This is a genomic window from Streptomyces sp. NTD91 (genome assembly GCF_059510455.1).
Window position 1 is genome coordinate 229,269 of record NZ_JCAJZW010000004.1, and the last position, 55,298, is coordinate 284,566.

At 70.8% G+C, this 55,298-nt stretch carries 54 protein-coding genes, 10 tRNA genes, 1 other RNA gene and 3 pseudogenes (2 of these 68 cut by a window edge); 36 read left to right on the forward strand and 32 right to left on the reverse strand.

Annotated features, from left to right (window positions below):
* The 6 genes from AC5WRT_RS07035 to AC5WRT_RS07060 form a co-directional block, all read right to left on the reverse strand.
* Positions 1-275 carry the 5' portion of a Dabb family protein gene (locus tag AC5WRT_RS07035; RefSeq protein WP_496092078.1) on the reverse strand. It extends 19 nt beyond the left edge of the window, so only the first 275 of its 294 coding nucleotides appear in the window; its start codon is at positions 273-275; its stop codon lies beyond the left edge, outside the window.
* Between the two features lie 10 nt (positions 276-285).
* Positions 286-465 (reverse strand): hypothetical protein, encoded by a 180-nt coding sequence (locus tag AC5WRT_RS07040; protein WP_496092077.1) that lies wholly within the window; start codon positions 463-465, stop codon positions 286-288.
* Between the two features lie 165 nt (positions 466-630).
* A tRNA-Ser gene (locus AC5WRT_RS07045) sits at positions 631-715 on the reverse strand.
* 82 nt (positions 716-797) lie between these two features.
* Positions 798-1,229 (reverse strand): tRNA adenosine(34) deaminase TadA, encoded by a 432-nt coding sequence (gene tadA, locus AC5WRT_RS07050; RefSeq protein ID WP_496092326.1) that lies wholly within the window; start codon positions 1,227-1,229, stop codon positions 798-800.
* 56 nt (positions 1,230-1,285) lie between these two features.
* A complete protein-coding gene (locus tag AC5WRT_RS07055) occupies positions 1,286-1,825 on the reverse strand; it encodes a tRNA adenosine deaminase-associated protein (RefSeq protein WP_496092325.1) in 540 nt (179 codons plus the stop codon).
* Positions 1,826-2,128: 303 nt separating this feature from the next.
* Complete coding sequence (locus AC5WRT_RS07060) at positions 2,129-2,362, reverse strand: hypothetical protein (protein ID WP_496092324.1); 234 nt, start codon at positions 2,360-2,362, stop codon at positions 2,129-2,131.
* Positions 2,363-2,466: 104 nt separating this feature from the next.
* Between AC5WRT_RS07060 and upp the strand changes: the two genes are divergently transcribed.
* Positions 2,467-3,102, forward strand: a complete 636-nt coding sequence (gene upp / locus AC5WRT_RS07065) for a uracil phosphoribosyltransferase (protein WP_496092076.1) — start codon at positions 2,467-2,469, stop codon at positions 3,100-3,102.
* Between the two features lie 103 nt (positions 3,103-3,205).
* Here the strand turns inward: upp and AC5WRT_RS07070 are convergent, their stop codons facing one another.
* The 3 genes from AC5WRT_RS07070 to AC5WRT_RS07080 form a co-directional block, all read right to left on the reverse strand.
* Positions 3,206-3,838, reverse strand: a complete 633-nt coding sequence (locus AC5WRT_RS07070; protein ID WP_496092075.1) for a LytR C-terminal domain-containing protein — start codon at positions 3,836-3,838, stop codon at positions 3,206-3,208.
* Between the two features lie 112 nt (positions 3,839-3,950).
* Positions 3,951-4,247: a type II toxin-antitoxin system VapB family antitoxin gene (locus AC5WRT_RS07075; RefSeq protein ID WP_004943146.1), complete on the reverse strand. Its 297-nt coding sequence runs from the start codon at positions 4,245-4,247 to the stop codon at positions 3,951-3,953.
* A gap of 292 nt (positions 4,248-4,539) precedes the next feature.
* Positions 4,540-5,211: an HdeD family acid-resistance protein gene (locus AC5WRT_RS07080; protein ID WP_496100017.1), complete on the reverse strand. Its 672-nt coding sequence runs from the start codon at positions 5,209-5,211 to the stop codon at positions 4,540-4,542.
* Positions 5,212-5,416: 205 nt separating this feature from the next.
* Here AC5WRT_RS07080 and AC5WRT_RS07085 point away from each other — a divergent pair.
* A pseudogene (locus AC5WRT_RS07085) lies at positions 5,417-5,545 on the forward strand (IS481 family transposase); the annotation flags it as partial.
* Between the two features lie 79 nt (positions 5,546-5,624).
* On the opposite strand, the gene AC5WRT_RS07090 reads toward AC5WRT_RS07085, so the two are convergent.
* Positions 5,625-6,227, reverse strand: coding sequence for an HhH-GPD-type base excision DNA repair protein (locus tag AC5WRT_RS07090; protein WP_496092073.1), 603 nt, complete (start codon positions 6,225-6,227; stop codon positions 5,625-5,627).
* A gap of 301 nt (positions 6,228-6,528) precedes the next feature.
* Here AC5WRT_RS07090 and AC5WRT_RS07095 point away from each other — a divergent pair, with 301 nt between their 5' ends.
* The 7 genes and pseudogenes from AC5WRT_RS07095 to AC5WRT_RS07125 all read left to right on the forward strand — a co-directional run.
* Positions 6,529-6,654 (forward strand): hypothetical protein, encoded by a 126-nt coding sequence (locus tag AC5WRT_RS07095; protein ID WP_496092072.1) that lies wholly within the window; start codon positions 6,529-6,531, stop codon positions 6,652-6,654.
* Positions 6,651-7,130, forward strand: coding sequence for a cupin domain-containing protein (locus tag AC5WRT_RS07100; protein WP_496092071.1), 480 nt, complete (start codon positions 6,651-6,653; stop codon positions 7,128-7,130). Before AC5WRT_RS07095 ends, AC5WRT_RS07100 begins: the two co-directional genes overlap by 4 nt.
* Complete coding sequence (locus AC5WRT_RS07105; protein WP_496092070.1) at positions 7,127-7,894, forward strand: SDR family NAD(P)-dependent oxidoreductase; 768 nt, start codon at positions 7,127-7,129, stop codon at positions 7,892-7,894. Before AC5WRT_RS07100 ends, AC5WRT_RS07105 begins: the two co-directional genes overlap by 4 nt.
* A gap of 249 nt (positions 7,895-8,143) precedes the next feature.
* A pseudogene (locus AC5WRT_RS07110) lies at positions 8,144-8,341 on the forward strand (copper resistance protein CopC); the annotation flags it as partial.
* Positions 8,342-8,366: 25 nt separating this feature from the next.
* Positions 8,367-8,651, forward strand: a complete 285-nt coding sequence (locus AC5WRT_RS07115; protein WP_496092069.1) for a hypothetical protein — start codon at positions 8,367-8,369, stop codon at positions 8,649-8,651.
* The gene (locus AC5WRT_RS07120) at positions 8,633-9,043 is read left to right on the forward strand and encodes a DNA-binding protein (RefSeq protein ID WP_496092068.1); all 411 of its coding nucleotides are present in this window, start codon (positions 8,633-8,635) and stop codon (positions 9,041-9,043) included. The genes AC5WRT_RS07115 and AC5WRT_RS07120 overlap by 19 nt, the downstream gene beginning before the upstream one ends.
* A 9-nt stretch (positions 9,044-9,052) precedes the next feature.
* Positions 9,053-9,253 (forward strand): annotated as a pseudogene (locus tag AC5WRT_RS07125) (IS1634 family transposase); the annotation flags it as partial.
* Here AC5WRT_RS07125 and AC5WRT_RS07130 read toward each other — a convergent pair.
* From AC5WRT_RS07130 to AC5WRT_RS07145, 4 genes are all read right to left on the reverse strand, one after another.
* On the reverse strand, positions 9,233-9,376 hold the full coding sequence (locus AC5WRT_RS07130) for a hypothetical protein (protein ID WP_496092336.1): 144 nt from the start codon (positions 9,374-9,376) through the stop codon (positions 9,233-9,235). The pseudogene AC5WRT_RS07125 and the gene AC5WRT_RS07130 overlap by 21 nt on opposite strands.
* Before the next feature lie 383 nt (positions 9,377-9,759).
* The gene (locus tag AC5WRT_RS07135; RefSeq protein WP_496092067.1) at positions 9,760-10,185 is read right to left on the reverse strand and encodes a PIN domain-containing protein; all 426 of its coding nucleotides are present in this window, start codon (positions 10,183-10,185) and stop codon (positions 9,760-9,762) included.
* Positions 10,182-10,463 (reverse strand): CopG family transcriptional regulator, encoded by a 282-nt coding sequence (locus AC5WRT_RS07140; RefSeq protein WP_496092066.1) that lies wholly within the window; start codon positions 10,461-10,463, stop codon positions 10,182-10,184. Before AC5WRT_RS07140 ends, AC5WRT_RS07135 begins: the two co-directional genes overlap by 4 nt.
* 87 nt (positions 10,464-10,550) lie before the next feature.
* Positions 10,551-11,795 (reverse strand): plasmid pRiA4b ORF-3 family protein, encoded by a 1,245-nt coding sequence (locus AC5WRT_RS07145; protein WP_496092065.1) that lies wholly within the window; start codon positions 11,793-11,795, stop codon positions 10,551-10,553.
* Positions 11,796-11,907: 112 nt separating this feature from the next.
* Between AC5WRT_RS07145 and AC5WRT_RS07150 the strand changes: the two genes are divergently transcribed.
* Entirely contained in the window at positions 11,908-12,630 is a 723-nt protein-coding gene (locus AC5WRT_RS07150) for a hypothetical protein (RefSeq protein WP_496092064.1), read from the forward strand.
* Positions 12,631-12,664: 34 nt separating this feature from the next.
* Complete coding sequence (locus AC5WRT_RS07155; RefSeq protein WP_496092063.1) at positions 12,665-13,996, forward strand: helicase-associated domain-containing protein; 1,332 nt, start codon at positions 12,665-12,667, stop codon at positions 13,994-13,996.
* A gap of 213 nt (positions 13,997-14,209) precedes the next feature.
* On the opposite strand, the gene AC5WRT_RS07160 is transcribed toward AC5WRT_RS07155, so the two are convergent.
* Positions 14,210-14,294: transfer RNA gene (locus AC5WRT_RS07160), tRNA-Ser, on the reverse strand.
* Positions 14,295-14,391: 97 nt separating this feature from the next.
* Between AC5WRT_RS07160 and ffs the strand changes: the two genes are divergently transcribed.
* The 6 genes from ffs (at position 14,392) to AC5WRT_RS07190 (ending at position 24,001) form a co-directional block, all read left to right on the forward strand.
* Positions 14,392-14,490, forward strand: an RNA gene (ffs, locus tag AC5WRT_RS07165) — signal recognition particle sRNA small type.
* Positions 14,491-14,544: 54 nt separating this feature from the next.
* A complete protein-coding gene (locus AC5WRT_RS07170; RefSeq protein WP_496092062.1) occupies positions 14,545-16,920 on the forward strand; it encodes a DNA polymerase III subunit gamma and tau in 2,376 nt (791 codons plus the stop codon).
* A gap of 380 nt (positions 16,921-17,300) precedes the next feature.
* A complete protein-coding gene (gene purD / locus AC5WRT_RS07175) occupies positions 17,301-18,578 on the forward strand; it encodes a phosphoribosylamine--glycine ligase (RefSeq protein ID WP_496092061.1) in 1,278 nt (425 codons plus the stop codon).
* A gap of 289 nt (positions 18,579-18,867) precedes the next feature.
* Entirely contained in the window at positions 18,868-21,054 is a 2,187-nt protein-coding gene (locus AC5WRT_RS07180; protein WP_496092060.1) for a hypothetical protein, read from the forward strand.
* A gap of 445 nt (positions 21,055-21,499) precedes the next feature.
* Entirely contained in the window at positions 21,500-22,981 is a 1,482-nt protein-coding gene (locus AC5WRT_RS07185) for a N,N-dimethylformamidase beta subunit family domain-containing protein (protein WP_496092059.1), read from the forward strand.
* A 120-nt stretch (positions 22,982-23,101) separates the two neighbouring features.
* Positions 23,102-24,001: a phosphoribosylaminoimidazolesuccinocarboxamide synthase gene (locus tag AC5WRT_RS07190; protein ID WP_496092058.1), complete on the forward strand. Its 900-nt coding sequence runs from the start codon at positions 23,102-23,104 to the stop codon at positions 23,999-24,001.
* Positions 24,002-24,078: 77 nt separating this feature from the next.
* Here the strand turns inward: AC5WRT_RS07190 and AC5WRT_RS07195 are convergent.
* From AC5WRT_RS07195 to AC5WRT_RS07210, 4 genes are all read right to left on the reverse strand, one after another.
* Positions 24,079-24,154, reverse strand: a tRNA-Gly gene (locus AC5WRT_RS07195).
* A 500-nt stretch (positions 24,155-24,654) separates the two neighbouring features.
* Positions 24,655-24,727, reverse strand: a tRNA-Gly gene (locus tag AC5WRT_RS07200).
* Positions 24,728-24,809: 82 nt separating this feature from the next.
* Positions 24,810-24,881: transfer RNA gene (locus AC5WRT_RS07205), tRNA-Gly, on the reverse strand.
* A 188-nt stretch (positions 24,882-25,069) separates the two neighbouring features.
* Positions 25,070-25,387 (reverse strand): histone-like nucleoid-structuring protein Lsr2, encoded by a 318-nt coding sequence (locus AC5WRT_RS07210; protein WP_031164632.1) that lies wholly within the window; start codon positions 25,385-25,387, stop codon positions 25,070-25,072.
* Between the two features lie 310 nt (positions 25,388-25,697).
* Between AC5WRT_RS07210 and purS the strand changes: the two genes are divergently transcribed.
* The 7 genes from purS to purM all read left to right on the forward strand — a co-directional run bounded on the left by purS (position 25,698) and on the right by purM (position 33,156).
* Positions 25,698-25,961, forward strand: coding sequence for a phosphoribosylformylglycinamidine synthase subunit PurS (purS, locus tag AC5WRT_RS07215; protein WP_020124274.1), 264 nt, complete (start codon positions 25,698-25,700; stop codon positions 25,959-25,961).
* Positions 25,958-26,638, forward strand: a complete 681-nt coding sequence (gene purQ / locus AC5WRT_RS07220; protein ID WP_496092057.1) for a phosphoribosylformylglycinamidine synthase subunit PurQ — start codon at positions 25,958-25,960, stop codon at positions 26,636-26,638. Before purS ends, purQ begins: the two co-directional genes overlap by 4 nt.
* A complete protein-coding gene (gene purL, locus AC5WRT_RS07225) occupies positions 26,635-28,893 on the forward strand; it encodes a phosphoribosylformylglycinamidine synthase subunit PurL (protein WP_496092056.1) in 2,259 nt (752 codons plus the stop codon). The genes purQ and purL overlap by 4 nt, the downstream gene beginning before the upstream one ends.
* Before the next feature lie 146 nt (positions 28,894-29,039).
* Positions 29,040-29,837, forward strand: a complete 798-nt coding sequence (locus AC5WRT_RS07230) for a maleylpyruvate isomerase family mycothiol-dependent enzyme (RefSeq protein ID WP_496100018.1) — start codon at positions 29,040-29,042, stop codon at positions 29,835-29,837.
* Between the two features lie 57 nt (positions 29,838-29,894).
* Positions 29,895-30,332: an META domain-containing protein gene (locus AC5WRT_RS07235; RefSeq protein WP_496092054.1), complete on the forward strand. Its 438-nt coding sequence runs from the start codon at positions 29,895-29,897 to the stop codon at positions 30,330-30,332.
* A 192-nt stretch (positions 30,333-30,524) separates the two neighbouring features.
* Positions 30,525-32,054 carry an amidophosphoribosyltransferase gene (purF, locus tag AC5WRT_RS07240; RefSeq protein ID WP_496092053.1) on the forward strand — a complete coding sequence of 510 codons (1,530 nt, stop codon included), beginning with the start codon at positions 30,525-30,527 and terminating at the stop codon, positions 32,052-32,054.
* Positions 32,055-32,088: 34 nt separating this feature from the next.
* Positions 32,089-33,156, forward strand: coding sequence for a phosphoribosylformylglycinamidine cyclo-ligase (gene purM, locus AC5WRT_RS07245; RefSeq protein WP_496092052.1), 1,068 nt, complete (start codon positions 32,089-32,091; stop codon positions 33,154-33,156).
* A 78-nt stretch (positions 33,157-33,234) separates the two neighbouring features.
* Here purM and AC5WRT_RS07250 read toward each other — a convergent pair whose 3' ends face one another.
* Positions 33,235-33,495, reverse strand: a complete 261-nt coding sequence (locus AC5WRT_RS07250) for a DUF3073 domain-containing protein (RefSeq protein ID WP_496092051.1) — start codon at positions 33,493-33,495, stop codon at positions 33,235-33,237.
* Positions 33,496-33,785: 290 nt separating this feature from the next.
* Positions 33,786-34,892, reverse strand: coding sequence for a Leu/Phe/Val dehydrogenase (locus AC5WRT_RS07255; RefSeq protein WP_496092050.1), 1,107 nt, complete (start codon positions 34,890-34,892; stop codon positions 33,786-33,788).
* A gap of 200 nt (positions 34,893-35,092) precedes the next feature.
* Between AC5WRT_RS07255 and AC5WRT_RS07260 the strand changes: the two genes are divergently transcribed.
* Both AC5WRT_RS07260 and bldC read left to right on the forward strand, forming a co-directional pair.
* Complete coding sequence (locus AC5WRT_RS07260) at positions 35,093-35,935, forward strand: DUF8083 family protein (RefSeq protein WP_496092049.1); 843 nt, start codon at positions 35,093-35,095, stop codon at positions 35,933-35,935.
* A gap of 539 nt (positions 35,936-36,474) precedes the next feature.
* The gene (gene bldC / locus AC5WRT_RS07265) at positions 36,475-36,681 is read left to right on the forward strand and encodes a developmental transcriptional regulator BldC (protein ID WP_003949541.1); all 207 of its coding nucleotides are present in this window, start codon (positions 36,475-36,477) and stop codon (positions 36,679-36,681) included.
* Positions 36,682-37,143: 462 nt separating this feature from the next.
* Here bldC and AC5WRT_RS07270 read toward each other — a convergent pair whose 3' ends face one another.
* From AC5WRT_RS07270 to hrpA, 3 genes are all read right to left on the reverse strand, one after another.
* Positions 37,144-37,335 (reverse strand): DUF6274 family protein, encoded by a 192-nt coding sequence (locus AC5WRT_RS07270; RefSeq protein ID WP_496092048.1) that lies wholly within the window; start codon positions 37,333-37,335, stop codon positions 37,144-37,146.
* Between the two features lie 282 nt (positions 37,336-37,617).
* A tRNA-Asp gene (locus AC5WRT_RS07275) sits at positions 37,618-37,692 on the reverse strand.
* A gap of 96 nt (positions 37,693-37,788) precedes the next feature.
* Positions 37,789-41,745, reverse strand: coding sequence for an ATP-dependent RNA helicase HrpA (gene hrpA / locus AC5WRT_RS07280; protein ID WP_496092047.1), 3,957 nt, complete (start codon positions 41,743-41,745; stop codon positions 37,789-37,791).
* A gap of 90 nt (positions 41,746-41,835) precedes the next feature.
* On the opposite strand from hrpA, the gene AC5WRT_RS07285 reads away from it, so the two are divergent.
* On the forward strand, positions 41,836-42,870 hold the full coding sequence (locus tag AC5WRT_RS07285; protein WP_496100019.1) for an ABC-2 transporter permease: 1,035 nt from the start codon (positions 41,836-41,838) through the stop codon (positions 42,868-42,870).
* Positions 42,871-42,921: 51 nt separating this feature from the next.
* Here the strand turns inward: AC5WRT_RS07285 and AC5WRT_RS07290 are convergent, their stop codons facing one another.
* From AC5WRT_RS07290 to AC5WRT_RS07320, 7 genes are all read right to left on the reverse strand, one after another.
* The gene (locus AC5WRT_RS07290) at positions 42,922-43,239 is read right to left on the reverse strand and encodes a hypothetical protein (RefSeq protein WP_496092045.1); all 318 of its coding nucleotides are present in this window, start codon (positions 43,237-43,239) and stop codon (positions 42,922-42,924) included.
* On the reverse strand, positions 43,236-43,433 hold the full coding sequence (locus AC5WRT_RS07295; RefSeq protein WP_496092044.1) for a DivIVA domain-containing protein: 198 nt from the start codon (positions 43,431-43,433) through the stop codon (positions 43,236-43,238). The genes AC5WRT_RS07290 and AC5WRT_RS07295 overlap by 4 nt, the downstream gene beginning before the upstream one ends.
* A gap of 72 nt (positions 43,434-43,505) precedes the next feature.
* Positions 43,506-43,579 (reverse strand) — tRNA-Phe (locus AC5WRT_RS07300).
* Positions 43,580-43,603: 24 nt separating this feature from the next.
* Positions 43,604-43,678, reverse strand: a tRNA-Asp gene (locus AC5WRT_RS07305).
* A 191-nt stretch (positions 43,679-43,869) separates the two neighbouring features.
* Complete coding sequence (locus AC5WRT_RS07310) at positions 43,870-44,241, reverse strand: hypothetical protein (protein ID WP_496092043.1); 372 nt, start codon at positions 44,239-44,241, stop codon at positions 43,870-43,872.
* Between the two features lie 65 nt (positions 44,242-44,306).
* Positions 44,307-44,379, reverse strand: a tRNA-Glu gene (locus tag AC5WRT_RS07315).
* Positions 44,380-44,460: 81 nt separating this feature from the next.
* Positions 44,461-46,140, reverse strand: a complete 1,680-nt coding sequence (locus AC5WRT_RS07320; RefSeq protein WP_496100020.1) for a metallophosphoesterase family protein — start codon at positions 46,138-46,140, stop codon at positions 44,461-44,463.
* A gap of 82 nt (positions 46,141-46,222) precedes the next feature.
* On the opposite strand from AC5WRT_RS07320, the gene AC5WRT_RS07325 reads away from it, so the two are divergent.
* The 7 genes from AC5WRT_RS07325 to AC5WRT_RS07355 all read left to right on the forward strand — a co-directional run bounded on the left by AC5WRT_RS07325 (position 46,223) and on the right by AC5WRT_RS07355 (position 52,720).
* A complete protein-coding gene (locus AC5WRT_RS07325) occupies positions 46,223-46,573 on the forward strand; it encodes a metallopeptidase family protein (protein WP_496092041.1) in 351 nt (116 codons plus the stop codon).
* 87 nt (positions 46,574-46,660) lie between these two features.
* Positions 46,661-47,170, forward strand: a complete 510-nt coding sequence (locus AC5WRT_RS07330) for a hypothetical protein (protein ID WP_496100021.1) — start codon at positions 46,661-46,663, stop codon at positions 47,168-47,170.
* Between the two features lie 239 nt (positions 47,171-47,409).
* Positions 47,410-49,596 (forward strand): DEAD/DEAH box helicase, encoded by a 2,187-nt coding sequence (locus AC5WRT_RS07335; RefSeq protein WP_496092039.1) that lies wholly within the window; start codon positions 47,410-47,412, stop codon positions 49,594-49,596.
* Between the two features lie 103 nt (positions 49,597-49,699).
* Positions 49,700-51,205 carry an amino acid permease gene (locus tag AC5WRT_RS07340; RefSeq protein WP_496092038.1) on the forward strand — a complete coding sequence of 502 codons (1,506 nt, stop codon included), beginning with the start codon at positions 49,700-49,702 and terminating at the stop codon, positions 51,203-51,205.
* A gap of 99 nt (positions 51,206-51,304) precedes the next feature.
* Positions 51,305-51,377, forward strand: a tRNA-Lys gene (locus AC5WRT_RS07345).
* Positions 51,378-51,622: 245 nt separating this feature from the next.
* Positions 51,623-51,871, forward strand: a complete 249-nt coding sequence (locus AC5WRT_RS07350) for a hypothetical protein (RefSeq protein ID WP_496092037.1) — start codon at positions 51,623-51,625, stop codon at positions 51,869-51,871.
* Between the two features lie 363 nt (positions 51,872-52,234).
* Positions 52,235-52,720 carry a MarR family winged helix-turn-helix transcriptional regulator gene (locus tag AC5WRT_RS07355; protein WP_496092036.1) on the forward strand — a complete coding sequence of 162 codons (486 nt, stop codon included), beginning with the start codon at positions 52,235-52,237 and terminating at the stop codon, positions 52,718-52,720.
* A 576-nt stretch (positions 52,721-53,296) separates the two neighbouring features.
* Here AC5WRT_RS07355 and AC5WRT_RS07360 read toward each other — a convergent pair.
* The gene (locus AC5WRT_RS07360; RefSeq protein WP_496092035.1) at positions 53,297-53,947 is read right to left on the reverse strand and encodes an FMN-dependent NADH-azoreductase; all 651 of its coding nucleotides are present in this window, start codon (positions 53,945-53,947) and stop codon (positions 53,297-53,299) included.
* A 144-nt stretch (positions 53,948-54,091) separates the two neighbouring features.
* On the opposite strand from AC5WRT_RS07360, the gene AC5WRT_RS07365 reads away from it, so the two are divergent.
* Positions 54,092-54,760, forward strand: coding sequence for a nitroreductase (locus tag AC5WRT_RS07365; RefSeq protein WP_496092034.1), 669 nt, complete (start codon positions 54,092-54,094; stop codon positions 54,758-54,760).
* A 99-nt stretch (positions 54,761-54,859) separates the two neighbouring features.
* On the forward strand, positions 54,860-55,298 hold the 5' portion of the coding sequence (locus tag AC5WRT_RS07370) for an SDR family oxidoreductase (protein WP_496092033.1). 290 nt of this gene lie beyond the right edge of the window; only the first 439 of its 729 coding nucleotides appear in the window; the start codon lies at positions 54,860-54,862; its stop codon lies off the right edge, out of view.

Sequence of the window (55,298 nt, forward strand, 5' to 3'; positions counted from 1 at the left end):
ATCACCCACGTGGCGAACTCGCGCCACAGCGCGACGCCCGCCTGATGGGCCGGGTGCTCCAGATAGCGCTTGAGGGCGTCGGCGTCCTCGACCGCCGAGTTGATCGCGAAGTCATGGGCGATCGGCCGGTCGCTGATGTTCCAGCCGCACTCCCAGAAGCGCAGCTCCTCGATCTGTCCGCCGAGGGCCCTGAAGGCCTCCACCCCCGCCACGACGCGCGGATCGTCACGCTCGACGCCCTCGTTGAGCCTGAAGAGGACCAGGTGGCGGATCATGGGGCGTACCTCAGTTCTTTCCTCCGTCGGCGACCCAGGTCATGAACTGGCCGATGGCCTTGGCCGCGTCCGATATGCCCTCGAAGCCTATCTGGACGTAGGAGGCCGCCTTGGCCGGATCCGTGATGATCACGTACAGCGCGAAGACCACGAGCGCGTACACGGCGATCTTCTTGGCGTTCACCGCCACCGCGGCCTCCCCTGTCCGTGTGCCCTGCTGCCGGCGGCGAGTGTAACCGTCACGACCTTTTCCCCGGGGCAACGGTCCGCCGCCCGGGATCATTTGCCCCGGCCTGTGCGTGAGTGTCCCGTACGACGAGAAGGGCCCCGTCTGTCGACGGGGCCCTTCTGGAAGCGGTAGCGGAGGGATTTGAACCCTCGGTGACTTGCGCCACACTCGCTTTCGAGGCGAGCTCCTTCGGCCGCTCGGACACGCTACCGAGGGAGACCTTACAGCACGCTGGGGCCTGCTCTGAAATCGGATTCCGCAGTCGCGACGACCGTCCTGTGCGGCCGGTTCCGTCAGCGGTATCGGAAGAAGTCCGTGAGGAGCTGGGCGCACTCCGCCGCGAGAACACCCTCGACGACCTCCGGACGGTGATTGAGCCGGCGGTCGCGGATCACGTCCCACAGCGAGCCCGCCGCGCCCGCCTTGTCGTCCCGGGCGCCGTAGACGACCCGGTCGACCCGGGACTGGACGATCGCACCCGCGCACATCGTGCACGGCTCCAGGGTGACCACGAGCGTGCAGCCGGTCAGCCGCCACTCGCCGAGCAGGGCGGCCGCCCGCCGGATCGCGAGGACCTCCGCGTGGGCCGTGGGATCGCCCGTGGCCTCGCGCTCGTTGTGCCCGGCGGCGAGCACCGTCGTACCGTCCGCCGACAGCACGACGGCGCCGACGGGGACGTCCCCGCCCTGGACGGCCCGTTCGGCCTCGGCCAGGGCGAGTCGCATCGCGGCCCGCCAGCGGTCGCGCACCGGATCCGGCACGGCTGCCGGGTTGTCGACGGTCAGCGGACGGTCTCCAGCACCTCCGAGGCGCCCAGGGCCTCGGCGATCGTGCCGAGCGCGTCCTCGGCGTCCAGCGAGCGCAGCTCCTTCTCGCTGATGCCGAGGTCGTCGAGGATCTGGCTGTCGCCGACGGGGCTGTGCGGGACCGCGTCGGCGGCGGCGCCCGGCACCTCGTCGTCCTCGTCGGACTCGGACTCACCGTCCTCCGTGCCGTCGAGGTCCAGGGCGTCCAGGTCGGGGCCGTCGTCGGCACCCGGCTCCCGGCCGAGCAGCTCGTCGGTGAGCAGCAGTTCGCCGTACGCGCTGCGCTGGGCGGCGGCCGCGTCCGACACGTAGATACGAGGGTCGTCCTCGCCGTCCACGCGGACGACGCCGAACCAGGCGTCCTCCTGCTCGATCAGCACGAGCACCGTGTCCTCGTCGGGAGAGGCTTCCCGGGCCAGGTCGGCAAGATCCGACAGGGTTTCCACATCGTCGAGCTCTGTGTCGCTCGCTTCCCACCCGTCTTCGGTGCGCGCGAGCAGTGCGGCGAAGTACACCGTGACTCTCCCACTGGTCATAGGCGTGCCGGTTGGGGGTCCCCCCGGCGGAGGTACTTGGGCGGAGAGAGCTGGGCTCCGAGCCCCACCCACTCGGAATCGTGGCAGAAACAAGGCGTTCAGGGGACGTCTTCGGCGCCCTGTGTCTTGCAGCCACCTGCGGATCGTACGCGGCTTTTCCAGGCACTCACGCACGCCCACCTGGCTAACGCCCGGTGCGGGCGCGGATCTTCCTCGTTCCTGGACTTCCTCACCGGTTCTTGCCGAAGTGGATTTCCAAGCGTGTTCCTCCCCGCATTCGGTCTACCAGCGGAACGTCCGCATGCGCATCGTTCGGCGCAGCCGGGCGGCCTTGGCGCGCCGCGGCTGGACCCGGGCGCGCAGCTCACGGGCCTCGGCGAGGTCGCGCAGGAACCGGGCGCGGCGGCGCCGGCGCTCGGCGTCCGGCTCGGGCACGGCGGCGCCGCGCACCCCGGGCGCGTCGGCGCCCCCGGTGTCCTGGGCGTCCCCCGGCGCGTCCTCAGGAAGGTCAGGCAGGTCAGGCACGTCTCACCACCCCAGTCCGTCCCTCCCGCTTTCCCCCGTACGGCCGCTTCGATGCCAGAGCCGGCGGGGTTCCGTGCGCGGGTACCGTTAGGGGCATGCGTCTCCACGTCGTCGACCACCCCTTGGTCGCCCACAAGCTCACCACGCTGCGCGACCAGCGCACCGACTCCGCGACCTTCCGCCGGCTGGCCGACGAGCTGGTCACCCTGCTCGCCTACGAGGCCACGAGGGACGTGCGCACCGAGGCCGTCGACATCCACACGCCGGTGGCCCGCACCACCGGCGTCAAGCTCGCCCGCCCCCGACCGCTGGTCGTGCCGATCCTGCGGGCCGGACTCGGCATGCTGGACGGCATGGTCCGGCTGCTGCCGACCGCCGAGGTGGGCTTCCTCGGCATGATCCGCAACGAGCAGACGTTGCAGGCCTCCACGTATGCCTCGCGGATGCCGGAGGACCTGTCGGGTCGCCAGGTGTACGTCCTGGACCCGATGCTGGCCACGGGGGGCACACTGGTCGCGGCGATCCAGGAGCTGATCAAGCGGGGCGCCGACGACGTCACCGCGGTGGTCCTCCTCGCCGCTCCCGAGGGCGTCGAGGTGATGGAGCGGGAACTCGCCGGGACGCCGGTGACGGTCGTGACTGCCGCCGTGGACGACCACCTCAACGAGCACGGGTACATCGTGCCGGGGCTGGGGGACGCGGGGGATCGCCTCTACGGGGCCGCCGAGTAGGCCTTTTGCGCCTGTGGGGGGTGGTTCGAGCCGTGTGTGCGGGCGCGGGTGCGGTCGTGTCGCCGGCGCCCACGCGGGGGAGCCGTTTCTCACGGGGCCCTTCTCAGCAGCTCTTCTTCGCGGTGGCTGCCGGTTTCGGGGCGGTCAGGGCCGTCAGTGCCTGCTGTGCCGCCGCCGGCTGGGCCAGGCCCTTGAAGCCGTCGCCGAGGATCAGGTCGAGGTCGGTTCCCTTGCGGCCGTCCGTGCGCCGCTCGGCGTCGGCCAGCTGGGTGCCCAGCACGGGCAGCGAGGTGTTCTGGGCCGAGGCCGGGCCGATCAGGATCCCGGCGCTCTTGACCTTCTTGTCGAACTGCTTGCTCGCGTTCCCCACGTCACCGATCTTGAAGCCGCGCTTCTTGAGCGCGTCCGCGGTGTCCTTGGCCAGGCCGGTGCGGTCGGTGGCGTTGTAGACGTTCACGGTGATCTCGGCCGGCCTGGGCAGGGACTTCACCTGTGCGGCCGTATCGGTCGCGGCGTGGCAGCGGGCCTTCGCGCCGGCCGCCGCACTCTTCTTGCCGCCGCCGGTGAAGACGTCGATGAGCTGCAGGGTGCCCCAGCCGATCAGGCCGAGCGCGCACACGCACGCCACCACGGCGGCCACCAGCCGGGCGCGTCGGCGCGGCGGGCGCATCCGAGGGTATTTGTCCCCCGTGATCCGGTACTGACCGCCCATGCCGGGGGGTGTGAGCATGCTCATGAGCGCAGCGTAGTGCGCCTGAGCGGCGCTGCCTATTAGATGATCAGTCGATGCCGCTCAGCGGAACCCGAAAGGGTCAAGGGCCGTGGGCCGGTGGCCGCGTCGCGCCGGGTCAGTCGAGTTCGAGCACGCGCGCGTGCAGCACCTGGCGCTGCTGGAGGGCGGCGCGGACCGCGCGGTGCAGGCCGTCCTCCAGGTAGAGGTCGCCCTGCCACTTGACGACGTGGGCGAAGAGGTCGCCGTAGAACGTCGAGTCCTCCGCCAGCAGGGTCTCCAGGTCGAGCTGCTGCTTGGTGGTCACGAGCTGATCGAGGCGGACCGGGCGCGGCGCGACGTCCGCCCACTGCCGGGTGCTTTCCCGGCCGTGGTCGGGGTACGGCCGGCCGTTTCCGATGCGCTTGAAGATCACACGGAAAGCCTACCGGTCAAGACCTTCCGGGCGCAGCCATGGCGGCGGAGTGCGGCGCTTGAAAACATGCCGCAAAGCACGCAAACGGGTTACTACCGGGAGTCGTCGGCCTGGACGAGGCGGCGCCCGCGAGCGTTGTGCACAGCCTGTGGACCGCGAGTCGGCGTACGCGGGTGCCCGGGAACGCGGGGTCAGGGCAGGCCGTTTCGGGGGCGGTGCGTGCGGGTGCGGTACGCCGGTACCGGGATCCGGCCGCCCGGCGTCGGAGCTGCGCCCGCCGTCGACCCGACGGTCACACCGTGTGCGGTACGGCCCTGGCCCGGCCGCGGATGCCGAACGCGGTGACGATCTCCCCGATCCCGACGACGACCAGCCAGATGCCGGCGACGAGGGTGAGCACGGCGACCGAGTGGAACGGCGAGTCGATGAGTACGATCCCGGCGATGAAGGTGATGACGCCGAGGAGGATGTGCCAGCCCCGGCCCGGCATCCGGGAGTCGTGCAGGGCGGCCAGGGTCTCGGTGATGCCGCGGATCAGCCAGCCGATGCCGATCCACAGGGCGAGCAGCAGGATCGACTGCATGGGGCCGCGGAAGCAGAACAGGCCGAGCAGGATCGACAGGGCGCCGCTGATGAACGCGAGCACGCGCAGCGAGGTTGTCATGTGCGTGCCGAAGGCGGCGGCCAGCTGGAAGATGCCGCTGACGACGAGGTAGACGCCGAAGAGGATGCCGGCGACGAGGAGGGAGGGGCCGGGCCAGACGAGGATCAGGACACCGAGGACCAGCGAGGCGATTCCGGTGACCAGGACCATCTGCCAGGCGGCCCGGGACAGGGCGTGCAGAGGGCCCTCGAACGCCGGCTCCGGCTCCCGGCGTTCGCTGCCCGGTGGGGTGGCGGCGTGGACGTTCCGGTCGTCGTACTCACGGCCCCAGTTCGGACCGCTGTTCGGTACCTCGGTCATGGTTCATGCTGTGGCCGGGGGGAGCGGTCCTGCTATCGGGCGAGGGCCGTTCGGGTGAGCGGCCGCCGTCCTGCCCGCGGCCTTCGCCGCTCCGGCAGGCCCCCAGGCGTACTCGGCCAAGAGGTTGGTGACTCACGGCGGTGGTTGATCAGAAGAGGACCTCCGGGCGTGGTGGAGATGCCTGTCTTCACGACAACCGGAGGTCCTGGTCACCCACGCTGATGCCCGGCCGACCTTTCACGGCAGACGTCTTCCGGTGCGCCGTGTCGTGCACGATCTGCCTCCGGTGGCACACGTGGCCAACGAGCTGGGAGTGTCACGTCAGTGCGCGCACTCTCGCCGCACCGACCCCACACCGGAATCGGCGGCCGGCCCCCAGCCGGCCGCGTCACCCACCTGGCGGGACAGCACACCTAGCCGCCGGAGGCCTTCGCCGCCCTGGCCGCCGCCTTCGTCTCCTGCTTGTGCGCCCTGACCTTGGCCAGCGACTCCGGCCCGGTGATGTCGGCCACCGACCGGAAGGACCCGCGCTCGCCGTACGCCCCCGCCGCCTCCCGCCAGCCTTCGGGGGTGACGCCGAGCTGCTTGCCGAGCAGGGCGAGGAAGATCTGGGCCTTCTGCTTGCCGAACCCGGGCAGGCCCTCCAGCCGCTTCAGCAGCTCGGGACCGCTGCGCACGCCCCGCCAGACGGCCTCCGCGTCCCCGCCGTAGTGCTCGACGAGGTACTGGCACAGCTGCTGGATGCGCTTGGCCATCGAGCCCGGATAGCGGTGCACGGCCGGCTTCTCGGCGAGCAGTGCGGCGAAGGACTCCGGGTCCGTCGCGGCGATGTCGTGCGCGTCGAGGTCCCCGCCGGGTCCGACGCCGAGCCGGTCGGCGATGGTCCGGGGGCCCTTGAACGCCCACTCCATGGGGATCTGCTGGTCGAGCAGCATCCCGGTGAGCGCGGCGAGCGGGGACCGCCCGAGCAGTGCGTCGGCCTCCGGTTCCTGGGCGAGATGCAGGGTGACGTCCATGCGCCGATGATCCCGCGCGCGAGGCGGCCGCGCGCGTCGGACCGCTCTCCCGTACCTGACCGCCCTCGACACGCACCACGCCCACGTCGTCACCGAGGACGGCGTACCGGTCGCGCGGTTCCAGACGTACGAACCGGCCGCCGACCGGGTCGGCGAGTGCCACGGCCTCCTCCCCGGCGAACCTCGGCGTCCATCCCCTCCTCGTCGGGGCCGGCCCCGACAGCCCACGCCCCGGCCGGAGTTCGGCGCTCCTGACGGTGATGAGGACGAACGCGCTGTGGGCCCAGGACCTGCGCGGCTCGTGGCCGACCCGGACGTACGGGACACCGGGGCCGTCGCCCGCTTCGGACACCAGGCCTTCGTACGCGGCCCGGCGGTCCTCCCGCCCGAGGGCTTTCCGGAGCGGGCGATAGCCTTCCCGGGGTGACGACCACCCCCGAGGACCTGATCGCGCACTACGGCCTCGAACCCATCCCCCGCGAGGGCGGCCTGTTCCGGCGCACGTGGGAGGGGGCGCAGCGGGCCGACGGCCGGCCCGAGGGCTCCGCCATCGTCGCCCTGCTCACCGCGGACGACTTCTGCGCCCTGCACCGCCTGCCCGCCGACGAGATCTGGCACTTCTATCTCGGTGACCCGCTCGAGCTGCTGCTGCTCGCCCCCGACGGCGGCACCCGCACCGCCGTCCTGGGCCCGGCCCCGCTGTCCGGCCAGCACGTCCAGCTGACCGTTCCGGCCCGGACCTGGATGGGCGCGCGGCAGACGCCGGGCGGCGCGTGGACGTTCTTCGGCTGCACCATGGCGCCCGGCTTCACCTACGCGGACTACGAACACGGGAACGCGACCGACCTCACGGCGCGTTATCCGTCGGAGGCGACCCGCATCCGGGAACTGTGCCGTCCATGACCACACGCCTGCTCGACGGACAGACCGCCCTGGTGACCGGCGCGGGCGGCGGCATCGGCCGTGCCATCGCGCTGCGCTTCGCCGAGGAGGGCGCGGCGGTGGCCCTCCACTGCCGTACGGCAGTGGAGGCGGCCGGCGAAGTGGCGGCCCGGATCCGCGAGTCGGGCGGTGAGGCCGTCGTACTGCGGGCGGACCTGAGGGACGAGGACGCCTGCCACCGCCTGGTCGGGGAGGTGACGGACTGGTCAGGCGGCCGGCTCACCGCCCTGGTCAACAACGCGGCAGTCCAGCCCGTCCAGCCCCTGCCCGGGATGACGGCGGCCCAGTGGCGCGCGGTCGTCGACATGATCCTCACCAGCGTGTTCTCCTGCACCCAGGCCGCTGCCGCGCACATGCGGGCGCACGGCGGCGGCACCGTCTCCCACATCGCCTCCGTGGAGGCCGCCCACCCCGCGCCCGGCCACGCCCACTACAGCTCCGCCAAGGCGGCGGTGGTCATGCACGCCCGCGCGGCGGCCCTGGAGTACGGGCCGGACGGCATCCGCGTCAACACCGTCTCACCCGGCCTCATCGACCGGGCGGGCTTGGCCGGGGAGTGGCCGGACGGTGTGCGCCGCTGGCTGGCCGCCGTCCCCACCGGCCGCCTGGGCCGCCCCGAGGACGTCGCCGACGCCTGCGTCTTCCTCGCCTCACCACTCGCCCGCTGGATCACCGGCCACGACCTCACGGTGGACGGCGGCATCTCGACCCGGCCGACGTGGTGAGCGTCCGGGGGAGGCGCGGTCCGGGGTGGTGGCTGTTCCCTGCTCCGGTGAGCGCCGCGGTGGTGCTCGGTGGGCTCGGCCCGGCCGTTGTGGTGTGCTCCCGTGGTGTCGTCGCCAGGAACGGTCGGCGGTTCTCCGCTTCGTGAGCGTCGCGGTCGTGCTCCACGTGGTCGTCCCGCCCCGCCCTGAGCACTCGGGCCGATCTCTGCGTACTCATACGCGGGAGCACGCGGCGAAGGAGGCGACGACGTGCGGCTGCGCGACCGGCACCGGCGATGGCCACGACGGCTCACCCTGCTCTGCGCGGGCCTCTTCCTCCTCCTGCTCGGCACGGCGGCCCCCGCGTCCGCCCACGCGGCCCTGCGCACGACCGACCCCGCCGACGGAACCGTGCTGCGCACGGCCCCCGGGGACATCACCCTGACCTTCACCGAGTCGGTCGGCCTGCGACTTGTTTGATGATGTCGATCCCGTGAGCGAGATTCCTCACAACGTCGGCGAGGGGCCGGCCACCAGGGTCAGTCTCTCCCTCCCCGAGGGGACGGCGGAGGCGATCCGCCGACGGGTCGGCAGGCGTGAGTTCTCCGCGTTCATCACCGAAGCGGTGGAGCGCGAGCTGCGCGGTCAGATCCTCGATGAGTACCTGGCCGACTACGAACGCCGTCAGGGGCCGATCTCCGAGCACGAGCAGGAGCGGGCACGCCAGGTCTTCGACGAGGTGTTCGCCGAGGAGGGGCAGTGGCCCGCCGCAAGCTGAGCCACGAAGGCACCCTCGTTCTCGACTGTGAGGGCCTGTCGAAGCTCGTCAGTGAGCACGAGCCTGTCGTCGCCCTCATCGCCGAAGCCGGCAAGCGGGGTATGGAGGTCATCAGCGCACTCACCATCATCGAAGCTGTGCATCGTCGGACCGACAAGGCACGGCTCGCCCGGGTCCTGTCCGGTATGCGGATCGTGCACATCGGCGACGAGGAGGCCAAGGCAGCCTCAGCCATGCTGGTCAACGCCGGGCTGCATGGTCACAAATACGCCATCGACGCCGCCGTGGCCGAGACGGCGCTGCGTCAGCGCCGCCCGGTCGTCATGCTCACCTCGGACATCGACGACATGACGAAGCTCTGTGGCGACCGCGTGCGCCTCGTCGCCGTGTAGCCGACGCCTGCCCAGCTCACCCTCCTGACCGAGGACACCGACAAGCTCAGCGAGTTCAAGCGCGGCGAACTGCGCGGCAAGAGCGTCGGCAGGTCCGGCCTCAACCGCCACCTGCGCACCACGCCGGCCGGCAAGCTCCGAATCGACACCGCGAAGATCAAGGCCGAGGAGAACCTCGACGGCAAGTACCTACTCCGCCTCAATCCCCCTCGCCGACGAGAAGGTACGGGTCTCCCTGCGGCGGAGCTTGCCCGCACCGGGCACGCGGATCGTCACCTTCACGTCCACCTTGCTGATGTCGATCCCCGCACAGTGTTCGTGGATCACATCCATCCCCGGCACCCCCCATCCCGTGACAGCCGCGGGCGCGTGACCGGCCGGCGGGGGTCCGGCAGGCGGGAGAAACTGATTCACGTGTTCGAAGCAACACATCCGGGTGCCTGGCGATGGACCCCCAGCGTCCTACTGAGACACAGGCTCGGATCGCACCAAGTTTCCTCGACGTCCGCCGGACGGCGACGCACCGGTTTTCACGCCCACGGGGTGGAGCCGCCAGGCCCCCGGATTACTGAGACGGACGAACGCCAGAGGACCGGACCGCTGGTGCGGTCCGGTCCTCTGAGCTGGCGGAGGATACGAGATTCGAACTCGTGGGGGGGTTGCCCCCAACACGCTTTCCGAATGTTCGTCTTGGTGTTCGAGACCAGGGCGCCGGGTCACACCTTCTTGACGACGATCGACTCCGGAACCAGTCTCTCCAGGTCGTCCACGTCCGAGGTGAAGACGGTGACCTGCCCCTTCTGCTGGCGTGCGATGACGGCGAGCACTGCGTCGATCGCGTACTTGTGGCCGTGCAGCTTGGCGTCAGTCAACAGGCGGCGGGCCTGGCGTGCCTCGTCCTTTCCGATGTCGGCGACCTTGAGCCGCGAGAGCACCCAGTCCCAGCGCTGCTCGGTGGTTCTGCCGTCGTACGCCTCGACCAGTGTCATCGGGGAAGTCACCACCTCGGCCTCACCCCGTGCCGCGAGGTCGAGCCAGGCGATCATCTTCCGGTCGCCGCGCACGGCCAGGGACAGGGCTTCGCAGTCGAGTACGAAGACGCGCAGGGGGCGCTGCCTCTGCTCGGTGGCCCGCTTCTTCACGCGGCCTCTCCGGCATTGCGGCTTGTGGCGGCGCGGCGGCGCTCGTGCTCGGCATCGAGTTCCTCCAGTTCCTCCAGCGAGGTCGTGCGCTCATCCTGGCTGAGGGGGCCGTGTTCCTCCTGCAGCCAGTCGGACAGTTCGCGCAGCCGGTCCCGGTCGCGCTTGAAGCGCAGGGCCTCGGCGACGTATGCGGACAGGCCCCGCTCTGCCGCCTCCGCGCGGATCTCGTCCAGGAGATCCTCGGGAATCGTCACCGTTACCTTCTTGGTCCTCGCCATACAGGAGACCATACTCCTGGTATTGGCCCCCTTACCAGTGCGTGTCGCGAAAGGTGGCGTGGCTGGACGGCTCGTCTTTCATGCCTTTCAAGGTGCCGTGAGGCTCAGAAGTCGCGCGTTGGCCTCGTCCGACGAGAAACGGCCAGGGGCGAATTCCGTGGCGGATCGAAGGCCGAGCCACTCCAGCATGGCCTGGTGTTCCTCGTGCGCCGGGTCGGCGAGGATCACTTTGAGATCGCTGTAGCCGGGGGCGCCGCCGCAGTCCTCGGGCGGGCACGCCCCGGCGCCGTCCACGCAGCGCGGGTAGTGTCCTCCGGCTTCGGCGGTCTGGAGCTGCTCCACGGTGATGAGGTGCTCCCAGGAGTCCCCGAAGTCGTACACGTACGCGAAGTGGGCGCCTGGCTTGAGCAGGGCGCCCAGTGCGGCGGTGCCCTCGTCACGGAATCCGAGTTCGCCGTCGGGGCGCCCGTACTGGACGCCGTCGATGGTGAACGCGTGCAGGTGGCGGTCGTGCCAGCCCATCGCTTCCTGGATCACGGAGTGAAGCCGGTCAAGCCGGATCGTGGCGGGCACGAGCAGCCGCCGCCACACCCGGGGGCCGTCCACGTCGGCGAGCTCGACAAGGATCCGCAACACCGCGTCGCCGGGCCCGGGCTCGCCGCGCATCCGTGCCGTCCCGGTGCGGCCGACCGCCGTCAACTCCACGCTGTCCTGGGTGAGATGGAGAGCTCCCAGGGAGGCGAGGGCCTTCAGGACCCGTTGAACGTCGTGGTCGCCCGCGGTACGCAGATGCCCGAGACTGTCGGGGGAAAGGCCGTCGAGCACGTACAGCGGACTGACCGCCTGCCACACCACGTCGTACAGGTCACTGAGCGGCACCGGGGCCGTGGCCGCGTACAGGCGGTGCAACAGCGCGCGCAGGCCGCGGTCGTACTCGTACGCGAGCAGGGACTCCGTCCAGCCGGAGATCGTCACGGCCGGCCCGATGCGCGGCAGTGCGGCGAACAGCGCGGCACGCAGTTCGTCGGGGCGGTCAACGAGCTTGGCGTTCTTCTTCACCGGCAGCAGGCGCCCACCCGCGGTCCGCAGCAGCCGCGCTGCCTTGGCCCACTCGACCAGCAGTGTGAGGCCGTACAACTCCTCGCTGGACTTTGTCTTGAACGTGCGGTCCCCGATCACGGGGTCCATGCGGTCGCCGGTGTCCAGAATCTCAACCAGTGCTCGCGCGTCGGCGAGCGTCACCCGGCCGGTCTGGGTCAGCTTGCGGCCCGCGCCGACCCAGTCGACCAGCGCTCGCACCTGTTCGGCGGTCGTGCCCGCTGTCTCGCTCATGCTGATCTTCCCGTTCCGGTTCGTGTCCCGTGATGACCGAACCCAGGATGGCAGTACCGCCGACGCGCCGTCTGATGCACAGCGGGCACCCTGGAAGTGGCAGACTGTGACGGTGGTAATGCGTGACGAGGAACTGCTGGTCCGGGTAAGAGAGTTGAGGGAGCGCGGCAGAGCTCCGAAGCAGATTGCGAAGGCGCTGGGGCTGCGCCCGTCCCAGGCCGCGGCGCTGGTGAGACAGGCCGCCGAAGCGGCACAGGCGAACATCGCGCCGGATGAGCGGCCGGTGGTGGGCTGCTGGGTCAACGCGGGCTGGAGCGCGGGACTGGACATGGCCGGGGCCACGGCGTGGGCGGCGGCCGATCCTCTCGGCCAGAGACCGGAACCGGGCAGAGGCGGCTTCGCCCAGATTCTCTTGGCCCGCCAGGAACGTGCCAGCAGGGTGACCGTCACCGGGTTCCTGGTGGATGTGTACTGCCTGGGGGTCAAGAACGTCACCGACCCCGAGGTGATGGGCTCCGGATCCCTGACCACGTACGTACCGACGTACTACTCGGCCTTCGATCACCGGCCGCTGCCCATCGGCGTGGAGCAGGCGCAAACGATCGTGCACGACGCGGTCGCCTACGCCCGCGGTCTCGGCTTCGAGCCCGCGAGTGGCTTCGCCGACGCCGCAAGGCACCTGGGCTCCCCGCCCGGCGACCGGCCCGCCATCGGCTTCGGCCGGGACGGCAAGCCGTTCTACTTCTCCGGCCCCTACGACAGCCCGCGCAACGTGCTCCAGACCCTCGAACGCACCTGCGGCCCGGGCAACTACGACTACGTTGCCCACCTGTAGGCACGCGAGCGGCACGAAACGGGAAGCGCAAGCAGTGATACCGGTCGAACAGCAGCAGGAACCAACCGACACTCCACAAGTCCGGCACACCGAGCACGAGGCGCAGGCCAACCTGCTGTCGGTGCTGCGCCTGTGCATCACGGGGAAGCTGCGGTGCAGCGAGAAGACCCGCCGCCCCAGCGCCGCCACCGTCTCGGCGGTGACAGATGTCCTGGACGGCGGCGACTTCTATCCGCACGAGACCATCGCCGCCTTCGCCTGGCCGATGCTGCTCCAGGCAGGCGGCCTCGCCCAGCTCACCGGCGGCCGGCTGGCGCTGACCCCGCGCGGACGGTCCGCGCTGACCCGGCCACCTCATCTGACCATCGCCCAGCTGTGGAAGCGCTGGCTGAACAACAGCCTCCTGGACGAGTTCTGCCGCGTCGAGGAGATCAAGGGCCAGCGCTCGGCGAACGTCCTGACCGCCGCCAAACCGCGCCGCAAGCTCGTCGGCCAGGCACTGGCCGGCCTTACCCCGGGTGAGTGGACATCCGTCGACGGCCTGTTCACAGACATGCGCGCGGCCGGTCTGGATCCAGTCGTCCATCGCGGTGAACGCGCCTTGTGGAAGCTGTACCTGGAGGATCCGCAGTACGGCAGCCTCGGCTACGACGGCCACCACGGCTGGTCTCTCCTCCAGGGCCGGTACACCCTGGCGGTGCTCTTCGAGTACGCCGCCACGCTCGGCCTCATCGACATCGGGTACGTCCCCGCGGCGGGCGCCCGCGACGACTACCGGGAGAACTGGGGCGGCGACTACCTCGACCAGCTCAGCCGCTACGACGGCCTGTCCGCACTCCGCCTCAATCCCCTGGGCGCCCACGCCGCCGGCCTCACGGACGACTACGCCCCTGCCCGGGTCCCCGCCTCGGCCGCTCCTACGGGCACGGTCACCGTCCTGGCGAACTCCGACATCGTCGCCCTCGACGGGCTGCCCTCCGCCGACGCCCTCCTCCTGAACGCCTTCTGCCATCGGAAGGCCGACCGGGTCTGGACGCTCACCACCGCCTCTCTCCTGCACGCCCTCGATCACGGGCACACCCTCGACGAACTCCGTGGCTACCTGAACCAGGCCGGTTCGCACCCCGTACCGCAGACCGTCACCACCCTGCTCGACGACACCGCTCGCCGCATCGGTCGGCTCCGCGACGCAGGTCAGGTCCATCTCATCGAGTGCGTGGACCAGGCACTGGCCGCCCTCGTCATCAGCGACCGCCGTCTGCGCGCGCTGTGTACTCGCATCGGAGAGCGGCATCTCGCGGTCTCCCCCGACCGCCTGCCGGCGTTCCGCAAGGCCGCAGTGGCCCTGGGCTACCCGCTGGCCTGATGGCGCGAGGAGAGCCACTTCGGGGCACCTCGGGCCGGGTGCGGGGCGTGCGTAGACACATGACTGCTGATCATCGACAGAAGGACAGCTGCCGCGTGAGTTAAATATCCGGAATGCCGGAAATGAATGAGACCAAAACTGAGACCAGGCAACGTCGAGCAGCCGAACCGCGCATTGCGGCTCGGCTGCCCATTTCGCCTGGTCAGGCGGCTGCGGAGGATACGAGATTCGAACTCGTGAGGGGTTGCCCCCAACACGCTTTCCAAGCGTGCGCCCTAGGCCTCTAGGCGAATCCTCCGCCGGAAACATTACATGACCGAGGGGAGTGCTCGCGAACCCGTTCTCGCAGGCCCCCGTCGATTGCGGCCCGCCCGCCGCGATCGGGTACTCTGGGCCGCAGCCCCTCACGCGGCGCTATCTGACTGAACTCCCCCAGGGCCGGAAGGCAGCAAGGGTAGGTTGGCTCTGGCGGGTGCGTGGGGGGCGCTTGCGTTCCCGGGATCCGTGGCCGGGACCGGTTGTCAGTGGCCGCCTATAACCTCGTATGCGTGTCGTCTCTCGCGCTGTACCGCCGCTATCGTCCGGAGACCTTTGCCGAGGTCATCGGGCAGGAGCATGTCACCGACCCACTGCAGCAGGCGCTGCGGAACAACCGGGTCAATCACGCGTACCTGTTCAGCGGTCCGCGCGGCTGCGGCAAGACGACCAGCGCACGGATCCTCGCCCGCTGCCTCAACTGTGAAAAAGGTTCCACCCCGACCCCCTGCGGCGAGTGCCAGTCCTGCCGGGACCTCGCACGCAACGGGCCCGGCTCGATCGACGTCATCGAGATCGACGCGGCCTCTCACGGTGGTGTGGACGACGCCCGAGAGCTGCGCGAGAAGGCGTTCTTCGGCCCCGCCGCCAGCCGCTACAAGATCTACATCATCGACGAGGCCCACATGGTCACGTCGGCCGGCTTCAACGCGCTGCTGAAGGTCGTCGAGGAGCCGCCGGAGCATCTGAAGTTCATCTTCGCGACCACCGAGCCCGAGAAGGTCATCGGCACGATCCGGTCGCGGACCCACCACTACCCCTTCCGGCTCGTCCCGCCGGGCACCCTGCGGGACTACCTCGCCGAGGTGTGCCAGAAGGAGGACATCCCGGTCGAGGAGGGCGTCCTCCCGCTGGTCGTGCGCGCCGGCGCCGGGTCCGTGCGTGACTCCATGTCCGTCATGGACCAGCTCCTTGCCGGTGCCGGTGAGGAGGGTGTGACGTACGCCATGGCGACCTCCCTCCTCGGGTACACCGACGGCTCCCTCCTCGACTCCGTCGTCGAGGCCTTCGCCACCGGTGACGGCGCCGCCGCCTTCGAGGTCGTCGACCGTGTCATCGAGGGGGGCAACGACCCGCGCCGCTTCGTCGCCGACCTGCTGGAGCGGCTGCGCGACCTGGTGATCCTCGCCGCCGTGCCGGACGCCGTGGAGAAGGGGCTGCTGGACGCACCGGCCGACGTCCTGGAGCGGATGCAGGCTCAGGCCTCCACCTTCGGCGCAGCCGAGCTGAGCCGCGCCGCCGACCTCGTCAACGAGGGCCTGACCGAGATGCGCGGCGCCACCTCGCCCCGTCTCCAGCTGGAACTGATCTGCGCCCGCGTGCTGCTCCCCGCCGCATACGGCGACGAGCGTTCGGTGATGGCCCGCCTCGACCGCCTCGAGCGCGGCGTCCACTTCTCGGCCGGCACCGGCGCGCCCGTCATGGGATACGTCCCCGGGCCGGAGGCCCACGGCGGCGCCCCGATGCCGCCCGTCCCCCCCGGAAGCGGACCCGCGGCGGCCCGCGCGGCGGCCCGGGCGGCCGGCGGACCCGGGGTCGGGGGACCGGGCGTCGGCGGTCCCGGAGCGGATGGCCCCGGGTCCGGTGGCTCCGGCACCGGCGGTTCCGGCCCGGGTGGTCCCGGCCCGGGTGGTCCCGGCGCCGGTGGTCCCGGCGCCGGTGGTCCGGCCGCGGCCGCTCCCGCGCCCACAGGTCCCATGGCGCCGGTACCGTCTCCGGCCCCTTCTCCGGCGGCGCCTGCCTCGCCCGGCCCGGCGGCCTCCGCTCCCGCCCCCGCAGCCCAGGCACCGGCTCCGGCTCCGGCCGACAGTGCCTCCGCTCCAGGCGCGTGGCCGACGCCCGCGGCCGCCGGAAGCGGCCGGCGCCCCGGTGGCTGGCCCACGGCCGCGGCACCGGCGGGCGGCGCGCCGCAGAGCCAGGCCCCGGGCCGCTCCCCGGCGGTCCGGCAGCCCTCGGCACCCACCGCGAGCCCGGCATCCCCCGCAGCGCCCGCCGCCGCCCCCGCCGGTGGCCTCGACCCCCGCATGCTCTGGCCGAACATCCTGGAGGCGGTCAAGAACCGCCGCCGCTTCACCTGGATCCTGCTCAGCCAGAACGCCCAGGTGGCCGGGTTCGACGGCACCACCCTCCAACTCGGCTTCGTCAACGCCGGTGCGCGGGACAACTTCGCCGGCAGCGGCAGCGAGGACGTGCTGCGGGCAGCGCTGGCCGAGCAGTTCAACGTGCAGTGGAAGATCGAGGCGATCGTCGACCCGTCCGGCGGCGGTCCCACGCCCGCGTCCGCCGCGGGCTCGGGCTTCGGCGGCGGAGGCGGCTTCGGCGGCGCGGCCGCCGGCGGTGCCGGTGGCCACGGAGCCCCGGCCGCATCCCGCCCGGCCGCTCCCCAGTCGGCCCCGGAGGTGCCCGCGACCCCGCAGCCACGCCCCGCGAGTGCCCCGGCAGCGCCCGCCGCCGCCCCCCGCCCCGCCTCCGAGCCCCCGCCGGTCGCCCCCGAGGACGACATTCCCGAGGACGACGACCCCGACCTGGACGAGTCGGCCCTCTCCGGCCACGAACTGATCGTCCGGGAGCTGGGGGCGACGGTGGTGGAGGAGTTCTCGAACGAGTAGCCGGCCGGGCGGCGGGTGCCGTGGCTCGCCCGAGTCGCGGGCTTCCTGCGCACCGCGCCGCCCGACTCGCCGCCGCACCTTGTTTCACAGGGAGCTGTCCGAGCGGTCGGCCCTTGGGTTCCACCTGCTCGCCGAGCCTGCGCCCCGCCGCGCCCCCGAGCCGCGAGCGGCGGATGCCCGCGCCGACCGGGCCGGCCTCCCGTCCCACGCCGCGCCACCCCCGAGCGGGCCGACCGAGTCTGGTGTACGGGTGGCAGGGGGAACCCGCGGTCCGGGACGGGGCCACCAGGAGCGTCGCCCAGGCACCGGGCGTCCTTTGGAGGAAAGCCCAACAAACCCGGCTCCCGGCCTTCGGCGACCTTGCCATTAGGCTGGCCCCCGTGAAGGTCCTTGTCATCGGCGGCGGCGCCCGCGAACACGCCCTGTGCCGTTCCCTGTCCCTCGACCCCGACGTCACCGCGCTGCACTGCGCCCCCGGCAACGCCGGCATCGCCGAGGTGGCCGAGCTGCACCCCGTCGACGCGCTCGACGGCAACGCGGTCGCCGAGCTGGCCACAGGCCTCCGTGCCGACCTGGTCGTCGTCGGCCCGGAGGCCCCGCTGGTCGCCGGCGTGGCCGACGCCGTGCGTGCGGCGGGCATCCCGGTGTTCGGCCCGTCGAAGGAGGCCGCGCAGCTGGAGGGCTCCAAGGCCTTCGCCAAGGACGTCATGGCGGCGGCCGGGGTGCCGACCGCCCGGTCGTACGTCTGCACCACCGCCGAGGAGGTCGCCGAGGCGCTCGACGCCTTCGGTGCTCCCTACGTCGTCAAGGACGACGGTCTCGCCGCCGGCAAGGGTGTCGTCGTCACCGGCGACCTGGACGCCGCCAGGGCGCACGCCGCCGCCTGCGACCGGGTCGTCATCGAGGAGTTCCTCGACGGCCCCGAGGTGTCGCTCTTCGCGGTCACCGACGGCGAGACGGTCGTACCGCTCCAGCCCGCCCAGGACTTCAAGCGGGCCCTCGACGGAGACGAGGGCCCGAACACGGGCGGCATGGGCGCGTACTCCCCGCTGCCCTGGGCCGACCCGAAGCTGGTCGACGAGGTGCTCCAGACGGTCCTGCAGCCGACCGTCGACGAACTGCACCGCCGCGGCACCCCCTTCTCCGGTCTGCTCTACGCGGGCCTGGCCATCACCAGCCGCGGTGTCCGCGTGATCGAGTTCAATGCGCGCTTCGGCGACCCGGAGACCCAGGTCGTGCTGGCCCGGCTGAAGACCCCGCTGGCCGGCCTGCTGATGGCCGCCGCCACCGGCCACCTCGCCGACCTGGAGCCCCTGCGCTGGAGCGAGGACGCGGCCGTCACGGTCGTCGTCGCCTCGCACAACTACCCCGGCACCCCTCGCACCGGTGACCCGATCACGGGTCTGGACGAGGTGGCCGCCGAGGACGCCCCGCACGCGTACGTGCTGCACGCCGGCACCAAGGGGGACGGCGACCGCGTGGTCAGCGCGGGCGGGCGCGTGCTGTCCGTCACCGCCACCGGCACGGACCTGACCGAGGCCCGTGAGCGGGCCTACCGGGCGGTGGGCCGGATCCGTCTGGACGGCTCCCAGCACCGCACCGACATCGCCGCGAAGGCGGCGGAGGCGGCCGAGGCAGACCAGGCCGCCACCGCCTGACCTGCGTTCCCCGCGCGCCGTCCCGGCGCGCAGCAGCCGTACCCAGGCCCCGGATCCCCGATTCGGGGCCTGATCTTTGCTGTCTGTCATCCACCTCTGACCAAAGCCATTCCATCGAGTGGGCAATCAGCCATACGGCTGACGGGGGCCGGGGCCCCAACTAGGGTGCCGCGCAAGCATTCCGGCACTTGGCCCACCGGCATTGCGATGTCAGTGGCGGGTGCCACAGTGGGGGAGTGAGCATCACCAGGAGAGCACGGCACCGGCAGCGAGGGGGTGAGCGCGGGACGTGACCGGAATCGGTGCGGAGTTGGGCGCACAGGCCGCACGCTCCCGGGCCCTGGCCGTCCTGCGGGTCCGGGGCCGGGCGCTGGCCGTGGCCGTGCTGCCCGCGGCCGCCGCGGTGATCCTGCTGGCGGGCGGTGCGACCGGCCACTTCGTCGGCCCGGGCTGGGACACGGTCCGCCTGGTCGTGGGCGTGCTCGCCGTGCTGGTGCTGCTGGCCGCGGCCGGTATCGCCCTGGTCGTGGCGTGGGCCCGCCCCGCCGTCAGCCCCACGGTGCCGATCCCGGAGGAGTCCGCCCCGGATCTGTACCGGATGGTGCGCGACCTCGCCGACCGGCTGGACGTGCCGGCTCCCTCGGCCATAGCGCTCACCCCGGACTGCGACAGCTGGCTGGAGGACCGCACACACTCGGCGCACGGCCCGCCGTCGCGCCGCGCGTCCGGCGAGGACGAGCCGGCGGGCCCGGGCCGCCGCCGTGCCCCCGCCGCCCCCGTGCTCGTCATCGGCTCCCCGTTCCTGTGGTGGATGCGGGTCGGCGAGCTGCGCGCGGTCCTCGCCCCGGTCATCGCCGGTACGGGCCCTTCGGCGCACCCCGACATAGCGGCCGCCCGGCGCTTCGTGCGCGGTCTGGACGCGGCGGTCGCGGTCGCCTCGACACCGGGTCGCTGCCCGCTGACCCGTGGCGTCTGCGCGGCCCTCGGCTGGGTGGCCCGGCTGCTGCTGCGCGGCTGCCGGGAGCACGCGACGCTGATGGAGCGCGGGGTCGCCGCGGCGGCGGCCGAGCGCGCCCAGGCCGTCGACTACGGCCTGCGGATCGTAGCCCAGGAGCAGGTCGGCCTCGCCTACGCCGGCTGGGACCGGCTGCTGACCCGGGTCGCGCTGCCCGCCTGGCGGATGGGCCGCTGGCCCTCCGGGCTGGACGCGGGCGTGGTGGCGGCGCTCACCGAGCTGTCCCGGCGCGACCGACTGGCCGAGGGCTTCACCTCCCGGCTCGGCGAGCGTCCCGCGTGCGACCTCCTGGAGGAGCCGGGCGCGGTGGACGAGGCCGCGTCCCTCCTCGCCGCCCGCCTCTTCCACGGCGGCCCGGCGGAGCCCGGCCCGGGCTGGGCGCCGGTGGACTGGCAGACGTATCCGGAGGAGGTCGTGGACCGCACCTGGCGCGCCAACGCGGCCCGCCTGCACCGGGTCCTGGACTCCCTCGGCGTCCGCCCCTCCCACGACCCCACGGTCCCCGAGCCCGGCGGCGCCACCCTGGCCCGGGTCCTGGACCACCTCACCGAGCCGGACAGGCACGCGGCGATATCGAAGGCTCCCGCCCCCGTCCCGCACGCCACCACCGCCCAGACCCCACCATCCCACCCGCAAGCCGCCGAGAACCCGCGGCCCACCACGCCCGACGACGAAAGCGGCACGAGCGGTGCGGACGGCAGGCGAATCCGCACCGAAGGCGCCCCGGAGCCTGACGTCGCCCGTGCCGATCTCCCGCAGGGGTCCGGTGATTCCGAGCCGGACGCCATCCGTGCGGAGGGCTCGCAGGCTCCCGGCGGGGGATCCGGTGATTCCGAGCGGGAGGCTGTCCGTGCGGAGGGCTCGCAGGCGCTCTACGATTCCGGGCCGGGCGTCGCTCATGTCGATCTCCCGCAGGGTCCCGGTGATTCGGGACCGGATGTCGCCCATGTCGATCTCCCCCGGGGACCCGGCGATTCCGGGCCGGACGACGCCCGCGCCGGACACCCCCAGGCACCTCCCGAAGCCGAGCCGGAACCGGTGGCCGACGAATCTCCCGGCACCGAGCGCAGCGCCATCCTCGCCGCCGGTCTGACCGCCGAGCTGGCCCGCGAGGAGGCCCGTACGCCGGGAACCGGCGCGACCGCCACCGGCCAGAGCACCGAGCGCAGCCTGTGGGACGACGGCGGCCTGCCGCTCTTCCCGCTGCAACCCCCGCGCAGCGCACGCGACTTGCTCACCGAGCACGTCACCGCGATGGTGTGCTGCGCGGCCGTCGACACCGCCGGCGCGGTCCCCGCCCTGGACTGGCTGGACGGTCCCGCCCTCCTGCTCGGCGGCGAACGGGCCGCCGATCTCACTGCCAGGGTGCTCCGCCTGATCGAGGAGGGGGACCCGGGCCCGCTGCGCGACTGGCTGGCCGCCTCCGGAATACGTCCCGAAAAGCCCGTACGGCTCGTCTGAGGCGGCGTCGCAGCCCTCCGAGCCCGCACCGCGAGGCCAACCGCCAGCCCGGCGACCTGCCAGGCCTCCGCGAGACCTTGCAGGCGGGCCGCCGAGGAGCCCCCGGTTTCCCGGGGCCGTGTTCAAGCCCTTCCGAGGCCCCCGGCCGAGGCCCCAACAGACCCCTCCGACGCCGCCCTCCGCCGCCCCCACCCACGCTCTCGCGAGCCCGTCGAACGGGAGTCCCGTCTTCCACTTCAGGTCAATTCGCAACGACTAGTGACCGAGCCCGTGCGTTATGTGATGTGCTGGGAGCGACCACGCACTTGGCAAGAGCGAGCGACATACGACAGCACGCCCGAGCACGACCGGCATCACCGAGCACAGCTGCGCACCACGAGGACAGCGGGTACGGCGACCGCCACCGGGACAGGACGACAACGGGGGACGAGGGAGGGGAGCGATCATGGCCTCGGACCACATCCGGCGCTGGGAGTCCGGAGCGCTCGCGCACGCCGTCACGGATCCCTTCGGACAGGGCCCGGTGCCCTGGCTGCGCGGCAGCGAGACCTACTTCGACGACACCGGTCACGTCGTGCCCTGGTACGTCGACCCGAGTGCGCAGGTGCGCACCGGCGCCGGCCCCGCCCCGCGCGTACCCGGCCCCCGCGCGTCCGACGACGTGCACCGCCAGATCAAGGGCTTCGTCTCCACCGGCGCCGTCTCGCCCGGCGAGGCGATCGACTTCCACATCACGGTCGACCCGCCGCAGGAGTTCGGCGTCGACATCTACCGGATCGGCCACTACGGCGGCGACGGCGCAGCGAAGATCACCACCAGCCCGCGGCTGTCCGGCATCGTCCAGCCCCCGCCGCTGGCCGCCGACCGCACGGTCTCCTGCCACCACTGGTGGCTGTCCTGGCGTCTCCAGGTGCCCTCGCACTGGCGCATCGGGGCCTACGTCGCCGTCCTCACCACCACCGACGGCTACCGCTCCCACGTGCCGTTCACGATCCGCGACGACCACCCCGCCGACCTGCTCCTGCTGCTGCCGGACATCACCTGGCAGGCGTACAACCTGTATCCGGAGGACGGCCGTACCGGCGCGAGCCTCTACCACGCCTGGGACGAGAAGGGCCGTCTCCTCGGCGAGGCGGACGCGGCGACGACGGTCTCCTTCGACCGGCCGTACGCAGGCGCGGGACTGCCGCTGCACGTCGGGCACGCCTACGACTTCATCCGCTGGGCCGAGCGCTACGGCTACGACCTCGCCTACGCCGAGGCCCGCGATCTGCACGCCGGCCGGGTCGATCCCGGCCGGTACCGGGGCCTGGTCTTCCCGGGGCACGACGAGTACTGGTCGGTGCCGATGCGCCGGGCCGTGGAGGAGGCCCGGGACCGGGGCAGCTCGCTGGTCTTCCTCTCCGCCAACACCATGTACTGGCGGGTGGAGCTTGGCCCGTCCCCGTCCGGCGTCCCGGACCGGCTGCTGACCTGCCGCAAGCGCAAGGGTCCCGGAAAGCCCGTGCTGTGGCGCGAGATCGACCGGCCCGAGCAGCAGCTGCTCGGCATCCAGTACGCGGGCCGGGTGCCGGAGCCGCATCCGCTGATCGTCCGCAACGCCGACCACTGGCTGTGGGAGGCGACCGGCGCGCACGAGGGCGACGAGATCCCCGGCCTGGTGGCGGGCGAGGCCGACCGGTACTTCCCGCGTGCCCCGCTGCCCGCGCACGAGGAACGCGTCCTGCTCGCCCACTCCCCCTACACCGACGGCGACGGCGTCCTGCGCCACCAGGAGACGTCCCTGTACCGCGCTCCTTCGGGCGCCTGGGTCTTCGCCGCCGGCACCTTCGCCTGGTCCCCGGCCCTGGACCGTCCGGGCCATGTGGACCCCCGTGTCCAGCGGGCCACGGCGAACCTGCTGGACCGTATCTGCAAACGCGACTGACCCGCTGTCCGGCTCGGGGGTCCCATACGGGACAATCGAGCCATCGGCCCGCCCGTCTCCCACCACCCCCCCCATACGAGCCCTGCGGGCCCCCCACTTTTTCAACCACGGGGAGGAACCGTGTCCGGATTCGTAGAAAAGCCCGAGCCGATTCAGGTTCCGGGCCTGGTGCACCTGCACACCGGAAAGGTGCGCGAGCTGTACCAGAACGAGGCGGGCGACCTCGTGATGGTCGCCAGCGATCGCATGTCCGCGTACGACTGGGTGCTGCCCACACAGATCCCCGACAAGGGCCGTGTCCTCACCCAGCTCTCCCTGTGGTGGTTCGACCAGCTGCGCGACATCGCCTCCAACCACGTGATCAGCACCGAACTGCCGGAGGGAGCCCCCGCCGACTGGAAGGGCCGCACGCTGGTCTGCAAGTCGCTGCGGATGGTCCCGGTCGAGTGCGTGGCCCGGGGCTATCTCACCGGTTCGGGCCTGCTGGAGTACAAGGAGTCCCGTACGGTCTGCGGCCTCGCCCTGCCCGAGGGCCTCGTCGACGGCTCGGAGCTCCCCGCCCCGATCTTCACCCCGGCCACCAAGGCCGCGGTCGGCGAGCACGACGAGAACGTCTCCTACGAGGAGGTGGCCCGCCAGGTCGGCGCCGAGACCGCCGCCCAGCTGCGCCAGGCGACCCTCGCCGTGTACTCCCGCGCCCGGGACATCGCCCGGGACCGGGGGATCATCCTCGCGGACACCAAGTTCGAGTTCGGCTTCGACGGCGACGCCCTGGTCCTCGCCGACGAGGTCCTCACCCCGGACTCCTCCCGCTTCTGGCCGGCCGACCAGTGGCAGCCGGGCCGCGCCCAGCCGTCGTACGACAAGCAGTTCGTCCGGGACTGGCTGACCTCCGCGGAGTCCGGCTGGGACCGTAAGAGCGAGCAGCCTCCGCCGCCGCTGCCGCAGCAGGTCGTCGAGGCGACCCGGCAGAAGTACATCGAGGCGTACGAGCGGCTCACGGGCCTGACCTGGAGTTGACCCCACGGACACGGCCCCCGGTCGAGAACCGGGGGCCGACGCGAGAAGCCCCCGGTGAGGAACCGGGGGCTTCTTCATGGAGCGGACGACGAGGCTCGAACTCGCGACCTCAACCTTGGCAAGGTTGCGCTCTACCAACTGAGCTACGTCCGCCTTGCGCCGTGGCGCGAGAGCAACTATACCCAACCTCGCTCGCCCGCGAGACACACCACCGCACGACGGTTCTGCGCGCCGTGTTCCGCCCCGGCCGGGGAGGCTGCTCCCGGAGGTGCCGGCGACGACGCCCGCCCGCTCGGCGATGTCCGTGACCGGGCCCGACCGCAGCACGGCCGTCTCCGGCGAGGCGGCCTCGGAATCCGTACGCGCCGACGGTCAACTGTGCGCCGGGGCAACGGTTTCGGCGTGTACGGCCTGGACGGTCCGGGTGAGCCGCTGGGCGCCGGCCGGCGCCGGACGCCCCTCGAACCCGTGCACGCCTGCCGTGCACGCCCGTGCCGGCCGACCGGGCCGCGCTCGTGTCCGCTGACGACCGGCGCCGGGGCGGTTTCGTGCGCGGGGATGTGGCGACCTTCACATCGTGACCATCCCAGGGTGCGCGCCCCCGGCGGGTACATGAAAAGACCCCGGCCCAGAGGACCGGGGTCTCATTCCCGAGCGGACGACGAGGCTCGAACTCGCGACCTCAACCTTGGCAAGGTTGCGCTCTACCAACTGAGCTACGTCCGCACTGCTCCCGACCGGCTCCCACCGATCGGTGCGAGCACCAGCCTACCTGATCCACAGGAGTGGTCGTGACGACCGGTGCCGGAGCGGGTGACAGGAATTGCACACTGCGCCTTCCCCCTGGAAGGGGGATGTTCTGCTACTGAACTACACCCGCACGGTCCTCGGGGCTGTGCCTTCCGGCCTCACCCCTCGGCGTGTCCCAGACACTAGCCGATCAACAGGGGGGTCGCGCAAGTCGGCTCCCTCCTGCTGCCCGGAATGCCCAAGTGCGCGGCCCTCAGGGCCCGGTGACGGACCCTGAGGACTGCCCCTTCGCGGGCTTCGTGACCCCCTGGGCGGGGTTCACTGCGCGGCGCTGAACGCCTCGTAGACCTTCTTGGGGATGCGTCCGCGGGCCGGGACGTCCATCTTGTTGGCCTGGGCCCAGGCGCGGACGGCCGCCGGGTCGGGCGCGACCTCCGTCTGCTTGTACGCCTTGCCGGACCTCGACCGCTTGCGGCCGGCCTCGACGTAGGGCGCGAGCGCCTTGCGCAGTTTCTTGGCGTTGGTTTCGTTCAGGTCGATCTCGTACGACTTGCCGTCGAGCCCGAAGGCGATCGTTTCCGCCGCTTCCGAGCCGTCGATGTCGTCAAAGAGCGTGACCACGACCTTTTGCGCCACGAATATCGGTCCCTTCGTGCGGCACGTCGATACAGCTCAACGGTGACGACGTGCCGAGTATCGGCTATTGCCAATTCATTTGTACAGTGCCCGGCAATGCAAAGTGAAGCCCGACTAAATCCGTCCGCGTGTCCGAAGACAATAGGTGAACGGGACGGACTGTGGAACTTTCCCAGAACTTTTCGCGGGCGTGCGGCTCCGACACCCGATCGTGATGCGCCTCACGTAGTTTCCTACAACTCTACCCGCGTAGAAATTTGGTGCGGGTAGTCTGAAGGGACCTGCTCAGCACCACACACCGGGAGTGCCAGTGGCACGCGTCGTAGTCGACGTCATGCTCAAGCCGGAGATCCTCGACCCCCAGGGCCAGGCGGTCCAGCGTGCGCTGCCGCGCCTGGGTTTCGAAGGGATCTCGGACGTCCGTCAGGGAAAGCGTTTCGAACTGGAAGTTGACGGGCCGGTCGACGAGGCCGTGCTCGCCCGCATCCACGATCTTGCGGAATCCTTCCTCGCGAACACCGTGATCGAGGACTTCACCGTCAAGGTCGAAGAAGTGGCGGAGGCGGCCAAGTGACCGCTCGTATTGGCGTCGTCACTTTCCCGGGCAGCCTCGACGATCAGGATGCCCAGCGCGCGATCCGTCTCGCGGGTGCCGAACCGGTCGCCCTGTGGCACAAGGACAAGGACCTCAGGCAGGTCGACGCTGTTGTCCTGCCCGGCGGTTTCTCCTACGGCGACTATCTGCGCGCCGGTGCCATCTCCCGGTTCTCGCCGGTGATGGAGGCGGTCATCGAGCAGGCGAAGGCCGGCCTTCCGGTCCTCGGCATCTGCAACGGCTTCCAGATCCTCACCGAGGCCCACCTCCTCCCGGGCGGCATGCTCGGCAACGACCACCTCCACTTCATCTGCCGCGACCAGAAGCTGCGGGTGGAGAACGCGGAGACCGCCTGGACCAGCGACTACCGCGCCGGCCAGGAGATCCACATCCCGCTGAAGAACATGGACGGCCGGTACGTCGCCGACGAGTACACGCTCGACAAGCTGGAGGCGGAGGGCCGCGTGGTCTTCCGGTACGTCGACTTCAACCCGAACGGCTCGCTCAACGACATCGCCGGCATCACCAACGAGGCCGGCAACGTCGTGGGCCTGATGCCACACCCCGAGCACGCCGTCGAGCCGCTGGTCGGCACGGGCCGTACCGACGGGCTCCCCTTCTTCACCTCGATCCTCAAGAAGCTGGTCAACGCATGAGCCGGACGCCTCTGGACACGGTCGAGCACGCGGCCGCGACCCCCGACGTCGAGCTGCCCTGGGCCGAACTCGGCCTCAAGAAGGACGAGTACGAGCGGGTGGTGGAGATCCTCGGCCGCCGTCCCACCGGTGCCGAACTCGCCATGTACTCGGTCATGTGGTCCGAGCACTGCTCGTACAAGTCCTCCAAGGTCCATCTGCGCCAGTTCGGCGAGAAGGCGCCCGAGAGCGACGCGCTGCTCGTCGGCATCGGCGAGAACGCCGGTGTGGTGGACGTCGGCCAGGGTTACGCGGTCACCTTCAAGGTCGAGTCGCACAACCACCCGTCGTACGTCGAGCCCTACCAGGGCGCGGCCACGGGTGTCGGCGGCATCGTCCGCGACATCATCGCGATGGGCGCCCGCCCGGTGGCCGTGGTCGACCCGCTGCGCTTCGGCGCGGCCGACCACCCCGACACCAAGCGCGTCCTGCCCGGCGTGGTCGCCGGCATCGGCGGCTACGGCAACTGCCTCGGCCTGCCCAACATCGGCGGCGAGGTCGTCTTCGACGCCTGCTACCAGGGCAACCCGCTGGTCAACGCCGGTGCCATCGGCGTCATGCGGCACGAGGACATCCACCTCGCCAAGGCCTCCGGCGCGGGCAACAAGGTCATCCTGTACGGCGCCCGGACCGGCGGCGACGGCATCGGCGGCGCGTCGATCCTGGCCTCCGAGACCTTCGACGACGCCAAGCCCTCCAAGCGCCCCGCGGTGCAGGTCGGCGACCCCTTCCAGGAGAAGCTGCTCATCGAGTGCACCCTGGAGGCCTTCAAGGAGAAGCTGGTCGTCGGCATCCAGGACCTCGGCGCGGCCGGCCTGTCCTGCGCCACCAGTGAGCTGGCGTCGAACGGCTCCGGCGGTATGCGCGTCACCCTGGACGACGTGCCCCTGCGCGACTCGACCCTCTCGCCCGAGGAGATCCTCATGAGCGAGTCGCAGGAGCGCATGTGCGCGGTCGTGGAGCCGGAGAAGGTCGACCGCTTCCTGGCGATCTGCGAGAAGTGGGACGTCATCGCCACCGTCGTCGGTGAGGTGACCGACGGCGACCGGCTGGAGATCTTCTGGCACGGCGAGAAGATCGTGGACGTCGACCCGCGTACGGTCGCCCACGAGGGCCCGACCTACGAGCGGCCGTACGCCCGGCCGGACTGGCAGGACGCCCTCCAGGCCGACGACGCGGACAAGCTGCCCCGGCCGCAGACGGGCGAGGAGCTGAAGGACCAGGTCCTGAAGCTGGTCGCCTCCCCGAACCAGGCCTCCAAGAAGTGGATCACCCAGCAGTACGACCACCTCGTGCAGGGCAACACCGTCCTCGCCCAGCCGGAGGACTCCGGCATGATCCGCGTGGACGAGGAGACCGGTCTCGGGGTCGCCATCGCGACGGACGGCAACGGCCGCTACGCCAAGCTCGACCCGTACACGGGCGCGCAGCTGGCGCTGGCCGAGGCGTACCGGAACGTGGCGACGACGGGCGCCAAGCCGCTGGCGGTCTCCGACTGCCTGAACTTCGGCTCGCCCGAGGACCCGGCCGTGATGTGGCAGTTCGCGGAGGCCGTGCGCGGTCTGGCGGACGCCTGCCTGCAGCTCGGCACGCCGGTGACCGGCGGCAACGTCTCGCTCTACAACCAGACCGGAGAGGCGGCGATCCACCCGACACCGGTGGTCGCGGTCCTGGGCGTGATCGACGACGTCGCGCGTCGCACGCCGGTCGCCTTCCAGGAGGAGGGGCAGCTGATCTACCTCCTCGGCGACACCCGTGAGGAGTTCGGCGGCTCGGCCTGGTCCCAGGTGATCCACGACCACCTCGGCGGCCTGCCCCCGAAGGTCGACCTGGAGCGGGAGCGGCTGCTGGCGGAGATCCTGATCTCCGCCTCCCGCGACGGCATGATCGACTCCGCGCACGACCTGTCCGACGGCGGCCTGATCCAGGCAGTGGTGGAGTCCGCGCTGCTCGGTGGCCAGGGCGCCCGGCTGGTCGTACCGGACGGTCTGGACGCCTTCACCTTCCTGTTCTCCGAGTCGGCCGGCCGCGCGATCGTCGCCGTGCCGCGCTCGGAGGAGGTCCGCTTCAACGACATGTGCGGTGCGCGGGGCCTGCCGGCCACCCGCATCGGTGTCGTGGACGGCGACACGGTGGAGGTCCAGGGCGCGTTCACGCTCAGGCTGGAGGAGCTGAGGAAGGCCCACGAGGAGACCGTCCCGGCGCTGCTCGCGTAAACGCCGCACGCCTGTGCAGGGCCCCGTCCGGAACACCGGGCGGGGCCTTTGCGCACACGGCCTCAGATCCTCCGCCGAAGGTGGCGCCACGGGTGTGCCGGAAAAGGCCCTGAAGGGGCGCGCGGCGAAGGCATAGGCTCACCGTCATGCCACCGGCCAGGAAGCGCGCCCGCAGCTACGACCCCGCCAAGACCCGAGCAGCCGTCTTCGCCCAGTTCGGCAAGGTGCGAGAGGCCGTACGCGGCCTCGGCCCCGAGCAGCTCGCCCTGCCCACCCGGCTCGGCGAATGGACCGTACGCGATCTCGTCGCGCACATCGGCATGGCGCTCACCGCGATCAGCCGGGCCCTGGACCTGCCGGAGCCGGCGAAGGCGGACGCCGTGCCGCTCGACTGGCCGTTCGCCACCTCGGCCAACTCCGCGGCCATCGACGCGTACACCCGCGACCTGGCCGCCCAGCACTCCGACCCGGACGCCTACCTCGCGGACGTCGACGCCTCCCTGCGCGCCCTCCTCGACGAGCACCCCGGCACCCGGATCCTGCCGACCAGTGTCGGCGCCCTGTCGCTGGACGACTATCTGGTCACCCGCACCGTCGAGCTGGTCGTCCACACCGACGACCTGAACGCCGCCGTGCCCGGCCTGGACGTGCCGTACGACCGCCGGGCGCTGGCCGCCGCCACCCGGCTGCTCGCCGACGCGCTCGCCGTGAAGGCGCCCGGCGGCTCGACCGAGGTGCGGGTGCCGCCGTACGCCGTGGTGCAGTGCGTCGAGGGGCCCCGGCACACCCGGGGCACGCCGCCGAACGTCGTGGAGACCGACCCACTGACCTGGATCCGGCTCGCCACCGGCCGGGTGAGCTGGAAGGACGCCCTGGCGGAGGCCAAGGTGAGCGCGAGCGGGGAGCGCGCCGACCTCGGAGGCTTGCTGCCGATCATGGCGTGAGCGGAACCGTCGGGACCGGTCCGCCGTCGAATCAGCATGAACCGGTACAAGCAACGCATGATCCTCGCGTCGGCGGCCGGCCTGCTCGCCGCGCTCACGGTGGCGTGCGGCAACGGGAGGGCGGACAGTGGTGCGGTGACCGTCCAGCAGCCCGTGACCGGCATCGACTGGCGGGTCGACAGCCTCACCGTCGGCGATACGACCCGCCACGCGCCCGCCTCCGCTCGCCTGCGCATCGACGCGGACGGCAGGGCGGCCGGCAACCTCGGCTGCAACCAGTTCAGCGCCCGGGCCACCGTCCACGGCGACCGCATCACGCTCGGCGATCTGCGCACCACCAGGATGGCCTGCGGACCGGAGCGCATGGACTTCGAACGCGCCCTCGCGCGCGCCCTCACCACCGGCACGCTCGTCGCCAGGACGGACCACGCGAAACTCACGCTCACGGACGGCGACGGCGACCTCATCCGCCTCAGCCGCAACGCGGGCGGATGATGTGCGACACCTCACGTACGCGTCCGGCACCCGGACCCCCGAGCGCCGCCCGCAGGTTCGTCACCCACTCCCCAAGCGCTCCGCTGACCAGCAAAAACGCGGAAACACACAAGGTGATCGACGAGAGGCGGTGCACCCCGGGCACGGATCCCCAATTCGGACCAGTGGTCGACCTCGCCTACACTCGGTGGCGTGCCACGTGGTGACGGTCGACTCAATCACGATCTGCTTCCCGGCGAGAAAGGCCCCCAGGACGCTTGCGGCGTCTTCGGTGTCTGGGCTCCGGGCGAAGAGGTCGCAAAGCTCACGTACTTCGGGCTCTACGCCCTCCAGCACCGGGGTCAGGAATCCGCGGGAATCGCGGTCAGCAACGGCTCCCAGATCCTCGTCTTCAAGGACATGGGCCTGGTCTCCCAGGTCTTCGACGAGACCTCGCTCGGCTCGCTCCAGGGTCACATCGCGGTCGGACACGCCCGCTACTCGACCACCGGCGCCTCCGTGTGGGAGAACGCCCAGCCGACGTTCCGCGCCACCGCGCACGGCTCGATCGCGCTCGGCCACAACGGCAACCTGGTCAACACGGCGCAGCTCGCCGAGATGGTCGCCGACCTGCCGAACGACAACAACAGCCGCTCCACCCGGGTCGCGGCCACCAACGACACCGACCTGCTGACGGCGCTGCTCGCCGCCCAGGTCGACGAGGACGGCAAGCCGCTCACCATCGAGGAGGCGGCCCACCAGGTCCTCCCGAAGGTGCGGGGCGCCTTCTCGCTCGTCTTCATGGACGAGCACACCCTCTACACCGCCCGCGACCCGCAGGGCATCCGCCCGCTGGTGCTCGGCCGACTGGAGCGCGGCTGGGTGGTCGCCTCCGAGACCGCTGCCCTGGACATCTGCGGTGCGAGCTTCGTCCGCGAGATCGAGCCGGGCGAGTTCGTCGCCATCGACGAGAACGGACTGCGCAGCTCCCGATTCGCGGATGCGAAGCCCAAGGGCTGTGTCTTCGAGTACGTGTACCTGGCCCGCCCGGACACCGACATCGCCGGCCGGAACGTGTACCTCTCCCGCGTGGAGATGGGCCGCCGGCTCGCCAAGGAGGCCCCGGTCGAGGCCGACCTGGTCATAGCGACCCCGGAGTCCGGCACCCCCGCCGCCATCGGCTACGCGGAGGCCTCGGGCATCCCCTTCGGCTCCGGCCTGGTGAAGAACGCCTACGTCGGCCGGACCTTCATCCAGCCCTCGCAGACCATCCGCCAGCTCGGTATCCGCCTCAAGCTGAACCCGCTGAAGGAAGTCATCAAGGGCAAGCGCCTGGTCGTCGTCGACGACTCGATCGTGCGCGGCAACACCCAGCGGGCCCTGGTCCGCATGCTGCGCGAGGCCGGCGCCGCCGAGGTCCACATCCGGATCTCCTCGCCGCCCGTGAAGTGGCCCTGCTTCTTCGGCATCGACTTCGCCACGCGCGCGGAACTCATCGCCAACGGCATGACCATCGAGGAGATCGGCACCTCGCTCGGCGCCGACTCGCTCGCCTACATCTCCATCGACGGCATGATCGAGGCGACCACGATCGCCAAGCCGAACCTGTGCCGCGCCTGCTTCGACGGCGATTACCCGATGGAGCTGCCGGATCCCGAGCTGCTCGGCAAGCAGCTGCTGGAGACCGAGCTGGCGGCCGGTCCCGCCGCCACGGCCGCGGCCGATGCGATCCGCCGCCCGTAACACCCTGCAGTACGACACGAAAGTTCTCACAGTCATGCCTGAGACAACTGGTGCCAGCTACGCAGCGGCGGGCGTCGACATCGAGGCGGGCGACCGCGCGGTCGAGCTGATGAAGGAGTGGGTGAAGAAGACCCGGCGCCCCGAGGTCCTCGGCGGCCTCGGCGGCTTCGCCGGCCTCTTCGACGCCTCCGCCCTCAAGCGCTACGAGCGCCCGCTGCTCGCCTCCGCCACCGACGGCGTCGGCACGAAGGTCGACGTCGCGCGCCGCATGGGCGTCTACGACACCATCGGCCACGACCTGGTCGCCATGGTCATGGACGACATCGTGGTGTGCGGTGCCGAGCCGCTGTTCATGACCGACTACATCTGCGTCGGCAAGGTCCACCCCGAGCGCGTCGCGGCCATCGTGAAGGGCATCGCGGAGGGCTGTGTGCTCGCCGGATGCGCCCTCGTGGGCGGCGAGACGGCCGAACACCCCGGTCTCCTCGGCGAGGACGACTTCGACGTCGCCGGGGCCGGCACGGGCGTCGTGGAGGCCGACCGGCTGCTCGGCGCGGACCGCATCCGCACGGGCGACGCGGTGATCGCCATGGCGTCCTCCGGGCTTCACTCCAACGGGTACTCCCTGGTCCGGCACGTCCTGCTGAACACGGCGGGTCTTGCCCTGGAGTCGGAGGTCGCCGAACTCGGCCGCACCCTCGGCGAGGAGCTGCTGGAGCCCACGAAGATCTACTCGCTGGACTGCCTCGCGCTGACCCGGACCACGGACGTGCACGCGTTCAGCCACATCACCGGCGGCGGACTCGCGGCCAACCTGGCCCGCGTGATCCCCGACACGCTGCATGCCGTCGTCGACCGCTCCACCTGGACCCCGGGCGCGATATTCGACCTGGTCGGGAAGACCGGGAACGTCGAGCGCCTGGAGTTGGAGAAGACCCTGAACATGGGCGTCGGCATGATGGCGATCGTCCCCGCGGAGTCCGCCGAGGTCGCCCTCGCGACCTTGGAGGACCGTGGGGTCGAGGCCTGGGTGGCCGGCGAGATCACCGAACGGGGCGCCAGGGAGACCGGCGCGGAGCTGGTCGGGGACTACGCGGCCTGATCCCGCGGTCGGTGACCGTGCGGACAGCACAGAAACCGGTCGGTGGCACTGCCACCGACCGGACTGGTCAATGCAAGGTCAAGCGCCGCGACGGTGCTGGTGAGGACTCTCGTCCTCATCCTCGTCGTCGTCCTCGTAGAGGTCGGCGTACCGACGGTACAGGTCGTCGTCGTCCTGCTCATCGGCGTCCTCGAAACGGTCACCGTTCGGCGACTGGTTCGACGGTGACGTCGATGCGCCCAGCTCCTCGGCCAGGCGTGAGAGGTCCGTCCCACCGCTGTTGTACTTCAGCTGGCGGGCGACCTTCGTCTGCTTGGCCTTGGCCCGGCCGCGCCCCATGGCTCGACCCCCTCAACGACGGGGCTCGACGGCCCCAGAGTCTGACACGCGTTCATGATCTGGAACGGACTCTCCGTGGAGAGGCCGGTCCGTAGGGCTTCCACGGTACCTGAGCCCGCGCCCATACGGTACGTCGCCCGCAGCACGCGCGTGTGCACAGGACCGTCGAGGCGCCCTGTCCTCGCTGGTCAGTGGCGATTTTAACCACTTATCGGGGAACGACCCGCCGGTGGAAGTGAGAGTTCTCTCTAAGTTCCCGCCGACGGGTACCGCTCACCTGTGCGACCCGGTCACTGCGCGGCGTGCCCGACGCGTGCCTCGGCCATCCGCTGCTCGGCGATCCGGTCGGCCGCGGCGGCCGGCGGAATCCCGTCTTCCTTCGCACGTGCGAAGATTTCCAGCGTGGTGTCGAAGATCTTCGCGGCCTTCGCCCTGCACCGGTCGAAGTCGAACCCGTGCAGCTCGTCGGCGACCTGGATGACCCCGCCGGCGTTCACCACGTAGTCCGGCGCGTAGAGGATCCCGCGGTCGGCGAGGTCCTTCTCCACGCCGGGGTGCGCGAGCTGGTTGTTGGCCGCGCCGCACACCACCTTGGCGGTCAGCACGGGGACGGAGCTGTCGTTCAGGGCACCGCCGAGCGCGCAGGGGGCATAGATGTCGAGCCCCTCGACCCGGATCAGGTCCTCGGTGTCGGCGACCGCCGTCACGCCCGCGGGGTACTGCTCGAGGATGCGCTGGACGGCGTCCGCGCGCACGTCCGTGATCACGACCTCGGCGCCCTCGTCGCGCAGGTGCTTCACCAGGTGGTGGCCGACCTTGCCGACGCCGGCGATGCCGACCTTGCGGCCGCGCAGCGACGGGTCGCCCCACAGGTGCTGGGCGGAGGCGCGCATGCCCTGGTAGACGCCGAAGGAGGTGAGCACGGAGGAGTCGCCGGCGCCGCCGTTCTCCGGGGAGCGGCCGGTGGTCCAGCGGCACTCGCGGGCCACGATGTCCATGTCGGCGACGTACGTGCCGACGTCGCAGGCGGTGACGTAGCGCCCGCCGAGGGAGGCGACCATGCGGCCGTAGGCGAGGAGCAGCTCCTCGGTCCTGTCGCGCTCCGGGTCGCCGATGATCACGGCCTTGCCACCGCCGTGGTCGAGGCCGGCCATGGCGTTCTTGTAGGACATGCCGCGTGCGAGGTTGAGGGCGTCGGCGATCGCCTCGGCCTCGGTCGCGTACGGGTAGAAGCGCGTGCCGCCGAGGGCCGGGCCCAGGGCGGTGGAATGGATGGCGATCACGGCCTTCAGGCCGGTGGCGCGGTCCTGGCAGAGCACGACCTGCTCGTGGCCGCCCTGGTCCGAGTGGAACAGGGTGTGCAGGACATCGGCAGGTGCGCCAATTACGTCGGTCACTGTGGTGACTCCTGTGTAAAGAGCGGCGAGTGGGGTGGAACCCCGTACGGGTGGCGGGGTGCCGTGGCATGAGCGTAGAGCCTTGCCGCGACCACCATCCGTGCAGTGTTCAGGATCACTCTCCCGTGCCTCCTGCGCACGCATGACCGTGGGACGATTTGCAGTGGTTTCGAGCCGGGCCCGATGGGGAGGGAGCAGGCGTGCCGAAGGTGTCCTCCGTGGTCGTCCCCTATGCCGCGTACCTGCGCGTGTACGAGCCGCTGGGCGCCTTCCCGGAGCCGGAGCGGGGCCACTGGGCGCGCTACGCCCGCCGCCCGGACCGCCCCTCCTACCAGGATGAACTGCGCCGCTCCCTCGCCGACTTGCTGCCCACCCCGCCGGTGGCGGTGCCGGTGCACGAGAGCAGCGACGCCTTCGTGGCGGAGGTCGACGGTGTGGTCTGCGTGTGCCCGTGGCGGACCCGGCTGCGCGGCTGGCAGGCGCTCGGCGAGTTGGCCGAGGAGCTTCCGGCGCCGGTCCTGGACGCGGTGCTGCCCCCGGTCGTACGGCGCCAGGCCGCGCAGGACTACGAGCGCTGGCTGGCCCGCAATCCCGACGCCCGCCCGTGGATCCGCACGGCGACCTGGCAGGTGCCGCTGAACTGGTTCGTGCTGGTCTCCGACGAGGAGCGGCAGTACGAGAAGGGCACCGCCGAGGTACCGCCGCTGCTGCGCTACCGCACGCCGATGGTGCAGGCCCGGCGCCGGGTGGCGCGGGCGCTGCGCACGCTGCGGGACACGGTGGAGGAAGGGCCGCTGATCGACGGTCTGGTGGAGGTCGGGCGCTGGCTGGAGGAGTTCCATCCGCGCTCGCTGGTGGAGCTGGACTACGGCGGCCTGGTGCATGTGCTGCCGGCCGGCGAGCTGGAGGGCGACCACTCGGCGGCGGACGTGGCCGAGGGCATCGACGCGTTGCGCCGGGGCGACGGGGCGGCGGCGGGCGAGGCCTACGCGCGGCTCGTGGAGCGGTGGCGGGCGGTGCGGGACCGGCGCTCGGCGAACTGAAATTCCGGAATTGCCGCAAGAGTGACGTACGTCACGGCTCGAACGGCGTCGAACAGCGTACGGTCTAGGCCACTTGACCCTGTGCCGGGACGATGGTCCCGATCTGGACTTTTGTCCCAAGGGTGATGGACAGCACTTACAAGAGCCTTGCCCTAAGTGCCGCCCCTCATGCCAAAATAGGACAAGGAGTCCGGGGAGGGCTCCATCCGCCCAGCTGTGCTCCATTGTGGGCGGATTCTCCGCATTGCACGCTCTGGGGGGTCTTGTGACTCCTGATCGTCCTGTGACTGATCGTCACAGTGGCGTGACTGTCCGCTATGGCATGGTCCATCGGCTTCCGTCGCTGATGAACACCTGGGAGGGCAATTCCATCGGTTTGGCCGACGCGGCTGGACAGATGGTGTAGTTGTAGTGCCGAGGACAAGCCGTTCGTCCTATAACCGACTCGACTCGCGTCCGCCATTTCGGGCAACGCGGGTCAAGGTGCAGAATTTAGAGGAAAGAACCGAGAAGGTTCGGTTCTCCCGAGGAGGCCGCTCATGACCGCTCGCACCCCTGATGCCGAGCCGCTGCTGACCCCCGCCGAGGTCGCCACGATGTTCCGCGTCGACCCCAAGACGGTCACGCGGTGGGCGAAGGCCGGCAAGCTCACGTCCATCCGCACGCTCGGTGGGCACCGCCGCTACCGCGAGGCCGAGGTCCGCGCACTGCTCGCGGGTATCCCGCAGCAGCGCAGCGAGGCCTGAACAACTGCATAACCGGGCGAAACGGTTGGTCCCCCAACTCGCCGAGACGCCCGGAACCCTAGCTCCAAGCGACGCGGGACCTGCCCCAACAGGACCCTCGCCCAAGCCGAAGAGAACGTCGTAGGCAGCGACACAGGGTGCGTCGTCGATCGCGCTGGACTCCGCCGGGTCCAGCGCGATCTTTTTTGTGCGCCGGTCGGGTTCGGGGGCCGTACCTGTGCGTGGCCTTGTCGGAGTCTGGGCAGGGCTGTCGGAACGGGTGTGCGCGAGCCCCGAGAGCAGTGCAATTGCACATATTAAATTGACCCGTTGTAGGAAGGGGGTAAGTACCGCCTTCTCGGAAACTCATGCGGTGACTCCCGTCACATCGCCGAGCGGTTGTTGTCGGCGGCATGAGTGCGCTAGGGGAGCGGTTCCGGTGCCAGCACCCCACGCCCGCAGGGGTGTTGGGGCGCGGGCGGGTCACGCGCTGCGGGGTCGTTCGTGCTCGGCTTCCTCGGCGCGCGCTTCGGGTCCCCGTGGGCCGGCGTCCATCGCCAGCCGCAGGAGGTGGTGACAGATGGGGCAGTGGCGGGTGAGATGCCGGTAGGACGACGCGGCCGACAGATGGGCCCGGAGCAGCGCCCGCGTCTCGTGCCTGACCGATGCCGCCATACCCCACCTCCGCGGACCGCACAGGGGAACGGGCCCTGTCTTCTGGGTACCGACGGAATGTGACGCCGTCAAGAGAGCGGGACGGCTCCACGGGTCCGGCCGCACGCCGGGTGCCGGTGCTCGTACCGGCGCGGTTGTCCGTCCCGGCGGCCCATGGGCCTGCCGCGGCGCCGGCACGGCAGGAGCGGCCCGTACGGAGCCCCCTGGCGCGGCCCTCGTCTCGGGGGGGGCGGTACATGACTGAGGCCCGCACCCTCGCGGGTGCGGGCCTCAGTCTCTCTGCGGTCCTGACGGGATTTGAACCCGCGGCCTCCACCTTGACAGGGTGGCGAGCACTCCAAACTGCTCCACAGGACCAGGTTTCGCGGCGCTTGGTTTGCGCAGTGCGCTGCGAGAAGAGACTGTACAGGAGGTGGGGCCGCCTGGTCGAACTCACTCCCCGTGCGGGTGCGGTTACGGCACCGCCGCGTCGATCGCCTTCACGATCCGCTTGTCGGAGACGGGGTACGCGGTGCCCAGGGCGTGGGCGAAGTAGCTGACCCTCAGCTCCTCGATCATCCAGCGGATGTCCAGGACCTGCTGCGGCACCGGTCGGCCCTGGGGGAGCTGTTCGAGGAGCCAGGCGTACTCGTCCTGCATCTCGTGGATCTTCTCCATGCGCGTGGTGTCCCGCTGGACGTTCGTCGGCATCTGCTGCAGGCGCCGGTCCGCGGCCACCAGATAGCGCATCAGGTCTGGCAGCCGGCGTATGCCGACCCACGTGACGAATCCCGGCTTCACCAGGGCGTCCAGCTGCTTGCGGACGTCCGTCAGGTTCGCCAGCAGCGCCGGGCTCCGCACCGCCTTCAGGCGGCGCTCACAGGCCTGCCAGGCGGCCAGCACCTGCTGCACCTGGGCGACCGTACGGACCGTAGTGTCGACGATCTCCGCGCGTACCCTGTCGTACAGCTTGCGGTACGACTCCTCGTCCCACGCCGGGCCGCCGAAGTCCGCGATCAGCTTGTCGGCGGCCGCCGTCGCGCAGTCGTCGAAGAGGGCCTGGATCGAGCCGTGCGGGTTCGCCGAGAGCGCCAGCTTCTGGGCGTTCGTCAGCTTCTCGGACGCGAACTTCGCCGGGTTCACGGGGATGTTGCGCAGGATCAGCCGCCGGGTGCCCTTCCACATGGCCTCGGCCTGCTCGGCCTCCGTGTCGAAGAGGCGGACCGAGACCATGTCGCCGTCGTCCACGAGGGCGGGGTAGGCCTTGACCGGCTGGCCGGCGCGGCGGGTCTCGAAGACGGGGGTGAGCGTTCCGATCGTCCAGTCGGTCAGGCCCTTGCGCTCCAGGGACTCGCCGCCCCGGCGTTCGGCGGTCGCCGCCGCTGCCTGGGAGAGGGCCTTGCGCGCCTTCGGCTTCAGGCGCAGCTTCAGCGCCTCCAGGTCCTTGTCCTCGGCCAGCTTCCGGCGCCGCTCGTCGACGATCCGGAAAGTGATCTTCAAGTGATCGGGGACCTTGGACCAGTCGAAGTCGTCCGCCTCGAACGGGACGCCGACCATCCGCTTCAGCTCCCGGGCCATCGTCACCGTCAGTGGCTCCTGGAGGGGCACCGCCTTGTCGAGGAAGGCCTTCGCGTAGTTCGGGGCGGGGACGTAGTTACGGCGGATCGGCTTGGGCAGGGAGCGGATCAGCTCCGTCACGACCTCCTCGCGCAGGCCCGGGATCTGCCAGTCGAAGCCCTCGTCCGTGACCTGGTTGAGCACCTGCAGCGGGATGTGGACGGTCACACCGTCGGCGTCCGCGCCCGGCTCGAACTGGTAGGTCACACGGAACTTCAGCGGCCCCTGCCGCCAGGAGTCCGGATAGTCGGCCTTGGTGACCGCCTCCGCCGACTCCCGGATGAGCATCTCCCGCTCGAAGTCCAGGAAGTCAGGCTGCTCGTTCCGCTTCCGCTTCCACCAGGAGTCGAAGTGCGCGCCGGACACGACGTGCTCGGGCACCCGCTGGTCGTAGAAGTCGAACAGCGTCTCGTCGTCGACCACGATGTCCCGGCGCCGCGCCCGGTGCTCCAGCTCCTCGACCTCGCTGAGGAGTCTGCGGTTGTCGGCGAAGAACTTGTGGTGCGTACGCCAGTCGCCCTCGACCAGCGCGTTGCGGATGAACAGCTCGCGGCTGACCTCGGGGTCGATCCGGCCGTAGTTCACCTTGCGCTGGGCGACGATCGGGACGCCGTACAGCGTGACCTTCTCGTACGCCATCACGGCCGCCTGGTCCTTCTCCCAGTGCGGTTCGCTGTACGTCCGCTTCAGCAGATGCCCGGCGAGCGGCTCGACCCACTCCGGCTCGATCCTGGCGTTGACCCGCGCCCAGAGCCGGCTCGTCTCCACCAGCTCGGCCGACATCACGAACTTCGGCTGCTTCTTGAACAGCGCCGAACCCGGGAAGATCGCGAACTTGGCGTTGCGGGCGCCCAGGTACTCGTTCTTGTTGCCGTCGCGTACGTCCTTCATCCCGACATGGGAGAGGAGACCGGCGAGCAGCGAGACGTGGATGCGGTCGGCGGGGGCGTCGGTACCCGCAGCAGGCTCCTCGAGGTGCATGCCCATCTGCTTGGCCACGGTGCGCAGCTGGGTGTAGATGTCCTGCCATTCGCGAATGCGCAGGAAGTTCAGGTACTCCTGCTTGCACATCCGGCGGAACGAGCTGGAGCCCCGCTCCTTCTGCTGCTCGCGGATGTACCGCCACAGGTTCAGGTAGGCGAGGAAGTCGCTGGTCTCGTCCTTGAAGCGGGCGTGCTGCTGGTCGGCCTGTGTCTGCTGGTCGGCCGGGCGCTCCCGCGGGTCCTGGATGGAAAGGGCCGCTGCGACGACCATGACCTCGCGGACGCAGCCGTTCTTGTCGGCCTCCAGGACCATCCGGGCCAGGCGCGGGTCGACGGGCAGCTGGGCCAGCTTGCGGCCGGTCTCGGTGAGGCGTTTGCGGGGGTCCTTCTGCGCCGGGTCCAGTGCGCCCAGTTCCTGGAGCAGTTGCACGCCGTCGCGGATGTTGCGGTGGTCCGGCGGGTCGATGAAGGGGAACTTCTCGATGTCGCCGAGGCCGGCCGCGGTCATCTGCAGGATGACGGAGGCCAGGTTCGTCCGCAGGATCTCGGCGTCCGTGAACTCCGGGCGGGCGAGGAAGTCGTCCTCGGAGTACAGCCGGATGCAGATGCCGTCGCTCGTCCGGCCGCAGCGGCCCTTGCGCTGATTGGCGCTGGCCTGCGAGATCGGTTCGATGGGCAGCCGCTGGACCTTGGTGCGGTGGCTGTAGCGGCTGATCCGGGCGAAGCCGGGGTCGATGACGTACTTGATGCCGGGGACGGTGAGGGACGTCTCGGCGACGTTCGTGGCCAGCACGATCCTGCGCCCGGTGTGCGGCTGGAACACCCGGTGCTGCTCGGCGTGCGAGAGCCGGGCGTAGAGGGGCAGCACCTCGGTGAATCTGTACTTCTTCTTCTCCAGGGCGTCCGCCGTGTCGCGGATCTCGCGTTCACCGGAGAGGAAGACGAGGATGTCGCCGGGGCCTTCGGCCTGGAGTTCCTCGACCGCGTCGCAGATCGCGGTGATCTGGTCGCGGTCGGCGTCCTCGGTGTCCTCCTCCAGGAGCGGCCGGTAGCGCACTTGAACCGGATAGGTCCGGCCGCTGACCTCGATGATCGGAGCGTCGCCGAAATGCCGGGAGAAGCGCTCGGGGTCGATGGTCGCCGAGGTGATGACGACCTTCAGGTCAGGCCGCTTCGGCAGCAGTTGGGCCAGGTAGCCGAGCAGGAAGTCGATGTTGAGGGACCGCTCGTGGGCCTCGTCGATGATGATCGTGTCGTAGGCGCGCAGCTCTCGGTCGGTCTGGACCTCGGCGAGCAGGATGCCGTCCGTCATCAGCTTGATCAAGGTGGCGTCCGGGTTCACCTGGTCGGTGAACCGCACCTTCCAGCCGACGGCCTCGCCGAGGGGCGTCTTCAGCTCCTCCGCCACGCGCTCGGCGACGGTACGGGCGGCGATGCGCCGGGGCTGGGTGTGCCCGATCATGCCGCGCACGCCGCGGCCCAGCTCCAGACAGATCTTCGGGATCTGCGTGGTCTTGCCGGAGCCGGTCTCACCGGCGACGATGACGACCTGGTGATCACGGATGGCCGCCGCGATCGTGTCCTTCTTCTGGCTGACCGGCAACTGCTCCGGGTAGCCGACGGCGGGCACACGAAGGCGCCGCTCGGCCATGCGGGCCTCGGCCCTGCCGACCTCGGCCTCGATCTCGGCGAGGACGGCGACGCGGGCCTCGGGCTTACGGATCTTGCGTGCGCCCTCGAGCCGTCGGCCGAGCCGGTGCGCGTCGCGCAGCGACAGTTCGGTCAGACGGGAGGCGAGGGTGCCGAGAGCGGGGGCGGGATGCGTAGACATACGCGACCCAGGATCTCACCCCGGCCGAAAAACACGCGAACCATTTGACTCGGGGCGCCAGCCGCCTGTCGAGCTGCCAAAGTGGCCGTTATGTCCGATTCGCGCTGGGCGGCCTTCAAACAGTCCCCCTTCCTCCCCGCGACGGTCCTCCTCCTGCTCATCGCCGCGATGGCGGGCCTCTTCGCGGGCTCGTACACCTATGCCATGGCCAACCCGACCCCGCACAGCATCCCCATCGCGGTGACCGGCGCCTACGGCGCGCCGCCGGCCCGGCGCTTCATCGGGGGCATGGAGAAGGCCCTGGACGCCTCCCTGAAACTGCGGCCGTACGGCAGCCGGCGGGACGCCGTCCGCGCGGTGGACCAGCAGCAGGTGTTCGCGGTCGTCGAGGCCCCCGCAGGCGGCCGCTCGATCACCCTGGACGTGTCCGGCGCGTCCGGCGCGACGGTCGCGCAGGTCCTTGCGGAGGCCGGGGTGAAGGTGGGCCGGGTCACCGGCACCACCGTGCTGATCCACGACCTCAAGCCACTGCAGCGGGGCGATCCGAGAGGGCTCGCGATCTTCTACGTCTCGCTCGCGGCCGTGATCATCGGATTCGTCGGGGCCATCCAGCTCAGCGTGCACGCCCCGGCACTGAAGCCCCGGGAGCGCGTCGCGTACATCGTCGCCTACGCCCTGCTCGGCGGATTCACGATCGCCGCGGTGGTCGACTGGTGGCTGGGGGCCCTGAAGCTGCCGTTCGTGGAGTCGTGGGCGATCCTCGCCCTGACGATGTTCACCTCGGGCATGGTGTTCACGATGTTCAACACCCTGGTCGGACGATGGGCCATGCTGCCGACCTGGGGACTGATGGTGCTGCTCGGCAACCCGTCCTCCGGCGGCGCGGTCTCCTGGCCCCTGCTGCCGTCCGCGCTCGGCACCATCGGCCGCTGGCTGCCGCCGGGCGCCTCGGTGAACGCCCAGCACACCGCGGTGTACTTCCGCGGCCACCAGCACGCCTTTCCCTTCCTGGTGCTGGCGGGCTGGGCGGTCGTCGCCTGCGTGGTGTTCCTGAACCGGCGGCACCGGCACCCCGCCGGCGGCCCGACGAACCCGCCCGCGCCTTCCCAGTCAGGGCCTGGCTGACCATTCGCGTCGTTGCCCGAAGCGCGGCAGACGGGAATGGTCGGACACGCCCTAGGAGCCGGTGCGCTGAGCGGGTGCCGTGGAAGGGGCCGGGTCGGTGTGCCGGGGGTGTGTCGTGAGGCCGATCGACTTCGCCGTGTTGGCGACGGCCTTGATGCCCAGGTAGGCGGTCGTCATGCTGCTCACGGCGGTGAACGCGGCGGTCAGGATGCCGACGATCACGGACTTGTCACCGTCGAGCCGCCACACACCGAAGATCGCGATCCCGGCGATCGCGAGGTTGCTGACGACGACCGCGAGCAGCCCGTACCGTGCTCGTGTCTTCTCCACATCGGTGTCCGACTCCGCTCGGACCTGGTTCTGGCTCATCGTCCGGTGCCCCCGTTCGGCAGCTGTGCGACCCGTGCGTCCACCTGGGCACGGTCATACCCGCGCCGGACGACGTCGAAAGCGGGCAGCGTCTGCGGTGCCGTACCTGCGGCAAGGCGTGCCAGATAGGCGTCCACCTGGGTACGGTCGTAACCACGCCGAGCGATGTCGAAACCCCGGAAGTCGTCTGCCACGGCCCCCCCAAAGACCAGCACAGTCATGCCGTACGACGAAGGCCCCGTTCGTTGAACGGGGCCTTCTGGCTGTGGCTGGGGCCGGGGTCGAACCGGCGACCTTCCGCTTTTCAGGCGGACGCTCGTACCAACTGAGCTACCCAGCCACGGTGTTTCACGTGAAACACCAGCGGTCCTGACGGGATTTGAACCCGCGGCCTCCACCTTGACAGGGTGGCGAGCACTCCAAACTGCTCCACAGGACCAAGTTGCTGTGCGAACCAGCGAGCTTAGTGTCGCACACCGCGAGGCGGGTTTCCAAAATGATGAGGTGGCATCCGCCGGGAGTGGAATCCCTTTGGTTGACCTGCATTTTGTTGCTGCCCGAGATCGCTGGATCAGCATATCAGAGCCGTCGTGGCCCCTCGTAACTGTTATTCACCGGGGGTGAGGGGAGTCACCTCGGCAGGGTGCGCATGGTCGGCATCGGCGAGAGGAAGGGGAGTCCTGCCAAGGTCCTGGAGTTCGGCCTCGGCAGCTCGACGGGCGGTACGGACCGGGCTCGGGCGACCCGGTGGTGGCGTTCACGGGTCAGGACGGTGGACTGAACGGCGGCCCCGAGGAGACGGCGCTCGTCGGCCGGGTCCTGTCTGGAGGCGCGACCGTCGGGCTGCTCGCCCGTTGCAAGGAACACCCCGCGGTGAGCTGATCCTCGCACGTCACTGGAGTACGGCGGCGCCGTCATCGTGGTCGGCCGGCCGCGCGACGAGCCGGTGATCGGCCCCGCGACGCGGGCGGTGCGGCCGTGGGCCGTCGTCTGCCCCTCCATGGGCGATAGGTGAGGCAGCGGGCCGGAAACGCAAAAGATCCCCTGTAAAGGGGATCTCTCGTACGTGCCCCCAACGGGATTCGAACCCGTGCTACCGCCTTGAAAGGGCGGCGTCCTAGGCCGCTAGACGATGAGGGCTATCGGCCCGCCTGGGCGCTTCGTCAGCGCGTCGGGGACGTGAGAAGCATATGGGATGGCGGGGAGTATCGCCAAAACGGTTTACGGCGAGGGTGCGGACGAGCTGCGGGAAGGCGCGTTCGAGTCGCCCGGGGCGGTGCCGCGAGAGGGGCCGGTCTTCGGGCGGTTCTCGTCGGCCAGATGACGGCTGACCTCGGCCGTCGTCTCTCCCAGCCCGCCCAGTTTGATCGCGTCCCAGGCCTGTAGGCGGTGGCTGTCGCGGTCGAAGTAGAGGATCGAGGCCTCGATGGGAGCGGGGTACTGGCGCTCCACCGCCCGCAGTCCGCTGCCGCCCGTGGAGCCCTCCATGCGCAGCCGGGTGCCGTACGGCAGCATCTCGTCCCCCTCGTGGTGCAGATGACCGCACAGCACCAGCGGCACCTCGCCGTCCGTCTCACGAGCCGCGGACGGCTCGTGGGCGATCGCGACGTCGACGGGGGAGCCGGCCGCCTTCTGGTCGCGCAGGGCGCTGGCCAGCCGGTCGCCCGCCAACTGCTCGGCCGCGTCCCCGCCGGGCACCACCGAGCGGTCCGGGGTGAACTGCGGGTCGCCGATGCCCGCGAAACGCAGGCCGGCGACCGTCTCCGCCCGGCCGTCGTCCAGGACGTGCACGTTCTTCATCCGCTCCAGATAACGCTGGGTGGTCCGCGAGTCGTGATTGCCCCGCACCCAGACGTAGGGCACGCCCAGGTCCCGGATCGGGTCGAGGAAGCCGTTCTCCGCAGACGTACCGTGATCCATGGTGTCGCCGGAGTCGACGATCACGTTCACCTTGTACTGCTCCACCAGCGAGGCGATGATCTTCCAGCTGGCCGGGTTGAGATGGATGTCGGAGACGTGCAGGACCCGGATGGTGGAAGGGTCCGGCTGGTACGCCGGGAGGGTGGAGGTGACGTCGTAGAGCTTCGTCACGTTCGTCACCAGGCGGGCCAGCTCCTTCTGGTAGACGTCGAACTCGGTGACGATGCTGCGCGCGTTGCCGACCACCGCCGGCGCCGAGCTGAGCAGCCCGGAGAACTTCGGCTCCAGGACCGATTTCGGGTTCCAGGTGGCGTACGCGCTCGCTCCGGACGCGGCCAGCAGGGTCAGCGCGAGGCCGCCGGCGGCCAGGGCCCGGCGGGGCCTGCGGTACACCGCGAGACCGAGGGCGCCGGCTCCGACGACCACCGCGACACAGGAGCGCACCGCCAGGACCAGCGTGTCGTGCTCGACGTCCTGGGCGACCTCGTCCTGGAGGCCGGAGATCCGCTCGGGGTGGTCGACCAGGGCCTGGGAGCGGAGCGGGTCCAACTGGTCCACGTTCACGTCCAGGCGGACCGGTGCCACATGGGTGTCCAGGGAGAGCGCGCCCAGCGGAGAGACGTTGATCTTCGTGCCGCCGGTCAGGGACGGGCGCAGCGCCATCGTCGTGTTCATCGGGCCGACCGGGGCCCGTACGTTTCCGACGATGAGCAGCCCCAGCCAGGCGCCGACCAGCACGACCGCCGTCAGCCCGAGGGCGCTGAGCCAGGGGTGGGGCCGCGCTGCGAGCTCCAGGGCGGGGAGCGGGCGGGTGGGTGCGCGGTGCGGGCGGTTCGGGGCGCGGCCAGGGGGATGCGTCGCGGCGCGCGAGCGGGTCGTCGTGGGGTGCGGGCGGTCGGTCGGGAGGTGCGGGCGGGGCGCCGTGCGGTGGCGCAGACGGGTCGTCATCCTGCGGAACGCTGCGACGGGGATGCGGACCATTGGTGCCGTATGCCCGGGTGCGGGGGCGGATATGCGGTGCCGCAGCGGTCTCGTACGGCATCTCGTACCGGACAATGACCATGTGCTGGAGATGACGCGTGAGGAGTTCGAGGAACTGGTCGCCGAGGCGCTCGACCGGATCCCGCCGGAGCTGACGCGGCTCATGGACAACGTGGCCGTGTTCGTGGAGGACGAACCGCCGGTCGACGACCCCGAGCTGCTGGGACTGTACGAGGGGACCCCGCTGACCGACCGGGGCGAGTGGTACGCCGGGGTGCTGCCGGACCGCATCACCATCTATCGCGGCCCGACACTGCGGATGTGTGCGAGCAGGGAGGACGTCGTCGCGGAGACCGAGGTGACCGTCGTGCACGAGATCGCCCACCACTTCGGCATCGACGACACCCGGCTGCACACCCTCGGCTACGGCTGAGCCCGATACGCACGTGACGCGTGTCCTCTTGCGGGCGGCGGGAGTTGGGGAGGTTGACTTCTCCTCTCGCCTCCGGAGGTGGCCGCCGTGCGCCCCTTGTCCGTACCCGTCCGGCTCACCGTCACGGCGCTGACGCTCGCCGCTGCCGCCGGCTGTGTGAACGTGGGTGACGACGCGGGCGGGGCCAGGCCCGCGCACTCGGCCGGCCGGCACGGCGGTGAGGCGTCCGACGGCGGCCCGGTGGAGGGCGCCGGCGGCTTCGGCGGGCACGACGGCCCGCCGGGCGACGGCAAGCGCGGGCACGACGGCAGGGCGAAACGGGGCGAGGACTCGGCCTCGCCCTCGGCCTCCCCGTCCGGTGGGAAGAGCGCGCCCACGGCACCGCCGAAGCCGGGCACGACCCGGCCCGGCGACCCCGCACCGACCGAGGCGCCGCCGACACCGCCGGTCACCTCCACTCCGCCCGTCTCCCCGGCCTCGCCCCCGCCGCCCGCGACCTCGGCACCGCCGTCGGCCGAGCCGTCCTCCTCGGCGCACGAGGGGCCGGGGTCGCAGCTCGTCGAACGCGAACCGGCCCCGGCGCCCGCGGCGGCGTGAACGCGGGTAGCGGTGCGGGGGACCGGAGCTGACCTGCGGCGACGGGGACGGTTTGCCTTCGGGGGTGGGGAGTGCGTATGGTGGTAGATCGTTTGATCCCATTTGCCCGGCGCCACCACAGAGCGCGCCGTGTGGCGCGTACTCTCCTTTGCCGTGGCGGACCGCATTGAGGCGGTCGTGAGCGAATCACGGAGTTGACGGGCGCGTGCCGACGAGACTCCGGAAGGTTTCGCATTCGCATGTCCGTGTCCAGTACTGATCAGTTCGTCGTGTCCGAGGACGAGTTCGCCGAGTTCGAGGGCGACCTCGCCGACGCGACGACCGAGATCACCGAGGCCCCCGAGGCCGCTGACACCCCCCAGACCCAGACCCCCCAGATCACCTTCGCCGACCTCGGCCTGCCCGAGGGTGTCGTGCGCAAGCTCGCGCAGAACGGCGTGACCACCCCCTTCCCGATCCAGGCCGCGACCATCCCGGACGCCCTGGCCGGCAAGGACATCCTCGGCCGGGGCCGCACCGGCTCCGGCAAGACCCTCTCCTTCGGTCTGCCGACCCTGGCCCAGCTGGCCGGCGGCCGCACCGAGAAGAAGCGGCCCCGCGCCGTCATCCTCACCCCCACCCGCGAGCTGGCCATGCAGGTCGCCGACGCCCTCCAGCCGTACGGCGACGTCCTCGGCCTGAAGATGAAGGTCGTGTGCGGCGGCACCTCGATGGGCAACCAGATCTACGCCCTGGAGCGCGGCGTCGACATCCTGGTCGCCACCCCGGGCCGGCTGCGCGACATCATCAACCGCGGCGCCTGCTCGCTCGAGGACGTGCGGATCGCCGTCCTGGACGAGGCCGACCAGATGTCCGACCTGGGCTTCCTGCCCGAGGTCACGGAGCTGCTGGACCAGGTCCCGGCCGGCGGCCAGCGCATGCTCTTCTCCGCCACGATGGAGAACGAGATCAAGACCCTGGTCGACCGCTACCTGGCCGAGCCCGTCTCGCACGAGGTGGACGCGGCCCAGGGGGCGGTGACGACCATGTCGCACCACATCCTCATCGTGAAGCCCAAGGACAAGGCGCCGGTCACCGCCGCGATCGCCTCCCGCAAGGGCCGCACGATCATCTTCGTCCGCACCCAGCTGGGCGCCGACCGCGTCGCCGAGCAGCTGCGCGAGGCCGGCGTGAAGGCCGACGCCCTGCACGGCGGCATGACGCAGGGCGCGCGCACCCGCACCCTGGCCGACTTCAAGGACGGCTACGTCAACTGCCTGGTCGCCACCGACGTCGCCGCCCGCGGCATCCACGTCGACGGCATCGACCTGGTCCTGAACGTGGACCCGGCCGGCGACCACAAGGACTACCTGCACCGCGCCGGCCGGACCGCCCGTGCGGGCCGTACCGGCACGGTCGTCTCGCTCTCCCTGCCGCACCAGCGGCGGCAGATCTTCCGCCTGATGGAGGACGCGGGCGTCGACGCGGCGCGGCACATCATCCAGGGTGCCGGCGCCTTCGACCCGGAGGTCGCCGAGATCACCGGAGCCCGCTCCATGACCGAGGTCCAGGCCGAGTCCGCAGGCAACGCCGCCCAGCAGGCCGAGCGCGAGGTCGCCCAGCTCACCAAGCAGCTGGAGCGCGCCCAGCGCCGTGCCACCGAACTGCGCGAGGAGGCCGACCGGCTGGTCGCCCGGGTCGCCCGCGAGCGCGGCGAGGACCCGGAGGCCGCGGTGGCCGAGGCGCAGGCTTCGGCGGCCGAGGAGCTGGCGGTCGCCGAGCAGACGGCCGAGCGGGAGGCCGGACGCGAGGAGCGTCCCGCGGCCTCGGCGCCGTACGAGCGCCGGGAGCGGCGCGGCACCGACCGTGACCGTCGGGACGACCGCGGTGGCCGTGGCTTCGAGCGTCGTGACGACCGTCGTGACGACCGCCGTCCGTTCGACCGTGACCGTCGGGACGACCGCGGTGGCCGCTCCTTCGAGCGCCGTGACGAGCGGGGCGGTTTCGAGCGCCGTGACGACCGTGGAGGCCGTGGCTTCGAGCGTCGTGACGACCGTCGTGACGACCGCCGTCCGTTCGACCGTGACCGTCGGGACGACCGCGGTAACCGCTCCTTCGACCGGGACCGCGGCGAGCGTCGTGACGACCGCCGTCCGTTCGACCGTGACCGTCGGGACGACCGCGGTGGCCGCTCCTTCGACCGGGACCGTGGCGACCGTGGCGGCTTCCGCCGGGACGAGCGCGGTGGTCACCGGGGCAGCGACCGTCCGTTCAACCGCGACCGCCGTGACGACCGTCCGGGCTTCCTCCCGCACTCTCGTCGGCCCGCGAGCGGGGGGAGCCCCACCGGCGGCCACGAGCGTCCCTACGGCCGCCGTGACGACCACCGCGGCAACGGCTCCTTCGGCCGCCGCGAGGACAAGCCGCGCTGGAAGCGCAACGGCTGACGCGGAGTGACCTGAGAAGGGCTCGTACGACTTCGGTCGTACGGGCCCTTTTTCGCCACCCGGTGACGCATGTCACGCCGTCGGCGGGGGAATTGCTGGGGGCATGACAGAAGACGCGCGAGTGAGTGGCCTGTCGGACGAGGAACGGCTGGCCCAGCTCGGTTACACCCAGGTCCTCGCCCGCCGGATGTCGGCGTTCTCGAACTACGCCGTCTCCTTCACGATCATCTCGGTGCTGTCCGGCTGTCTCACCCTCTACCTCTTCGGCATGACCACCGGCGGCCCCGCGGTGATCACCTGGGGCTGGGTGGCCGTCGGCCTGATGACCCTGTTCGTCGGCCTGTCGATGGCCGAGATCTGCTCGGCGTACCCCACCTCGGCGGGCCTGTACTTCTGGGCCCACCGCCTGGCGCCCCCGCGCTCGGCGGCGGCCTGGGCCTGGTTCACCGGCTGGTTCAACGTGCTGGGTCAGGTCGCGGTGACCGCCGGCATCGACTTCGGCGCGGCGTCCTTCCTCGGCGCGTACCTGAACCTGCAGTTCGGCTTCGAGGTGACTCCGGGCCGCACGGTCCTGCTCTTCGCGGCCATCCTCGTCCTCCACGGCCTGCTGAACACCTTCGGCGTCCGGATCGTCGCGTTCCTGAACGACGTGAGCGTGTGGTGGCACGTGCTGGGCGTGGCCGTGATCGTCGGCGCGCTGGCCTTCGTCCCCGACCGCCACCAGTCGGCGGCGTTCGTGTTCACCAAGTTCGTCAACGAGACGGGCTGGCACAGCGGTACCTACGTCGTCCTGCTCGGCCTGCTGATGGCCCAGTACACCTTCACCGGCTACGACGCCTCCGCCCACATGACCGAGGAGACCCACGACGCCTCCACGGCCGGCCCGAGGGGCATCGTCCGCTCGATCTGGACGTCGTGGATCGCAGGCTTCGTCCTGCTGCTGGGCTTCACCTTCGCCATCCAGTCGTACAACAAGGAACTGACGTCCCCGACCGGCGCGCCCCCGGCCCAGATCCTTCTGGACGCGCTGGGAGCGACGGCGGGCAAGCTGCTGCTCCTGGTCGTGATCGGCGCCCAGCTCTTCTGCGGCATGGCGTCGGTGACCGCCAACAGCCGCATGATCTACGCCTTTTCACGCGACGGTGCGCTGCCCTTCTCCCACGTCTGGCACACGGTCAGCCCGCGCACCCGCACCCCCGTGGCCGCGGTCTGGCTGGCCGCGCTGGCCGCCCTGGCCCTCGGCCTTCCGTACCTGATCAACTCGACGGCGTACGCCGCCGTGACCTCGATCGCCGTCATCGGCCTCTACATCGCGTACGTGGTCCCGACGTTCCTGCGGGTCCGCAAGGGGGCCGCCTTCGAGCGCGGGCCGTGGCACCTGGGGCGCTGGTCGGGCCTGATCGGGGTCGTCTCGGTGACCTGGGTGGCCGTCATCACGATCCTCTTCATGCTCCCCCAGGTCTCCCCGGTCACCTGGGAGACCTTCAACTACGCCCCCGTCGCCGTTTTGGTCGTCCTCGGCTTCGCCGCGACCTGGTGGCTCGCCTCGGCCCGCCACTGGTTCCTCAGCGCGGACCGGGCCCCTGCCCCGAACCTGGTCGAAAAGTGACCATCCGGAGCCTTGGTCCCCTCATGACGCGGCCGTGTCGCCGATACCCGATCGGAGACACGGCCTCGTCCGGCTATGCTCGGACAGGCAACATCGCCTGGGCCCTTAGCTCAATTGGCAGAGCAGTGGACTTTTAATCCATTGGTTGTGGGTTCGAGTCCCACAGGGCCTACGGTTCGCAGGCGGGCTGCATGCTCTTTGACCTGCTGGGCAGCGTCCGGGGCGGCTTCGGCCGGCTCGGGCGCTGTTTCCTTTGCGGGGCCGGACTCACGCCGGGCAACTTTCCGAGCGGTCTCAGAACTCGCCTGTCTCGCAGCCGGAAGCACCACGACCTCGGCCCGGAAGGTGCGGCCCACCGCTACTACCAGGCCGCTGCCAACTCGCCTGCGGAGCCGACCCGCACGACCAGGCCGCCGGATGATGCGCGCCCTCGCCCACCGGGCCCCGAGCGACCCCGCCACTGCGTCGACCGTCGAGAGCGCACCGACCCGTGGCCCGGGCCGCGTCGACGGCCGGACCGGGGCGCTGCTCCACATCACCCATGCCCGCGCGTTCGCCGCCGTGGGCGGGAAGCCCGCAGCGACCCGCGCCCTGCTCGCCGCCGAAGACGCCCTCCTGCGCGGCGACGTCCCGCACGGGCCTCCCGCGCCCTGTCACGTGCGGTGAACGGGAACTCGGGGATCCTCCGACCCGGAGACGGCCTCGCCCGTCTCATCGCAGGTTTCGGCCCACAGCGCCTGCCGGACCCCTCGCAGCACGATCTCCAGGCCACGGCGCGAGGCCGGGAAGACGGGACGAGGGCCGGATATGTTGCTGGCGGCCGTCCGTGCTGTGCCGGCCTTCGGGACGGAGCGGCGCGGGACCGGCCGGCGCGTACCGCGCGACCGGCTGGGCGGCTCGGCCGGCCGGTCGGTCCTGGCGGGGCTGGTGGTACGGCCGCGTACGGCAGTGTGCCGACCTTGGCCGGGGCCCAGGCACAGCCCGATTTGGTTTCGAACGATACCGTATCGAATGAAGTAGCCTGGCCTCATGGCCTCCGACGTTCCTCAGCAGACCACCGCCTCGCGTGCGACCGACCGCCCCGGGGATGCCTCGCCTTTCGCTCTCGGTCTGCTGCTGCGTCGGGCGCACTGGCGCGCGGCCTCGGTGATGGGGGAGGCGCTTCGGCCGCTCGGCGTCGAGTTGCGGCATTTCGCGGTGTTGATCGAGCTGGTCAATCACGGGCCCACGGTGCAGCGGGATCTGGTGGCGGCGACGGGGTCGGACAAGGCGGGAATCATGCGGGTCGTGGACGACCTGGAGCGGAAGGGTCTGGCCGTACGCAAGGCCGTTCCGGGGGACCGGCGGGTGCGGGCCGTGGAGATCACTCCTCAGGGGCTGGAGCTCTTCGACGCGGTCCATGTGGCGGCGGAGCCGCTCGCTGAGCGTCTGGTTGCCGAACTGGGGCCCGGCGAGCCTGAGAAGCTGACGGAACTGCTGACCCGGCTTGCTCATCCGGCAGACGGCGAGGCGTAAGCGCGCGGGCGCACCGGTTGCCGGCCGCGTCGGCACGCTAGTGCCGCAACAGGCAACGTTCGCCCCGTCGCGACGCCCGGCACGCTCCCCCACTGCCTCAAGGGCGTGGGAGGTGCCCCCACTCGCCGCACCGGGCACAAACCCAAGTACAGCCAGTACGAGGGCGTGCACCCGGCACGCCGAGAGCACGCACCGGACGCCGCTCCTCGACGGGCAAACGTTGCCTGCCGCGGCACCAGGTCTCATGCGGCTTCCGCGGCGAAACCGGCCTTGACGGCTGGAGCCGTCGTCGCGAGCCTGCCCCCGGCGGCGGCGGCGGCGGTCGGTCGGGGCTTCGTCGCCGACGGGGCGCCGAGTCGTCCGCGCTGGCGCCGCCCGCGTACGTGGTCGGCGGTGTGCTCTTCACCTTCGCCGAGCATCATCGTCGTCTCGATGCGCGCCCTGCCGACAGGCTGAACCCCGGCCGCCCTCAGGGCCGGGTTACCTGCCCTCAGGTGCCGGGCGCCACGGGCACCGTCGGAGAAGACGCCGTGTGACCTCGTGGGCAGAGTGTCACACGGCGTCCACGGTCTGGGGTTACGCGGCGAGGCGCTCCGCGAGTGCCTTGGCCCTGGCGGTCGCGTCCTCGAAGGCGCGGTTGTGGGACGCCTCGTAGAGGGGGACCAGGTCTGACATGGCCGGATTGCGGGGGGCCATGGTGAGTTCCGGGACGATGAAGTCGAGGTCCAGGCCGAGGGTGTTTTTCAGGACGGCCTCCAGGTAGTTCTGTACGAACTCGTAGCCCTCGCGCGGGGTGCCCGGAGCGTAGGAGCCGCCGCGGCTGGCGACGACGATGACCGGGGTGCCCTGGGCGGAGGGCGTCTCGCCCGCGGTGCGGCCGAGCAGAAGCACGCTGTCCAGCCATGCCTTGAGGGTCGAGGGAATCGAGAAGTTGTACATGGGGGCGCCGATCAGGACCGCGTCCGCCTCCTCCAGCTCCTCAATGAGCTTCACTCGCGCGGCGAACGCGGCGGACTGCTCCGGGGTGCGCTCGGCGGGGGCGGCGTAACCGGCGGACCATGCGGCGGCGGTGATGTGCGGGACAGGGTCGGCGGCCAGGTCGCGGTAGATCACTGTGCCCTCCGGGTGCTGTTCCTCCCAGGTCTTGCGGAAGGCGGCTGTGACCGAACGGGACGAGGACGCCTCGCCCGGGAACACGGACGAGTCGATGTGCAGCAGCGTGGCCATGGGTTTCTCCAAGGAACGGCGCCCGAGGCGGGGAGCCGGGGCTGGGGATTCATGCTCGACAATAGTTGCACACGATACGGTATCGAGTGATACGGTTTTGAGTGTGATGAAGATGAACCCGACGAGAGATGGAGGCGGGTGATCATGGACGTCTACGAGGCGGTCACGAGCCGACGAGCGGTGCGCCGATTCACCGACCAACCTGTTCCGAGGAAGACGCTGGAGCGCGTGCTGTCCGCCGCGGCCTGGGCGCCGTCCGGATCGAACATCCAACCGTGGCGGGCCTACGTGGTGACCGACGGGCCGCTGGCCGAGATCAAGAAACGCGCCGGCGAGCGCCTGGCTGCAGGCGACCCCTGGGACGAGCGGGAGTACGAGATGTACCCAGCCGACCTGAAGTCCCCGTACCGCGAGCGCCGGTCCGACTTCGGCAGGGTGCGCTACGGCGCACTCGGCATCGCCCGCGAGGACTGGGAGGCACGCCGGAGGGCCGCGACGGAGAACTGGAACTGCTTCGGAGCGCCCGCCGCCCTGTTCTGCTACATCGACCGCGACCTGGGCCGGGCCCAGTGGTCCGACGTCGGCATGTTCCTGCAGACCGTCATGCTGCTGCTGCGCGCTGAAGGGTTGCACAGCTGCGCGCAGATGGCGTGGTCGGAGTACCGCAGGACCGTCGCGGAGGTCCTGTCGCCTGCGGAGAACCTCATCCTCTTCTGCGGCATGTCCATCGGATTTGAAGACGTCGCAGCAGAGGAAGCCCGCACAGGCCGGGCGCCGCTCGACGAGACGGTCACGTTCGTCGGCGGTCCCTGACGCCGCCGGTCCGTGATCGATCGACGAACCGTTTCATGTCGCGTCCACATAGCGGTTCATATGCCATATTGCGCATGTAATCCCCACGAAAGGCATGTCATGAAGATCGCAGTCATCGGCGGTACCGGACTGATCGGGTCGCAGGTCGTCAAGAACCTGAACGCCGCCGGACACGAGGCGGTACCGCACTCGAAGTCCACCGGAGTCGACATCATCAGCGGTCAGGGGCTGGACGAGGCGATGGCGGGAGCCGACGTCGTCGTCAACCTGACGAACTCCCCGACCTTCGACGAAGCCTCCCTGTCCTTCTTCCAGACCTCGATGGACAACCTTCTGGCGGCGGCCCGGAAGGGCGGTGTCGGCCACTTCGTCGTCCTCTCGATCGTCGGCGTGGACCAGGTGCCGGAGCTGGACTACTACCGTGCCAAGGTGCTGCAGGAGAAGCTCCTCGCGGCCGGGCCGATCCCCTACTCGATCGTCCGAGCCACGCAGTTCATGGAGTTCATGGACGCCGCCATGTCCTGGACCGCCGACGCCG

Excerpts from the sequence above, each read along its gene's own strand:
- AC5WRT_RS07080 (WP_496100017.1), bottom strand. The coding sequence starts at position 5,211 with ATGACCGAGGTACCGAACAGCGGTCCGAACTGGGGCCGTGAGTACGAC.
- AC5WRT_RS07090 (WP_496092073.1), bottom strand. The coding sequence starts at position 6,227 with ATGGACGTCACCCTGCATCTCGCCCAGGAACCGGAGGCCGACGCACTG.
- AC5WRT_RS07360 (WP_496092035.1), bottom strand. The coding sequence starts at position 53,947 with ATGGCCACGCTGCTGCACATCGACTCGTCCGTGTTCCCGGGCGAGGCG.
- AC5WRT_RS07250 (WP_496092051.1), bottom strand. The coding sequence starts at position 33,495 with ATGGGGCGCGGCCGGGCCAAGGCCAAGCAGACGAAGGTCGCCCGCCAG.
- AC5WRT_RS07320 (WP_496100020.1), bottom strand. The coding sequence starts at position 46,140 with ATGGTCCGCATCCCCGTCGCAGCGTTCCGCAGGATGACGACCCGTCTG.
- AC5WRT_RS07140 (WP_496092066.1), bottom strand. The coding sequence starts at position 10,463 with ATGGCGAGGACCAAGAAGGTAACGGTGACGATTCCCGAGGATCTCCTG.
- AC5WRT_RS07230 (WP_496100018.1), top strand. The coding sequence starts at position 29,040 with ATGCCACCGGCCAGGAAGCGCGCCCGCAGCTACGACCCCGCCAAGACC.
- tadA (WP_496092326.1), bottom strand. The coding sequence starts at position 1,229 with ATGCGACTCGCCCTGGCCGAGGCCGAACGGGCCGTCCAGGGCGGGGAC.
- AC5WRT_RS07070 (WP_496092075.1), bottom strand. The coding sequence starts at position 3,838 with ATGAGCATGCTCACACCCCCCGGCATGGGCGGTCAGTACCGGATCACG.
- AC5WRT_RS07285 (WP_496100019.1), top strand. The coding sequence starts at position 41,836 with ATGTCCGATTCGCGCTGGGCGGCCTTCAAACAGTCCCCCTTCCTCCCC.
- AC5WRT_RS07350 (WP_496092037.1), top strand. The coding sequence starts at position 51,623 with ATGATGCGCGCCCTCGCCCACCGGGCCCCGAGCGACCCCGCCACTGCG.
- AC5WRT_RS07340 (WP_496092038.1), top strand. The coding sequence starts at position 49,700 with ATGACAGAAGACGCGCGAGTGAGTGGCCTGTCGGACGAGGAACGGCTG.
- upp (WP_496092076.1), top strand. The coding sequence starts at position 2,467 with ATGCGTCTCCACGTCGTCGACCACCCCTTGGTCGCCCACAAGCTCACC.
- AC5WRT_RS07235 (WP_496092054.1), top strand. The coding sequence starts at position 29,895 with ATGATCCTCGCGTCGGCGGCCGGCCTGCTCGCCGCGCTCACGGTGGCG.
- purM (WP_496092052.1), top strand. The coding sequence starts at position 32,089 with ATGCCTGAGACAACTGGTGCCAGCTACGCAGCGGCGGGCGTCGACATC.
- AC5WRT_RS07130 (WP_496092336.1), bottom strand. The coding sequence starts at position 9,376 with ATGGATGTGATCCACGAACACTGTGCGGGGATCGACATCAGCAAGGTG.
- AC5WRT_RS07270 (WP_496092048.1), bottom strand. The coding sequence starts at position 37,335 with ATGGCGGCATCGGTCAGGCACGAGACGCGGGCGCTGCTCCGGGCCCAT.
- AC5WRT_RS07365 (WP_496092034.1), top strand. The coding sequence starts at position 54,092 with ATGGACGTCTACGAGGCGGTCACGAGCCGACGAGCGGTGCGCCGATTC.
- AC5WRT_RS07105 (WP_496092070.1), top strand. The coding sequence starts at position 7,127 with ATGACCACACGCCTGCTCGACGGACAGACCGCCCTGGTGACCGGCGCG.
- AC5WRT_RS07310 (WP_496092043.1), bottom strand. The coding sequence starts at position 44,241 with ATGGAGGGGCAGACGACGGCCCACGGCCGCACCGCCCGCGTCGCGGGG.
- AC5WRT_RS07290 (WP_496092045.1), bottom strand. The coding sequence starts at position 43,239 with ATGAGCCAGAACCAGGTCCGAGCGGAGTCGGACACCGATGTGGAGAAG.
- AC5WRT_RS07185 (WP_496092059.1), top strand. The coding sequence starts at position 21,500 with ATGGCCTCGGACCACATCCGGCGCTGGGAGTCCGGAGCGCTCGCGCAC.
- AC5WRT_RS07355 (WP_496092036.1), top strand. The coding sequence starts at position 52,235 with ATGGCCTCCGACGTTCCTCAGCAGACCACCGCCTCGCGTGCGACCGAC.
- bldC (WP_003949541.1), top strand. The coding sequence starts at position 36,475 with ATGACCGCTCGCACCCCTGATGCCGAGCCGCTGCTGACCCCCGCCGAG.
- AC5WRT_RS07145 (WP_496092065.1), bottom strand. The coding sequence starts at position 11,795 with ATGAGCGAGACAGCGGGCACGACCGCCGAACAGGTGCGAGCGCTGGTC.
- purL (WP_496092056.1), top strand. The coding sequence starts at position 26,635 with ATGAGCCGGACGCCTCTGGACACGGTCGAGCACGCGGCCGCGACCCCC.
- AC5WRT_RS07335 (WP_496092039.1), top strand. The coding sequence starts at position 47,410 with ATGTCCGTGTCCAGTACTGATCAGTTCGTCGTGTCCGAGGACGAGTTC.
- hrpA (WP_496092047.1), bottom strand. The coding sequence starts at position 41,745 with ATGTCTACGCATCCCGCCCCCGCTCTCGGCACCCTCGCCTCCCGTCTG.